We start from the raw sequence: 56,695 nt of genomic DNA, 5'->3' as shown, positions 1-56,695 counted from the left end.
TTCAAGTCCCTCATCTCGTGGGTATCCCCGGAAGAGGCGGTCGCGGCAGAGATGCCTCCGGCAGAACCGTCGTCATCCGTATCGGCATCCGCGCCTGTCGATGGGACGCCTAAAGAAAAAGAAGCGCCTATCGGTGAAGGTTCTCTGGCCGCCCTGGCGGCGGAAGAACCGGTCGCTGTGGAAACATCGCCGCCGAAAGCCGAACCGGAAGCAGCCCTGCCCACGGTTGAGCCGCCGCTGGTCATAGTGCCGCCATCCGCGCCTGTCCCGACGGCGTCCGTCCCGGCTCCATCGGCGCCGAAACCGGAAGCCAAGCCAAAGAAACCAAAACATCAGAAGACTAAAAAGAAGCGGGAAGAAAAATCGGACTATATTTATTCCGTGCCCCCGCCGACGCCAGCTCCTGCCCCCATTCAGCCGCCAGAGCCGGTTGCCGTGACCGCGCCACCAGCGCCGCCGCCCCCTGAAAAGAAATCGGTATTCGGTTCCGTGTTTTCGATATTCTCTTCGGACGAACCGAAAACCACCGCCGTGGAAGTCGAGCCTATCGCTCCTCCTCCGGCGCCCATGCCGCCACCGGCCCCGCTTCCTGTCGTGGAACCGCCGATGCCTCCGGCCCAGGAACCCGCCGCCGCGCCTATCGTTCTGCATCCAGCGCCGGAACCTCCGGTTTTCGCGTCGCCTCCCGCACCGCAACCGGAACCACCGGTTATCGTGCCCGTGACTGCGCCGCCGCCGCCCATCGCACCCGTCGTCGCTGTCGTGACGCCAAAATTGGCTCCGCCGCCTCTTGTCGCCGTTCCGCAAGCGCCGCTTCTGACGCCTCCATCATTCGCGGCTCCAGCAGCTCCGGTTGCGGCTCTTACGACGCCGCGTCTTGATACGAATGATCTGACGCCTGGCACCCAGAGTTATGTGCCCGCGCCAGCCATTCGTTCTCCCGGCACTCTCAATATGCGGCCTTCGGATAACGGCGTGGCTAAATTGCATCAAACAGGCCATTCCAGCATCATCAGCCTAGAATTCAGCGAAGATTCCGAAGTGCTGAAAAGCAGCGTCCTGGATGGGATCGCTTCGGCGGGCGGCCAGCTTGCCGATAATCCCGGCATGCGTCTGACCGTCATCGCTTATGCGAAATCGGGGGATGCGCGGGAAGCGCGCCGCCTTTCCCTGGCGCGGGCGCTGGCGGTTCGCGACGCGCTTATCGCCGTGGGAGCCAGAAGCGAGCAGATTACGCTTCGAGCCATGGGAGCGAATACACCGGACGACCATGAGGCCGACCGCGTGGATTTAGTGGCCCAATAGATCACCGATAGCATCATGCGGCATATCCATGTCATGACGGCGCTCATTCTCATGGCGATATCGGCCATGACGCCTTTCTATGCTTATGCCGCCCCGCGCCAGAATGACGATATTCGATTTCCGGACAAAGGATCGCTGCGCACCGCGCAAAAAGATTCCATCGAGGTTGAGGGCATTCCGCGCAGTTACCTGTTTTACCGTCCGCCCGGCGGCGGGCCGTTTCCGGTCGTCATCCTGCTGCATGGCGGAACGCAAAGCGGGCGCAAGGTCTGGAAACAGACCAGCCTGCCGGTGCTTGCCCAATCGGAGCGATTCATCCTGATCGCGCCGGACGCCGCCGACGGCGGCCACTGGAACGACGGACGGCATAAGGTCGTGAGCGGCAAGCCCTCGACCGCCGACGATATCAAATTCCTGGAACGGCTGATCACCGTGGCCGTCAACCGTTATGCGGCCAATCCGAACCAAGTGTTCATGATCGGGGCGTCGAACGGCGGTTTGATGACAGAAAATTTTGCCTGCCATAAAGCGCATCTTCTCGCAGGCGGCGGTTATGTCGTCGCGGCGCTGCCCGTGTTGCAGCAGGCGCAATGCCATCCGGATAAAGCGGTGCCGTGGATCGCCGTCAACGGCACGGAAGACAAGTTTTTCAATTTTAACGGCGGCCCGCAGAATGGCGGAGGGAGCAGGGGCAAATCCGACGATCCGATCATGCTTAGCGCGGCGGAAAGCTTCGAATTCTGGGCCGATAACGCGCGCTGCGATTCCCGCGTCGTCGAAACCAGATTGCCAAATCTTCACAAACGGGACAATTCGACCGTCCGCCTGGATAGCCGTGGAGATTGCTTCGCGAATACGACGTCGAGTTTCTATGTCATCGATCATGGCGGCCATATGTGGCCGGGACTGTCATCGCCCATAGCCGAAATGATCATCGGCCGCAGCAATATGGATATCGACTCCGGCACCGTGATCTGGAACCACTTCAAGCAGATGGTGCGCTGAGGCCGCTAATCCAGCGTGCGCTTGTAGCGTTTCATCGCAAAAGAGGTAATGGCCGCCAGAAAGATGAAGAGCGGCCATAGGTTTGGCCATATTTCCTCGAACCCGTTCCCCTTCAGAAGAACCCCGCGCACGATGCGCATGAAATAGGTAACGGGCAGCATACTGCCGATAGCCTGCGCCCACAGCGGCATACCTCGAAACGGGAAGATATAGCCCGACAGCAGAATCGAGGGCAGCGTCATCATCATCGACATTTGCATCGCCTGCATCTGATTTCCGGCATTCGCCGAGAGGGTGAAGCCGAGCGCGAGATTGCAGGAAATAAAAACGATCAGGACGGCGGAAAGCAGCCACAGGCTTCCCAGCATGGGCACGCTGAACAACAGCTTCGCCGCCAGCACGATGATGGCGGACTGGATATAACCGATCATCACATAGGGCGCGATCTTGCCCGCCATCACCTCGATCGGCCTGGCGGGCATGGCGAGCAGATTCTCCATCGTACCGCGCTCGCGCTCGCGCGTAATGGACAGCGCCGTCATCATGATGCCCGTCATGGTCAGCACGACCCCCATCAAGCCGGGCACGACGTTATAGCGCGACAGCCCCTCGGGGTTATAGCTGCGATGGAGCACGACATCGACTGGCCCGGCTTTTTCCCGGAGAGAGGAAATCGTCCCCTTGAGATCATGTCGCAGTGCTGTATCCATCACGCCTCCCACGGCGCCGAGCGCGCCGCCGATGGCGACGGGGTCGGTCGCGTCGGCCTCCACGAGCACCTGCGGCCTTGCGCCACGCACAAGCTCGCGCCCGAAATTTTCGGGGATGGTGACGGCAAACTGCACCTCGCCGCGCTGCAGGAGAAGCCGCGCTTCCTCCTCCGATCCGACGCGATGGTCGATGGAGAAATAGCCGGAATTCTCCAGCCCCGCGACGAAGGTGCGCGCGAATTCGGAACCGTCGCGCACCAGCACGGCGGTGGGCAGGTGCCTCGGATCGGTGTCGATGGCGTAACCGAACAAAATGAGCTGCATCAGCGGCACGAACAGGATCATCGAGAAGGTGGTGCGGTCCCGCCTCAGCTGGGTGAATTCCTTCACCATCACGGCGCGAACGCGGCGCAGGGAGAATCCGCTCTTCACGCGGCCTCCTTCTTCATTCCGGCCATGTAATGGATGAAAACGTCCTCCAGCCGCGTTTCCGTCTTCACCCATGCATAGCCTCGCCCTTCGCGAAACGGCGCGATGGCCCTGTCGAGCGTCTGCTCGTCTATGCCGCTCACATGCAGGCTGTCGCTGAAGGCGGCGACAGTGCTAACGGCGGGGTCTTTTTCCAGAATCGCCATGAGGCTCATGAGGTTTTCCCCCTTTACCGTCCAGGTGACGAGGCCCGCATGGCGGATGACATCGGGAACGGTGCCCCGCGTGATGATCCTGCCCTGCGACATATAGATGATCTCATGGCAGCGCTCGGCTTCGTCCATATAGTGCGTGCTGACGAGAACGGTGATGCCCTTGGCGGCGAGGCGATGGATTTCGTCCCAGAATTCGCGCCGCGCCTGCGGATCGACGCCCGCCGTCGGCTCGTCGAGAAGCAGCAGCGCCGGATCGTGCATGATGCAGGCGGCCAGCGCGAGCCGCTGCTTCCAGCCGCCCGAAAGCGTGCCCGCCAGCTGATTGTCGCGTTTCTGAAGTCCCAGGCCTTCCAAAGCTTCGTTGACGCGGTCATCAGGGCGATCAAGCCCGTACATCGTGGCGACGAAGCTCAAATTCTCGCGTACGGTCAAATCTTCCCAATAGCTGAATTTCTGCGTCATGTAGCCGACGCGGCTGCGTATTTCCATCGCGTTCCGGCGCAGATCAAGGCCCAGACATGTGCCTTCGCCCTCGTCGGGCGTGAGAAGGCCGCACAGCATGCGGATGGTCGTTGTCTTGCCGCTGCCGTTCGCGCCGAGAAATCCGTAGATGCGCCCCTTAGGCACGGCGATGCTCGCATGATCGACGACCGCATGGCCGTTATATCTCTTGGTCAAACCATGCACGTCGATGATGTTTTCGCCCATCATGGCGCATCGTCTTTTTCGAGGGTGATATCGACCGGTAGGCCGGGCCTCAGTTCCGGGTGAAAACTTTCGGGCTTCGCTTCAATGAGGAAGACAAGTTTGTCGCGCGATTCCACGCTGTAGATAACGGGCGGAGTGAATTCCGACTGATTTGAGATATAGCTGACGTCGGCCGTGATGGGTTCCTTGCAGCCGTCGCAGGTGACGGTTATTTTTTTGCCGGGATGGATTTTCGGCAGCGTTTTTTCGGGGACGAAGAAGCGCAGTTTCACGTTTTCCGGCGGCAGCAGGCTTACGACCGGCGATCCCGCCGCCACGAATTCGCCGGGGCGATAGAACGTATCCTCCACCTGCGCGGCGGCGAGAGCTTCAGGATGCGCCTCGATCAATCGTTTTTCGGCCTCGGCAAGATTGTTGCGCGCGGCGTCGATGACGGCGTTCGCCGCGGCCAGACGGTCCTCGCGTCCCGCCAGTCCCGCCACTTTCAGCTGCGCCTCCAGTTCGATCATCCGCGCCTGCGCACTTTCGAATGCCGCTTTGTCGGCGTCACGCTGCATGGCGCTGCCGGCATTTTTCCTGACCAACGACTCCGACCGCGCGAATTGCTTTTCGGCATTATCCAGCACCGCCTGCGCCTGGGCTTTTTGCTGGATAATAACTTCGATCTCCTCCGGGCGCAGACCCTTGGTAAGGTCTTTCCAGTTGGCCTCGGCCTCTCTTAGCGCCGCGTCGGCAGAATCGCGCGCGGCTTTGAGGGATGTAAGGTCAAGCGAGAAGAGAGGATCGCCGGTTTTGACCTTATCGCCGCGCTCGACCGAAAGTGTTTGCAGAATGCCGCCGGAGGAAGGCGCCATGCGGACGAATTCTCCTTCGACATAACCGTTGACCTTTTCCCCGTCCGGCTTGCAGGACGCAAGGCACGCGAGGATGAGCAGGGGGGCGATGGCACGGAATATTTTTGTCATTGGAGTATTTCTTGCCGGGGTTTTCTTTGCAAACAGCGAGAGGGATTATCCATGCCGATTATAGCGGATGCCGTCCCATGTTGCGCGGCAAAAATTTTACGAAACTTCCCCAGGCATTCCCGCCGTTACGGTAAAAAAGCAGCTTGCCGCGCCGGTATGGCAGGCGGGGCCGGTTTGATCGACCTGCAGCAGAAGGGCGTCACCGTCGCAATCCAGCACGATGCCGCGTAGTTCCTGAACATGGCCGGACGTCGCGCCTTTGCGCCACAGCTCGCGGCGCGCGCGGGACCAATAAGTCACGTCGCCGGTGCGCATCGTCGCGCCTACGGCATCCTTGTCCATCCAGGCGAGCATGAGAACTTTTCCCGTGTCCCATTGCTGGGCGACGGCAGGTACCAGCCCTTGCGCGTCGAATTTTATTTTGGATACGAAATCTTCTATGACGCTGTCTTGATAGACGGTTTTTGTCATGCCGAGGCTTGATGACGATCGGGATTCTGGTGGTCGCTGGTATCTCCGGCGAAGGCGGGAATGATCCGGCGGACAGCGGCGAGCAAACGGTCGACCCATGCAAGATCGGTCGGCAGATCGCCTTCGTGAATCGCTTTGGCCAGCCGTTCTTTGGACGAGAACCGATTCACATCCTGCCGCGCTTCCGCAAGCAGGTTGGCTTTCTTAAGGAACGCTTCGGCGTTGCAGCGGTGCCGCGTCACGAGCTCGGCGGCAAGGAGGCCGATATCGTCCGGACTGAGGCGAAGCAGATGATCCGGGTGATCGGCGGAAAGCGCCAGTCTTTTGGCTGCCTCATGATTCGCCGCGTCGATGACGGTGGCGGTATCGAAAGCGGCGGCGACGGCATAGACCCGGCCCTCGCAGAATACCGATTTGTCGGCATGATTGAACCCGCCCAGGGCGAACAAATCGGCCATCATGCGCGCGACCCTCGTTACGCCGCTGGCTTGAGCCAGGAACAACGTCGATTCCGCGTCGACACGAGCTTGGCCGGAATATACGCTATAGAGCGCTTCCAGCGATTCCGGCAACGTGCCGTCCATGACGGCGAATTGGTCGCCGAGGCTCATGTCGCATTCGCGGTGATTACGGCAGAAATGATGAATTTCAGCCGCAGTGAGGGGCAGGGGAGCGCCCGCTCCGTCAAAATCATCGCGGCCATAGCCGCAGACGCCCTTGATCGCGTCCCAATCATCGCCGGTAGCCAGGTTATTGCGGCTTCCTTCGGCCTGTTCGTCCGGCAAGATAGATCTGATATGCTGAAGATCGATCTGGCTTTTAGCCAGCCTCTGCACAAGCGCCATCAGCCGGTCATGGGGGAAAAGAGGCGCGCCCGCCTGTGGTTGCGGCCGTTTTTGTTGCGCCTGTTGTGATTGTTTATCGCTGCCCAACTGAGCGTCTCCTACGCAAGTTATGCACAGAATATTAACGCGAATTAGGATTATGGTTAACAGAAAATGACCACAATCTTAACAATTCATTGATGAGTGTGGTTGTTGGGGCACAGAAGCATAGGGCCGTGTGCCAGAATAACTATAGAGAAGGAGTTCTACGGCTTCTTTGAAGGAGCGCGAGCGTCTGGGCAGCTTGCCGCCTTGCCGTTTCAGGATCAACGCTAAATTGATGTTGAGCCATGCCACGCTCGCCTTCAACCAAAGAGCCGCCCCCATTTTTGAAAGGACATCCTTCGGTCAGCGCCGGAGGATAGGGCCGGTGCGGACCTATGGTCACTTTTACGGGCTGTCGCGTTCTTTTCGACATAGCCCTCCCTTTCTTAAGCGGCATCCTCGCCAGTGTCGGCCTTCTTCTTGCTCGCGCGCTTTTTGGCGGGCTTGGCTTCGATGTCTTCAGCAGCGGGAGCAGCTTCGGCGGCGGGGGCAGGGGCCTCCGCAAAAACCGCGGCTGCGGATTCCGCCTCGGCTGCCTCGGCTTTCGCCTTCACGGCGGCGCTTTTTTGCGCCTGCATCTTGCCTTCTTCTTCGGTGCGGGCGATGTTGACGGTGACCGGCACGCTCACTTCCGGATGCAACCGCACTTTGACCTGGAACAAGCCGATGGTCTTGATCGGCGAGGGGATTTCGACAGTGCGGCGCTCGATCTTATGCCCGGCTTCGGCGGCAGCCTCCGCGACGTCGCGGCCGGTCACTGAACCGTAAAGCTGTCCGGCTTCGCTCGCCTGACGGATGATAAGAACGGAAATGCCGCTTAGATTCTTGGCCTGAGCCTCGGAATCTTCGCGCAATTTAGCGTTCTGCGCTTCAATCTGAACGCGCTGCTTCTCGAAGAATTCCATATTCGTCTTCGTGGCGCGCAGCGCCTTCTTTTCCGGCAACAGATAATTGCGCGCGTAGCCGGGGCGGACTTTGACCACCTGGCCCAATTGTCCGAGACGCTCGATGCGTTCCATAAGAATGACTTCAATCATGTTATCTTCTCCAGTGTTTCAAGTTGTCTTTAGATGCTTGCTTTAGTCTTGCCATTTATTTTTATGCGAAGATGCAGCCATGGCTCCAATACCCCGACCGCCGCGACGACGATCGCGGGCCACCCGAACATAATCAGCACATAAAACCCCAGCAACCATAGATACTTATGACTCCGCTTGCCGGCCCACAAGTGCATCAGCGATATGCCGACGAAAAAATACGGCATCGATAGCGGCAGAAAAGTGTTGCGGGCGAAATAGGCGGCCGGACCGACAAAGAAAAAGCCGATCAAGCCCATTAAGGCCAGCAGAATAAGCAACGCGTAAGGCAAATCAAGGTCCGTTAGGCACGGCGTCGGGCGCAACGCCATCTTATTGGCCGTCAGCGCATATTGCGCCCACATCGCGGAAACCATCATGCCGGTCATCCAGAACGAGATGGTCAGCCCAGGCATGACGGCGATAAGCATATCGAGCGGCGCCTTGATGCTTTCGATGAGCGCGGCCTTGTCGGCTTTCGACAGATCGTTATCGAAGGCGATCATTTGCTCGAAATACTGCGCGAAAGCATCGTGCAGCGTTTTCTCTATGCCGCCATTGCCCGCGAACAAACATAACAGCCCGAAAGCAATCACCGGATATACCGCAACGGCCGTCAGCAGCCGTCCCGCCGGATACCAATATAAATTTTTATCGCCGTCATAACGATAACGCAATGCAAGTAAGCACAAAAGAAGCGCGGGCAGAATATAGACCACCACGATCGCCATCGTCATGACGATGTCATTGACCCCGAACATGATGGTCGCCGTAGCCACCATCGCCGCCACGATAGCATCGCCGCCGCCGACCCCAAGCCCAACCAGGCATAGCGGAACCGGCACGATCAGAACCAAACCGGACAGCAGCAAACTGTTTTGGCTACTGATTGCGATGACCGATAGGACGCCCGCGAACAAGCCGGCGAGAACAGCCGCCAGGAAACCCTGAACCCCACGCCTGGGAAGGGGAGAAGGGGGAGTGATCGCTTCCATATCCATGGAACGCCAGGGCGGGTTAGCCGCCCGCCTTCTTGTCGCAATATGGCAACAGCGCCAATTCCCGCGCGCGCTTGATGGCTATGGCCAATTCGCGCTGCTTTTTCACCGACACGGCTGATATCCGGCTCGGCATGATCTTGCCGCGCTCGGAAATATATCGGACCAAAAGCTTGGGATTTTTATAATCGATTTTCGGCGCCTGCGGATTGCTGAACGGGCAGCTTTTGCGCCGGCGGAAAAAGGCGGTGCGGCGAGCGCCGCCTGCTGCTGCTGCGGTATCGGTGCTCATGCCCGGTTCTCCTCTGGGGTATCGGATGCTGAATGGTCATGGCGCGGCGGACGGCCCGAACCATCCCGGCGCGGCGGGCCGCTGCGGTCGAAACGCTCGCCGCGTTCGCCGTCGCGCTCATCGCGGCGCATGATGGCCGAAGGCCCGGCCTCAAGCTCTTCGACAGCGACCGTCAGATAACGCAGCACATCCTCATGCAGGCGCAAATTGCGTTCCAGCTCCTGGATTGCGGCCGAAGGGCCATCGATATTGAACAGGACATAATGTCCCTTGCGGTTCTTTTTGATGCGATAAGCAAGGTTACGCAGGCCCCATTGTTCGGTTTTGGTCACTTCGCCCCCGCTCTTGCGGACGATTTCCGCAAATTCAGTGGCCAGCGCTTCGACCTGAGGCGTGGTGATATCCTGCCGCGCAATAAAGACGGACTCGTAGTATGGCATAAATCGGCTCTCCCCTATGGACATTTGCAGTTCATCGCTGGTTCCGGAACAATTCCGCACACATCAGCCGCACGAACCCCGGATCTATCCGCCAAAGCGGCGATCCACTAGCCGGTATCGTCAAGCCATGACACCAGCAAGGAGTTATATGAGCACAAGGCTATCTTATGACCCCGCACCTTAACGGGCGCCACTATAGTTCACTGAACGAGGAAAGCAAGCCTTATCCACATCCTTGAACTTAAGTTAATATATAATGGGCAAACTGAAAAATCGCTTTTAATACTAAGAGATACTCTATTATTTATATCATCCGCTATGACGCCCCTATAACCTTCTTTTGAGTCCCGACCCTAATGGCCGAAGCTGAATTCCGCTCGAAAAAAGGCAATTTAACCGGCACGCTCATTCTCGGCGCGCTTGGCGTCGTCTATGGCGATATCGGAACCAGCCCGCTTTACGCACTCAAATTAGTACTGCTTGGCCTTGGGGAGAATGCGGCGCTGAAGCCGGAATATCTTCTCGGTTCCTTGTCCCTGATTTTCTGGTCGCTGACGATCACGGTTACGATCAAATACGTCATGCTGATCATGCGGGCCGACAATAACGGCGAAGGCGGCGTTTTGGCGCTCGGAACCCTAGCGAGCAGGGGACTCCGCAAAACTTCGCGAATGCGGGCATTTTTCACGGCGCTTGCGATTTTAGGGTTTGCGTTATTCGTCGGCGACAGCCTCATTACTCCCGCCATTTCCGTTTTGAGCGCCGTCGAAGGATTGAAAACAGCGACGGTGGCGTTCGATCATTATATCGTGCCTATTACGCTGATCATTCTGGTCGGCCTGTTCATGATCCAATCCCACGGCACGCACCGGATCGGCGCGTGGTTTGGGCCGATTATGATATTGTGGTTTTCAACCATCGGTTTTTTAGGCGCGTTCCAGATTATGCGCGAATCCTCCGTTTTGGAGGCGATCGACCCTTCTTACGCTATCAACATGGCGCTTCGCGAACCCGGCAAGGTTTTTGCGGTCATGGGCTTCGTGTTTCTTGCCGTAACCGGCGGCGAGGCGCTCTACGCCGATATGGGCCATTTCTGCGCCCGTCCTATCCGGATGGCCTGGTTTTGGATTGTGTTTCCGGCATTGGTTCTGAATTATTTCGGCCAGGGCGCGCTCTTGATGCAGCATCCGGAAGTTCTGGATAGCATCTTTTTCGAAATGGCGCCGCCATGGGCGCTATATCCGCTTATCGGCCTTTCGGCCCTGGCGACGATCATCGCGTCGCAAGCGGTCATATCGGGGTTATTCACCGTGACGCAGCAGGCGGTTTCGCTCGGCTTTCTGCCGCGCATGCGGATCAGGCATACTTCGGCCAGGGAAATCGGCCAAGTCTACGTGTCCCGCATGAATTGGCTGGCGATGCTCGGCGTCGTCGCGCTTGTGCTGGGATTCCGCAGTTCGGACAATCTCGGTCATGCTTACGGCGTCGCCGTAACCGGCCTGATGATGGTCACGACTATAATAGCCGGGTTCGTCGCTGTATCGCTATGGCGCTGGCCCGTCATCATAAGCGTCGCCGTATTCGGCTCGCTGCTGCTTGTCGATACCGTATTCTTTGCCTCGACGATGCTGAAAATTTTCGACGGCGGCTGGTTCCCGATCGGCATCGCCTTTATTCTCTGCAGCATTGTCATGGTCTGGCGGCATGGACGAGGCGTTCTTTACGACGCGCTTTATAAAAAGGTATTGTCCAGCAGGGAATTCATCACCAGCCTGAACGAAAATGTTCCTCGCGTTCCCGGCACGGCGATCTTCATGACGGCCAATGTCGAGCGCGTGCCCAAGGCCATGCTTCATAATCTTCGCCATAACCGCGTCTTGCATGAGCGCATTATTTTCATGCGGGTCAAGGTGCTCGATGTGCCGTGGGTCAGCATCGGAGACCGGCTGGAACTCGAGGATTTGGGCCGTAATTTCTACACGGTGGTCGCCAAATACGGCTTTATGGATCAACCCGACGTGCCGCAGGCTCTGGCACTGCTTGCGCTCGACGGCTGGGATATAGATTTGAAGGCGGTATCCTATTTCCTGAGCCGAGAGACTCTTATCGCCTCGCACGTTCCTACCATGGGGCCGATCGAGGAGCAGCTTTTCATCGCTCTGTCGACAGCGGCGGAAAACGCCACGCATTACTTTCGCATCCCGCCCGAGCAGGTGCTGGAGCTTGGGACGCAGATCGAGATTTAGAATCCCGCCCGCATCCATGTGCAGAGATGCTTGGTGAGCAAGGTGTCGTTCAGCGTATAGAAATGGAATGACTTCACGTCATGCTCGATCAGGCGGGTGATCTGGTGCGACAGCACGTTCATCGCCAGCAGCTTGTGATCGATGCTTTCGGGATCGACGCCTTCGAACATCGTGTGGAGAAATCCCGGCACCTTGGCGTTGCACTTTTTCGCAAAACCCAGCATGCGGGGAAAGTTCAGGATAGGCAGCAGGCCCGGCACCAGCGGAATATCGATGCCGTGAGCGGTAACCTTGTCGCGCCAGCGCAGAAAAACTTCCGGATCGAAAAAGAACTGCGTCAGCACGCGGTCGGCGCCCGCGTCCGCCTTGCCCTTGAGGTGGTCGAGATCGAATGATTCCGACGGCGATTCCGGATGGGTTTCCGGATAGCCCGCCACGGAAACGGTCATGTCCGGATGCCGCTTTTTGATCCCGGTCACGAAATCGGACGTATAGAAATATCCGTCGGGGTGAGGGTGGTATGGCTCGTTCTGCGTCAACAGATCGCCGCGCAAGGCGACGATATGTCGCACGCCGTCATTCCAGAAATTATCGATGATGGAATCGACTTCCTCGCGGCTTCGTTCCGCGCAGGTCATATGCGCCGCGACCGGAACTCCCGTTTGTGTCGCAATGCGGTTGACCACCTGGCGCACATAGTCGACGATTTCCTTCGAGCCTCCGGCGCCGAACGTCACCGTGACATAGGACGGTTTCAGCGCCGCGTAGGCATCGACCGTTTCCAGCAGCTTGGCCATTCCCGCCTGGCTTTTTGGCGGGAAAACCTCGAGGCTGAAATCGATATCGGACGTGGTGAATTTACCGGCCATGAGACTCTTTTACGCCACCTTCCGCCGCGCGCTTTCGCGCATGGCTTTGGCGGCTGCCACCATTTTAATCAGCGCGGTTTTGGTTTCCGGCCAGGCGCGGGTCTTCAGGCCGCAATCGGGATTGACCCATATCTGGCTCGCATCGATGCGCGCGCTCGCTTTTTCCAGCAGCGCGCTCATCTCTTCCTGCGTCGGAACGCGCGGGCTATGGATATCGTAGACGCCGGGGCCGATTTCATTCGGATATTTGTCGGTGATGAAAGCGTCGAGCAATTCCATCTGCGACCGGCTCGTCTCGATGGAAATGACGTCGGCATCCAGTGACTTGATCGCGTCCATGATGTCGTTGAATTCCGAATAGCACATATGGGTGTGAATCTGCGTGTCGTCCTGCACGCCGGTATAGGAAAGCCGAAACGCCTGTCCCGCCCATGCGAAATAATCGTTCCACGCCGCGCGCCGCAGCGGCAGGCCCTCGCGGAACGCCGGCTCGTCGATCTGAATGATGCGGATGCCCGCCTTTTCCAAATCCAGCACCTCGTCCTGCAGCGCCAGCGCGATTTGATGCGTCGTCACCGAGCGCGGCTGATCGTCGCGCACGAACGACCATTGCAGAATGGTGACCGGGCCGGTCAGCATGCCCTTCATCGGCAGCTTGGTCAGGCTTTGCGCGTATTGCGACCAGTACACCGTCATCGGATGCGGCCGCGACACATCGCCGAAAATCACCGGCGGCTTCACGCAGCGCGAGCCGTAGGATTGCACCCAGCCGTTTTTCGTAAAAGCGAAACCGGACAGTTGCTCGCCGAAATATTCCACCATGTCATTGCGCTCGAACTCACCATGCACCAGCACGTCGATGCCGATTTCCTCCTGGAACGCGACGGACGCCTTTACTTGTTCCTTGAGAAAGGAATCATAAGCTTCGGCGGTGATGCGTTTGGCCTTGGCGTCGGCACGAGCCTTGCGTACGTCCTGGGTTTGCGGAAAGGAGCCGATCGTCGTCGTGGGATAAAGCGGCAGCTCGAAACGCTGTTTCTGCAATTTCTGGCGCGCGGGAAAGGGGGTCTTGCGCCCGGCGTCCGCGAGAGGCTGCTTTGCCAGACGCTGCGCCACCGCCGGATCATGAATCCGAGACGATTTGCCGCGCGATTCTGCCGCCTGATTGCTGGCAGCGAGAGCGTCGGCAATCGCGGCGCGGCCCTGATTCAGGCCCTTGGTGAGAACGGCCACTTCCTGCAGCTTTTGCTTGGCATACGCCATCCAGCCTTTCAGTTCCGGATCGAGATTAGTCTCCAGATCGAGATCGTAGGGAACATGCAGAAGCGACGACGAAGTGCCGACCCATATTCTGTCTTTGCCCAATCTCTCCGCAGCACGTTCCAAAAGCCGTAAGGATTGATCCAGGTTATTCCGCCATATGTTGCGGCCATCGACGACGCCAAGCGACAAGGTCATCGATGGCGGAATCTTCGCCAGCGCCGCGTCAAGCTCGCCGCCGCGCGTCAGGTCGATATGCAACGCGTCGACGGGAAGCTGCAGCGCCGTGTCAAGATTATCGCCCAGGCCGCCGAAATACGTCGCCACGAATAATTTCAGGCCGGTGGCCTGGCGCAACGCGGCATAGGCTTTGGCATAGGCCGCGCGCGCCGTATCGCTGAGGTCCATGACCAGAGCGGGTTCGTCAAGCTGCACCCATTGCGCGCCCGCCTGTTCCAATTGCTTCAGGCTTTCTACATAGGCGGGCAGGATGCGATCCAGCAAATCGAGATTGCGTCCGCCGCCATGGCGTTTGCCGAGCATCAGATAGGTGAGGGGGCCGATGAGAACCGGGCGCGTCACGATGCCCAGGGCTTTAGCCTCGTTGAATTGATCCACGGGCTTCGTCGTGGAAAGCTTGAAAGTCTGATCGGCGGCGAATTCCGGCACGATATAATGATAGTTGGTATCGAACCATTTGGTCATTTCCGCGGCGGGCACGTCCATGCCCTGCTGCTGCGCGCCGCGCGCCATCGCGAAATAGGTCGCCGGATCGACCTGTCCGCCTTGCCAGCCATAGCGCGCGGGCACGGCGCCAAGATGGGCGGACATGTCCAGCATCTGGTCATAGAGCGCAAAATCGTTGGACGGGATGGCATCGATGCCCGCATCGCGCTGCTGCTGCCAATGGAGGGCGCGCAGATCGGCGGCGGTTTTTTGCAGGTCGGCCTCGGAAGTCTGGCCCTTCCAATAGCTTTCCAGCGCCGATTTAAGCTCGCGGGATTTGCCGATGCGGGGGAAGCCGAGAATGGTCGAGAGCGCCATGGTTGTTCCTTCGCCAAGAAAGAGAGTGTGATGCGGGCGGGGAACGCGCATATTTTTCGTCAATATGCCCGGCCCACCGCTTTAGCCATTCCTTTAACGTGCCCGCAAGCTGATGGATCAAATGAGACACGAGGCATAATCATACATAGTAAATTTTGTATTGAAAACTATAATTTGCCGTGACCAAATTCAATCCGGCCCTCGCGCTGCAGGAAAAGAAAGCCCCTCCCATGAAGAAGAAAAACAACATATTCGAGCATTTTTCGCACGCCGTAACGAAATGGACGGGAACGACGACGGCCTTCATGATCGCGCTGGGAGTCATTATCCTATGGATTCTGTCGGGGCCGCTGTTTCACTATTCCGACACATGGCAGCTTGTCATCAATACGGGCACGACGATCGTGACCTTTCTTATGGTCTTTTTGATCCAGCGCGCTCAGAATAAGGATGCCAAAGCGATTGCCTTGAAGCTCAACGAAATCGTCGCGGCCATCGAAGGCGCGAGCAACCGTCTGATTGATGTCGAAAATCTTCCCGAAGACGAGCTCGATATTCTGCATCTGCATTATACAAAGCTCGCGCTGATGGCCAAGAAGGACACGGTGCTGACGAAATCCCATTCCATCGAGGAGGCTGAGATCCGTCATAGGCGGAAAATGATCCATGTGAAGCAGCAGGGCATGGAAATCGAGGAGGAGAAGGGGCAAGCCATTCCGTGAAGCACAGAACATAATGATTTTTAGCTCGCTCTTTTTATTCAAGCTGTGCGTTATTCCGGCCTTAATCGCCGTCGTGTCCTATGCCCAAAAGCGGTGGGGTCACAGCATAGGCGGCATGATCGGCGGATTGCCGCTGGTGGCGGGGCCGATCTCGATATTCCTGGCCGTAGAGCAAGGCTTGCCTTTTGCCCGCGCGGCAGCGCCGGAAACGGCGGCGGCGCTGCTCGGCACTTCGGCTTATGCGCTGACCTATATGCATCTTGCCCAATCCAGGCCATGGTATTTCTGCTGGATTTGCGGCATGGGCGCATGCCTGAGCGTATTTTATCTCCAGTCTTTGCTGCAGATTTCTCCTGTCTTTCAAATAGTCCTGGGCATTCTAGCCATGGCAATCAATACGATTTTTATATCCCGGATTCCGCCCAAACCGCATATCCATCCGGCGGGAACATCATGGGACATTCCCATCCGCGCCGTGGCCGTATTAATTCCGCTTTTACTGATTACCGGGCTGGCGCACATCATAGGGCCGAAATATAGCGGCATGTTTTCTTCATTTCCGGTTTTCTGGACCGTACTGTTTATCATGACTCAAATTCAGTGGGGCTACGACGCGCTGATCACTTTCTTTCGCGGGGCGGTTATCGGCAATTACAGCATGGTCGTATTTACGGCGGCGATTGCGTTCATTCCCGTCGATAACATTCCCGCACTCTATTTCATCGCCATTGCCGTCACCGCCGGCACGGCCTATTTCTTCAACCGCCACAAAGCATTCTTCCTGAAGATGCGCGTTTAGCGCCCTCTCTCATGACCATATTATTTAACATAATATATCTTATGCGGCAATTGGATGTAGGTCGGGCGATGCTGGCCATGCTCCCCACCGACCACCAGTTCTTGAGTTCACACAGGCTTTGATGCAGGCAATTCCGCCGCTGGCGCAGAATAATTATTCATTCGCGATTTTCTTGGCCTACAGCCGCCGGCATAAAGATTAGGCGGAAAGGCTTCCTGGGGCGTCATATCGACGAGGCCTGCGATATGAGCAGCGATCGCGGGCATCCGGCAAGGATGGTTATATGACTCGCGCGTAAGAAACGCCGATAAGACAGATTGGGTATATTTGAAGTCTTTATATAATTGCTTCTGATGCAACAGCTTGGCCAAATCGGCCCGGCTTGCAACGCCCCTCTCCTTCAGTCTGCGAGTCATCTCCTGCGCGGCGCTAAAAAAAGGATGATCATCCAATAACGCGCTAAACAAGCTTTCCGGATCGCGCCTGTATAAGGTGCTTCGACCGACGCACACGGCACTCGCGGCCTTGATTACGCTGCCGCCATGCGCCTTCAGCGCCGCCGCCAAAGTTTCTCGCCCGATTTGTTTTACGGTTTTTCTCGTGCCGTCCGGGCGGAGCAAATTGAGCGTCTCAACCGCGCCCATCTCATTCTCGGCCGAAGTCTGTCCATGTAGCCTTAGCAAGGCATGAGGATCATACCTCCTGTAGATGGTGGCCCGACCGATACCCATAACAGCCGCCATTTTCGTTGTATTGTTGCCATGCGCCGCCAGTGCCGCCGCCAAGGCTTCTTCTACAACTTCCTTTTGAGTTTTTCTCGCGCCGCCCGCGCGGAGCAGATTGAGCGTTTCACCCGGAGCCTTATCCTCGGCTGGATTCTGGCGATTCAGATCAACGATGTCGTTCATGGCGATACAATCTCCCTAATAAAATGAAAAAGAGGCCGCGTTATTTTCTTATCTAGGCGTCACCAAAGGCACGGAAGCCGGGCCGGAATATTTGTCCGATGGCGGCTCTGGAACAAATTTATGTTCGAGCATTTCGCTTGCCCTCTCCCGCCAAGCCTTCATCAGCGTCGGGACGTCACGCGCCTTGAAATGGGCGACATCCAGGACGATATACCGGCCAACCGGAGGCAGCATGATGGAAGTGCGTTTCGATAAATTGTCCTTTCGTTGCCACCGCCGAAGGAAAACGCACATTGAAGCGCCGACGCTATTGGTATTCTTATATATTCCCTGCTCGATCAATTTTTTTCCAAGATCGTTTACCGTATGCATGCCCATGTCTTGCAGCCGGGCCGTCAATTCGGTGGCGGCTTGGAAAAAGATATGGCTGACAAGCGGCTTGCTGCGCGGCGACGCTTTCTTCTCTTTCGATATTTGGCCTGCCCAGTCGTCCCTATGCCGGTACAGGGTAGTGCGGTCAATATCGAGCGCATGGGCGGCCAGGGCTTGATGGCCTTCAGCGGCTTCAAGCGCCGCCGCATATATTTCTCCCTTGAGCTGGCTAAGGGACTTTCGAGCGCCGTTCTTTTTAGTCAAAAATAAAACACTATGAGCAGGCAAGGATTCCGAGAGGCCGGGCGCTTCTGCATGAAAGTCCGGAATCCCGCGAGCGCGCTTGCGCACAATTTTCGGGGCAGCCTTCAGCATGCGGCCAGCGCGCGCCTTATTGCCTTTGGCGGCTTTAATCGTCGCCGCGTATATTTCCGCGACGGTTTGTTTCATGGATTTCCTGGTGCCATCGTCCCGGATCAAAAGCAGAGCCGTGGGCGTTGTTGGGTCCATGTTGGCGCGGGATTTTACTGCCGCCGCGCGCGCTGCTATATGATCCATAAGGCCGATCCTGTCATAAAGTTTTTATGCTGGCTTCGATTCCGGCAGAGGCGTTCCCGGGCCAGAATGACCGGTTGGAGGTTCGGGAGCATAATGGTTCGCCTGCTGAATTCTTTCCGCCACCCAGCCTCCCCATAACGCCTTAGTCTCATGCGGTGAAAACCCGCCGCATTCGGAAATGATGCTTTCCACAACCGGCGTCAGCAAAGGAGATGTTTTGGCAGAGAGGTCTTCCCACTGTTTGAGGAACTTCCACAGCCCTGTGTTGGCACTATTCGTGTTCGCGTATTTTCCACGCTGGACCAAGTCTTTGCTAAGATCGGCCATGGTGCGAATGCCCCTTTCCTTCAGTCTGGCCGTCAGTTCGGTAGCGCTCTGAAAAAAGAGATAATTGATAAGCGGTTTGCCCGGGTTGCCCTTCGGCCGCGGAGCCGTGGATTCAGAACGATGATTGTCCTTCCGGAGACTCTCGGCTTCAGGACGCTTTTTGCCGCCCCCCTTCTCTTGCTCAACGGCCAGGGTCAGAAAGGCTTCCTGCGGCGTCATATTGACGAGGCTGGCAATATGGACGGCCATAGGCGGCGCGGAAGCCATGCCGGCTTTGCCGAATTCCTGTCCACTGCTATTAAGAAACCCTGACAAGGCAGATTGGGCAGCATGAATGTTTTTATGGTGTCCACGCTCATATAACAGCCTGGCAATGTCGGCCTGGGTTGAAATATTTCTTCTCGCCTGAAGCTTGCCGGTCATTTCCGGAGCGGCCTGGAAGAAAGGATGGCTCCAAAGACCGGCAGCGTTCTGCGGACCGGCCACCGGCTTTTTTTCCGAACCCGGCAGAGGCTGCCGCTCGAGCTGAATTCCCGCCTCCGATTGCATAAGCCCGAGAAGACGCTTCGGTTCTCCTGCGTCCGGCGCGATAGCATACAGCCTGCATGTCTCCTGGATGGCCGCCCTGAAAAGGTTCGGCGCGATATTCGGAGACCCCGCTTCGATCTCTCTCCATACTTTGGGATTCGTGAGATGAGGAATGGTAACATCGGAAACGACATCCCGGACGTTGTCGCCTTTTTCGTAGCGTACGTCCCTGATGAATTGTCCGGTCGCCGCGCGCCAGTCATTATTCTGTTTCTGTGGCGGCTGTGGGATGATGTTATCCGATTCCGCGGAGGGAGTCCGAGAAAGATGATCGGCAATTTTGCGCCGCATGCTGTCCGAACAAATCCCCAATAGGCCGGCGGCCTGCGCGACATTGCCTTGGGCGAATGCATGAGTGACCGCGCATGCTTCATCCTTAATCTGGCCGATAGATTTCCAGGAGCCATCCTTCTCGGTTAAAAACACAACGCTATGGGCAGGCAAGGATTCCGGAGAGCTGAATGCTTTAGGAAGCGAAGCCTTGGCAATATGCTTCCGCGCGGTTTTCCAGTGAGTTTGCAGCATGCGGGCAGCCTCCGCGATATTGCCGCGGGCGGCTCTAATCGTAGTCGCATATGTTTCCCCGACAATTTCGTCCAAGGATTTTCTGGTGCCGTCCTCCCGGACTAAAAGAACGAAACTGCGTTCCATAGCTGCCTCGGAAGAAGGCAACGCGAGCGGCGTCGCAGGACCTATGCTTGATGCTTCTGCCGCCGCATCCAGCGCGGAAGCGGACAAAACGGGCGGCTTGTCATCGGCGACAGGAGGCAAAGATTCCGCAGGCACAGATGATATTGCGGGAGCAGGAATCGAAACGGGCTTATCGGCAATCGGCGGCAAAGCGTCCACGGGGGCGGATGATGATGCTTCGGCAACGGTAACCGCCGCGACTGGCGTATCGACGACAGCCGGTATAATTCCGTAGGGCTAGATGCTGCAACCGGAACCGGGGGCGCGGGCGCATCGCTGATAACAGGCGGATTGGCGGGAGGCGGCGGCGCAGAGGAGACGGGTTCGGCGTCAGCGCCCATCCCAGCCTCTTCCGCTGCGATTATTTTATTCGAGTTCAAAGATATGATGTCTCCGCTCTTGTTTTCCGCCCCGGCCAATACCGGCAAGTCGTCTTTATCCTGCGGCGAGGCGATCTTTGCATGTTCAGGAACGAGGATCGGACGCTGCCTGCCCTCCTCCGTCGCCATTCCAGAACGCTGGATGATATTTTGCAGCTCGCGCATATTTTCGACCCTCACATATTCCAGGCCGATGGGCTGGCCTTCGTCCGTCATAATGACGGCGCGCTGGACGACGTTTTGCAGTTCGCGCACATTGCCGGGCCATGAATATTCCGCCATAGCTTTTCGGGCTGACTCCTGAAATCCCGCGGATTTTCTTCCCTCCTCGGCATTGTAACGCTCGCATAATTCCTCGGCCAGACGCAGGGTGTCTTCCGGCCGTTCGCGCAGCGGAGGCAGATGGATCGGAACGGCGCTCAGGCGGTAATACAGATCGCTCCTGAATTTGGATTTGGCGATGGCCTTCTCGAGATCGCGATGCGTGGCCGTGATGATGCGCACATTGGTGCGCTGGGGCTGCGTGCTGCCGAGCGGCGTATATTCATGTTCCTGCAAAACGCGCAGCAATTTGGCCTGAGACGCCATGGGCATGTCGCCGATTTCGTCCAGGAACAGCGTGCCGCCTTCCGCCGCGCCGAACATGCCCCTCTTGTCCCTGACCGCTCCGGTGAAAGCGCCCTGCTTGTATCCGAATAACTCGCTTTCGAGCAGAGTTTCGGGAATGCCGCTGCAGTTGATGGCAATGAACGGCCCATGCTTGCGCGGACTTTCGTTATGGATGGCGCGGGCCAGAAGTTCCTTGCCGGTGCCGGTTTCGCCCGTGATGAGCACGGAAACCGGCGGCGTGGCCCGCGAGGCTGCCGCGCGGCGAGCCATGTTCAGGGCGCCGGCCATGCTCGGATGGGTGCTGATATCGTCCTATACCCAAGGCTTCGGCGCGAGGTGCAGTCGCCGCCGCAGGCGGCATTATCTGATTCATGTCAATAATCCAGACGTCAACGAAACCGGGTAAAATATGACTTTAAGTTCTAGGCAAGCTTGTATCGCGACAACTATATATTGACGCGCATTGCCCAGGCAAGGGGGGTTTTTGACCAGAAAACCGCCCCTCCTCGCCCTTCCTTCTTCTACCCCGCGCTTAACCGACGTTGCGACGAGGGCGGGCCTGCGGCGAGAACGGCGGTATCATCCTCCGGCCGCAGCGGCAATGGCGCGGCGGCGCCGGCGGGCGCTGGCGGGGGCGGCGGTTTATCATTCGGCGCGGAGGTCTATTGTGATGCGGACATTTTTCTTGCCGACGCCGCGCGCCCATTCCGGAAGAGTGTCCTGCGATAGAAAAGCATAATCTTCCATATTCAGGATGATGGCAGGATTTACGGCCATCATGATTTGGCGAACATTCTTCGCGGCTTCGGCGACGGCGACGACGCCTTTGGCCTGGCCGATCATTTCATCACGGCGGGTTTGATCCGCGGCGCCGTCGATTTCCGCGCATAGTTTCGTGAAGCGCGCATGGCAGCGATCAAGAATCATTTCGACCTTTTCGGCCCGGCGCTGGGTCGAGAAACCGGCGGGAGAAGCGTCGCCCGCAAGCAAATTGTCGAATTTTTCTATTGCGGCGAGTTGCACTTCCGGGTCCTCATTGCCGATAACCATGGAGAGCAGAAGGTCAGGATTGCCCTGGTTCTGGGCGGCGCTGATCGCGAGCCAGTTATTGGTGGCGCTTTCCGGCGGCCTGACCTGCGGCGCGGCCTCCCCAAGAATTTTGATCGCCTCCAGCGCCGCCTGCCTGACGGCTATGGAACTGTCTTTTTCGGCAATCTTTCCCAACGTTATTACATGCTCGCGATGCGCAAAACGCGGATATTCATGGCCGATCAATTGCGTGTATTCCGTAATGGCTTCCAGGCGGGTATCGGCATCGAGATTGACGGCATCGGCGCGGCCGATGAAGGAACGCGCGGCATTCCTCACGGCATTAGACATGTCCCGGCTCATCGACGGAGGAATTTTAATGGCGGGATCCAGCGCGGCGATAGATTCAATGCTATGCTCGACGCAATGCCGAAGAAGGCTGATATTATGGAGGTTATTATAACGGACGAGGCGTATATCCGCTGCGGAAGGAGGTTCAATTCCGTCACGGATATTGGCAAGTTGATTGATAATGCCTTGGTTGGCCATGGCTGGACAGATTTCAATTTGTTTTCTAACGCTCACCAGCCCGGCAATAAGAGAATTGGTCACATGTTCCCATGAGGTGAGACCTGAAGGGCCATGATATTGAACGTCGCAATCAAGCTGATTGAGCCGTTCCGCGATAGTCGGCTTGTTTGTTAAGCGACCGCTTGCTTTAAAATCCAAATATATATCCTCTTGCCGCTGCAGCATTTTTTTATCATGGGAGGATAACTTCTTAGCTTGGCGCTCGCGCCTCGCGGCAGATCTTCCTGTCACGACGAACAAGGCAGCGGTTCCCACCGCAACGGCGGCTATGACGGGATGACTGGCATAATGAGCCGCCGCGATGTCGGCAAGGCCTGCCGCCGTTCCGGTTGCCAATACAGGTGCGCCTGTAGCCATCAGCGCCGCTCGCGTAGAACTCCGGCCCCAACGCCGTGCATGCTGATAGCGCGCGGCAACTTCGCGCACCGGAAAGGTCAAAGCCCGCCCGGCTTGTCGCATCAGTTTTGAAATCTTGCTCTCTTGGCTCATACCCGGCCCCCAATGTCTTTCTTAATAATCGCGCGCGTTAATCATTGTCATTTCAATGGCCTCACCTTATTCGATTTTCCTGAAAGTAATTAGGATTTAATGCCTGCACGAAAATTGACATTTCTGGTCAATAGCCCGACTTATCGTGAGAGCTTATGACGGAGATGCATTGCCCATGACCACCCTTCCCGCCTCATCCCATGACGCCCTTCTCGGCCTGCCAGCGGACCCGATGGAGCGCCTGCTGGCCGTCATGGCTCGGCTGCGCGATCCGGACGGCGGCTGCCCATGGGACTTGAAGCAGGATTTCTCCAGCATCGCCAAACATACGCTCGAGGAAGCCTATGAGGTCGTGGACGCCATCGAAAAAGGCGATTTCGAGGGGCTGAAGGAAGAACTCGGCGACCTTTTGCTGCAGATCGTGTTTTACGCCCAGATGGCGCGCGAGGAAGGCCGGTTCGACTTCGCCGCCATCGCCCAGGGCATCGCCGATAAGCTGGTTCGGCGGCATCCCCATGTCTTCGGCGACGAAACGATCGCTACCGCCGAGGCCATGACCGAACGCTGGGAGCAGGATAAGGCCAAAGAGCGCGCCGCGAAGCAGACTGACGGCGCGCCGCCGAGCGTCCTGGACGGCGTTATGATGGCCCTGCCCGCGTTGAGCCGCACGCAGAAGATCGTCCAGCGCGCGACGCGTGCCGGTTTCGACTGGGAAAAGGCCGAAGATGTATTTCCGAAGCTCGAAGAAGAGATCACGGAGCTTAAAGCCGAAATCCCGTCCGGCGACCGGGATAGACTGGTCGATGAGCTGGGAGACGTGCTGTTTACGGTCGTTTGCCTGGCCAATAAGCTCAAAATCGACCCTGAAACGGCTCTTCGAGGAGCAAATCGCAAGTTCGAACGCCGTTTTAGGGGCATGGAAGCCGTTTTAAGCATAAAAAACCTGCAAACCACCCCTATTAGCCTGCAGGAGTGGGAACAGGCATGGATTAAAGTAAAAAATCAAGAATAACATATAAATAATTGATATATAATAATATATATAAAAATTATGGGGTGCTTTTTATGCCAGACTCATTCCCGCTTCGAAATCGAGCCTGAAAATCTTGATTCAATGATTCAATGCAATGCTATTCTTGCTTATATATCATTAGAATATATGGATATTTTCATTGATAAGCTTAGGATCACTTCTCCGCCGCGCTCAATGCCTTGATGTCCTCGACGATCATCGTGCCGGTGCCTTCATTCGTGAAGACTTCGGCCAGAATGCTGTCTTCGGCCTTATAGGAGATGATATGCACCCGGCGCACGCCGCCGCGGATCGCCTCCTCGATGGCCTTGGCCTTGGGCAGCATGCCGTCCTTGAGGCTGCCCTTCTCCTGAAGCTTCTTCAGCCCGTCGAGATCGGTATAGGAAACCAGCGACCGGGGATCGTCGAGCGATTCCATGATGCCCGGCGCGCCCGTGCAGACGATCAGCTTTTCGGCCTTCAGCGCCGCGCCTATCGCCGCCGCGACCGTGTCCGCGTTGATATTGAGCAGCGTGCCCTTGTCGTCGGCGGAGACCGGGCTGACCACCGGCATCAGGCCGTCATCGAGCAATTGCCGCAATACCTTGGAATCGACCAGGTCGATATCGCCGACGAAGCCGTAATCGACATTCTCGCCCTCGACCATGACCGGCGGGCGCTTATGGGCCTGGATAAGCCCTCCCGCGACGCCGCTAATCCCCACCGCGCCGATGCCGAGTTCACGGCATATGCCGAGGATTTGCGTATTGACCAGGCCGTTCAGCACCATGCTGGTGATTTCGATCGATTTGGCGTCGGTCACGCGCCGTCCCGCCACCATGATCGTCTCGATGCCCATCGATTTCTGGATGTCGGTAAGCTGCTGCCCGCCGCCATGCACGATGACGACGCGGATTCCGACCTGCAGCAAAATCGCCACCTGCTCCAGCAGCGCGTGCGTCGCGGCCATGTCGCCGAAAACGCCGCCGCTCGCCTTGACGATGAAAACCTTGCCCTTGAACATGCGGATATAGGGCGTCGCCTTCTTCAGCGCGCGAACCGTGGCGGAAGGATCGGTATTGGTATGGTGCTTGACCATTGATAAGCCTCTTTCGTTTATAAAACTCAGCCGTGAATCTCGTCTATCTTGGCTGCCATGACAAAATCGCTTTCGGCGAGGCCGTCGATTTTATGAGTCCACAAAGTCACTTTCGCCTTGCCCCAGGCGAGGTAGAGATCGGGATGATGGCTCTGCCGCTCGGCGAGTTCGCCGACCTTATTGACGAAATCGAGCCCCTCGCGGAAATCCTTGAACGCGTATTCTTTCTCAAGATGGTGCGCGTCCACGACGCGCCAGCCATCCGCCAGTTGAGGCATAAGCGCGGCGATCTCATGCTGTTTTAAGGGCAAGACATTTCCCTTGCAAGGCACGCAGTCTTTTTGGGCCAGATCGTTCATGGGCGAAAGCTAGCGGCAGAGACGCAAAGCCGCAAGAGAGAAGAATTGATCGGTGGCGGCCTCCTGCTGTAGATTGCCCGGAATGCCGTCCCGCCCCATCATTTCATCCGACAAGGCCGATAGCCTGCAATGCGCGGCCATTGCTTATTTAACGCTTCCCGTGGTTCTCGTCGAACTGGGATGGCTTGCGCCATGGATTGGAATTCCCTGCGCCATTCTTACCCTATGGTGCGTGTGGCCTGGATGCGCGTTTCGAGAAAAAATTCCTTTATGGCATTTGGCGGGTTTGGCCTTGGCCGCCATCGCGATTGTCGCCTTCACCGGCATAAGCCCGCTAATCGCCAACGGATCGTTCATGGATTTGGCGAAGCATCGCTGGCTCTATAACGATCTGGTGAGGCATGACTGGCCTGTTGTCTTTCATGGCGGCCAGGAGCGGGAAATCCTGCGCTACGGCATCGGGTTCTATGCCGTGCCCGCCTTGCTGTCGAAGCTCGCGGGACATCCGGTGCAATTCCTGCTTTGCGCGTGGCTCGCGCTGGGGGTCTGGATTTTTCTGCTTCTGGGCACGCGGCATATCGAGCGCGCGACATGGGTCGCGTTCGCCGCCTTCATCCTGCTGTTCTTCAGCGGGCTGGATGTCTTGGGCCGATTGTTTCTTTCCGCCGCGATGAACGAAAAACTTCACATTCACATCGAGGAATGGGCGAGAATCCCGTTCGGCTGGATCATGCCGTCGCAGGAAAATTCCCTGTCGCTGCTGCCGCAGCATGCCGTCGCGGCGTGGCTCGGAGCCTCGCTGATCCATCAGGGCTGGAACAAGCCGTGGTTCAAGAAAAGAGCCGTCGGCATTTTTACCGTGCTGGCGTTCTGGTCGCCCTTCACGGCGCTTTCCTTCGCCGCCATCGTCGCGGCGCTTCATCTGCGAAATATCGTCGCCATTCTGAGCACAAGGAATATCGCGGCCCTCGCCCCCCTCGCTCTGCTCGCCGCCTATTACCGCCTCGGCCCCTTTCTGCAAGCCGAGTGGAATATTTCCGAAAGCCATCGGCTCTTTGAATACGCGTGGCGCTATGCGCTTTTCGTCGTGCTCGAATTCGGGGTTTTCGTCGTGGCGGCCTATGCCGTGCGGCGTTCCATCGATCCGCCCGCCGCCGCCGCCGCCGGACTGCTGCTGGCGCTGCCGTTCTTATATGTCGGACGGGGCAACGAAATCATGCTGCACGGAACGATTTTGCCGCTGACGCTCATGATCTTTTACGTCATCGACACCTTGCGCCTGCATGAGCGCTCTGTCGCGAAAATGGCGCTCAAAGGCCTGGTGATTATCGGCCTGACCACGGGTTTCAGCTATGCGGTGATCGACGCGGCGCGAAAACCGAACCCCGGAGATTATGAAGCTTCGATCGCGTCCATGCCGCCGGAATTAAGGCCGCAATATATCGCGCCGCTGCCGGAGAGCGCCTCATGGCTTCTGCGGCGCTAATCGCGCCATTGCCGGACAATTTAGCCGTTTGTTAATTTTCAGGACATTAAATTACTGAAATTCTTTGTCGTGAGGCACGCCGGTTATGCTGCAACGTTTTGAAACATTAATCCGGCATTCGATTTTCCGTAAAGACCGAGGCGCAGCATGCGCCTCCTTGGTTCGTTCCAAAGCCGATGGCCTGCATTTTCTTGCCATTGCCTATCTCGCGCTTCCGGCGGTTGCCGTCGAACTGGGATGGCTTACGCCATGGATTGGCGTCCCCTTAGCCCTTCTCACCCTATGGTGCGTGCTGCCGGATTTCGAGCGCACCGCGAAAATTCCCGCCGCGCGCCTCATCGTTCTGGCGCTGGCGGCGATCATCGTCGTCGCCTTAAGCGGAACCAGCCCGCTGATCGAAGGCGTGGCGTTTATAGATTTGGTCAAGCATCGCTTGATATACAACGATCTGGTCAAACATGACTGGCCGGTCATCTTCCAAAGCACCCAAAGCCCGGAAATCCTGCGTTACGGAATCGGTTTTTACGTCGTGCCCGCGCTGCTGTCGAAGCTGATCGGCCAGCCCTCGCAATTTCTGTTCTGCGCCTGGATGGCGCTCGGCGTTCTGCTTTTCCTCCTTCTTGCCACGCGCGAGACGAAGAATCCGGCATGGATCGCCGCCATTGTCCTGATCGTCCTGTTTTTCGGCGGATTGGATTTCATCGGGCTGGATATCATCAAATCGGATTTTATCCATTGGGTTCATCCGCACCCGAAGGGAACCGAAGCCGAGCTATATATCGAAGAATGGATGAGGTTTCCTCATGGATGGATCATGGGGGCGCAAAGCTACTCCCTGTCATGGATGCCGCAGCATGCCGTCGCGGCATGGCTTGGAGCTTCGCTGCTTTATCAAGGCTGGGACAAACCCTGGTTTATGAAAAGAGCGGCGGGTATTTTTACCGTGCTGGCGTTCTGGTCGCCCTTCACCGCTCTTTCCTTCGCCATCATCGTCGCGGCGCTCCATCTGCGGAATATCCCCAGCCTCCTGAGCGCGCGGAACATAGCCGCCCTTATTCCTCTGGCGCTGCTCGCTGCTTATTACAGCCTTGGCCCATTTTTGCAGGAGAAATGGACTACGCTAGGCGACATGCCGCTTGCTGAATTCGTCGGACGCTATGCGCTTTTCGTCATGCTCGAATTCGGCGTTTTCGCGCTGGCGGCATATGCCGCTCGGCGCGCCATTGAGCCGCCAGCCGCCGCCGCTGTCGGCCTGTTGCTGGCCATGCCGTTCTTTAAAGTAGGATTGTGCAACGAAATCATGTTGCACGGCTCAATGCTGCCCATAACGCTCGTTATTCTCAACACGATCGAGGGGCTGCGCACGCCGGAGCGACATGCATCCAGGGCGATCCTCGGGATCATGGTGTTCATCGGCGTGTTTAGCGGCTTTGGCGAGGCCGTCGGCATGGCAATCAGGCCGCAGACCCCAGGCGACTATTCGACTTCGATCACATCCATGGTGCCCAAAGCCAGATCGCAATATGTCGCGCCGCTGCCGGAGAGCGCCTCTTGGCTTCTGCGGCGTTAGCCGCCAATCCGTAACAGCGCATCCCGCAATTGCTTGACATGCTCGCCGCCTAAGGTATAAGGCGCGAGAATGCGCATGACGTTCGGATCGGCGCTGCCGCCCAGGAATATGTCATGCCGCAGCAGTTCCGCCTGCACGTCCTTGGCCGGGCGGGACGTTCTCAGGCCCAGCAAAAGGCCCGCGCCCTGCGCGCCGGTCACCGGCCCGATGATACAGCGCTGCCGTATCTGCTCCGAACGCGCCCGCACATTATCCATGAGCTTCTCGGACTCGATGATGTCGACCACGGCCTCGACCAGCGCGCAAGCCATCGGGCCTCCACCAAAGGTCGTGCCCAGATCGTCGGTCTTTAGTTCAGATGCCACGGATGCCGCGAGCAGTATCGCCGAAACCGGAAATCCAGCGCCCAGCGCCTTAGCCGTCGTGATGATATCGGGCGTAACGCCGACCATATTGGCGGCGAAGGGATAGCCGGTGCGCCCCACGCCGGATTGCACCTCGTCGAAAATCAGCACCGCGCCGATTTCGGTAGCGCGCTTGCGCAGCGCCTGCAAAAATTCCTGAGGCAGATCGAGCGCTCCGGCGACGCCCTGAACCGGCTCGACGATGATTCCTGCTGTATCGTCAGAAATGCCCGACGCCGCTTCGACCGTGCCGGGAATAAAAACCGCGTCGAAGGGCGCTTGCGGAAAGCCGTACCATTTCTTCTGCGCGCCCCACGTCACCGCACCGGCCGCCGCGGTCCGTCCGTGAAAGCTCCCCTCGACGGCGACGATCTTTCTTCTGCCGGTCAGCTTGCAGGCGATTTTGAGGGCATTTTCGTTGGCTTCCGCCCCGGAATTGACGAAGAAGACCGTATCGAGGCCAAGACCGCAAAATTCCGCCAGTCTTTTCGCCGCCCTATGCCGCACATCGACGGCCACGGCGTTGCTTTGAAACACCAGCGATTTCGCCTGCGCTTCCAGAACCGCCAGCCAGCGCGGATGGCCGTAGCCCAAGGCCGCGACCGCATGGCCGCCATATAAATCCAGGATACGGCGTCCATCCTTCGTGGTGAGATAAACGCCCTCCCCTCCAATTATATCGAGAGGATATTGCGAATAGACCGGCGCGAGATGGTCCATGGGGCTTAGGTCCATCCCGGCGCGGGCGCGGCGAGGCCCATCGTTTCCGGCAAACCGAGCATCCGGTTCATCCACTGGATCGCGCCGCCCGCCGCGCCCTTGGCCAGATTATCGATCGCGCACATGACGGCAACAGTCTCGCCATCGGCAACCGCGCCGATGCGCGCGTAATTGCTGGCGGCGACATCCTTGATGCGCGGCATGTCTTTGCCGACATGCACGAGGGGCGACGATTGATAAAAATCGCCGAGCGCGGCCAGCAGATCGCCGGTCTTAATGGGCTGTCGCGCCTTGGCCTGAACCGTGACGTGAATGCCGCGCGCGAACGGGCCGGAATGCGGCACGAAACGGAAATTAGCCTCGACGCCCGATGCGGCGGCGGCGAGCGCCGTAATCTCCGGCGTATGCCGATGCCCAAGGGCGTTATAGGCATATAGGTCGCTATGGCGTTGCGGGTGATGCGTGCCCGGCGTCGGCGAGCGTCCGGAACCCGTGCTGCCGGTAATGCCCGCGACGAACAGCGCCGGCTCTATGAGCTTCAGCTTAAGCAGCGGCACACTGGCCAGCAGAATGGCGGTGGCGAAGCAGCCGGGATGAGCGACATGCCTGGTCGCCAGTTTATCGAGATGCTCCGGCACGGCGCAGGTGAATTGCGCGAGCCTTCCAGGCGCGCCATGCGGATGCTTATAGACGGCCTCATAGGCCGCAGCCGTGGCATAACGGAAATCCGCCGATATATCGGCGACGCGCGGCGCGGCGCCTTTCGCTTCCGCCGCCGAAAGCAGGCTGTCGATCAATCCCGCCGACACGCCATGCGGGGCCGCGGACAAAATAGCGGAAACCGGAAGCGACGCGACGATTTGCCTGACTTCATCGAGCGAGGAAAATTTAAGTTCGGGATAGGCTGGGCGCAAATGCGCGAAGGACGCGGCCACCAACTCGCCCGGCTGGCTGTCGGACAGCGCCGCTCTAAGCTCCAGCCCCGGATGACCCGCCACCAGCCGCAGCAGTTCCCCGGCGACATAGCCTGTGCCGCCAAGAACGATGGTGGGTATTTTTCCTGCCGCCGCGCTCATTCTCCGGCAGCCTTATCGCGCCATTCCGGAGATACCTTGCCGATGATTTGATCGCCAAGGGCAGCGCCATTAGTAATGGCGTTGATCGCGGGAACGCCCATCTGCTCGTGGATGATATTGACGCCGACGGCATTGTCGGTCGCCGGGCCGGTCACGGCGCTTGGCTCGATATTGAATCTCTCCCGCAGCAATTTTACGCCGCCCCAGGCCGCGACAGGATCGTTCGCCGACAGCACGACGGCGGTCAGCGCCGTGCGGATATCTTCCTGCAAAAGGATCGCTTCCACGCCATACGCGCCGAGCAGCCCGTCGCCGAGTTCAAAGACGATGACATCCGGCTTACCCTGCGCCATTTCCGTAAGCAGGGTGCGCGTGATCGCCGGGCCGGTCTTGGCCGTGGTCGTGACGATGCCGAAGTCGGTGAAGATCGCGCTGCGCTTGGCTCCCGCGTCTTCCATCGCCAGAATATCGCGCCGTAGCGAAACCCCCGTCGCCTTGAAGGCGTGGACCGACAATCCGCGCCGTTTCATCCGGCTGATGATGGCGCAAGCGGCGGCGGTCTTTCCCGCTTCCATGCAAGTGCCCGCCAGCGCGACCACGGGTACGCCCTGGATGTTGACCCCGGCGCTGTAATCCAGCGGCCCATAGCCGACCCGCGCCGGAACGCCGATCCGCTCACCCAGATAAGGGAACTGCAGCACAACGCCGAGAACCCGGCAATCGAACGGCGTGCCCCTGTCGGGATTGATGGAATCGCAGATGCCGAGAACGCCGCCGATATTCAGCATCTGAATAACGTCGCCTTCTTTCACCTGCTCCGGCAGATGCCCCGAATAGCCGAACAAGGCCTGGCGATGGCCGAGCGCGCCGACGACGATATCGCCCTTGGCAACCTTCGCCATGCGTCCGTCGATAAGCTCCAACGTGTTGTAGGTGGATTTGTTGGTCAGAATTTCCACGACCAGCACCGTGCCTTCCTCGCTCGGGATATTGTCGGTGGCGACGCGCAATTCATGCCGCAGATTGCAGGCCTGGGCGATGGATGCGATTTTGTCGACGATGATGGTTTTCATAATGATCCTGTTTTTCACTTATATTCTAGAGCCTTTATAAAAGCATTCCAAGAGGTTGCTAAGCAAATCTTAAAATTGTGTCGGTTATAAAAATAGTATGATATGATGCATTGGTCTCGATTGAGGATATGGAGAATCCCGAGCATGACAGATCCTAGCCCTATTTTTGACGCCATTGACGAGGATGCGGAGAAGCGCGCTTTGGCCGAAGCTCAGGCAGATGTCGCCGCCGGGCGCGTCGTACCGCATAAGGATGTCGTGCGATGGCTGCGATCTTGGGGCAAGCCCGATGAATTGCCCTGCCCGGCTCCGCCCCTCCGCTGATGGACATCGTATGGACGGCATCGGCCCTCGCCGATGTTCAAAGAATCCGCAGTTATATCAGCGACTTTCGTCCAAGAGCGGCAGAGGATATGGGCGTGCGTCTCATAGAGGCCGGAAACGACCTGGCTCTATTCCCGCATAGAGGAAGGCTGGTTAGCCAGAATTTGCGCGAACTCACCCTCGTATATCCCTACATTATCCGCTATTCCGTCGTGGCAAACCAAGTCTTCATCCTGCGCGTTCGCCATGGCAAGCAGCAATCATAAATCTCTTTTTTACTTCCCGCGAAAAGCCAGATAAGCCGGGTTAAGCCAGTCGCGCAGCCTGACGCAATCGTCATAACAGGGCGCGATGATAAGGCCGTCATCGAACATGTCGGGGCGGTATAGCTCGCCGTCCCAGTTCATGACTTCGCCCCCGGATTCGCGTATCGCCAGAACCCCGGCGGCGTCGTCCCACGGATGGGTGAAGCCGCTGGAGGCACGAAAATGATATTGCCTGCCTTCGCTTCTGTTGAAAAGTTTCTGCGGCGTCAGAAGCGTTGCGTAAACATCGCAGGCCATGAAGCCGCGCGCGTCATAGGTCGGCTTGTCTTTTTCCGGATATTTCTTGAGCCATGGCTGCAGGCGGATGCCGACGATGCCGTGCATTTGCGCGAACGGAACCGAGGGCAGCATCTTTAATCGTTCGCCCCGGAACCACGCCCCCCCGCCTCGTTCGACGGTCAATGTATCCCCCGTGATCGTATGGTGAATCCATCCCGTTAGAACCTCGCCGCGATGTGCCAGCGCGACGATGGTGCCGAAATCTTCCTTGCCGGAAGCGAATGAGCTTGTCCCGTCGATGGGATCGATGATCCATACGGGATATTCCGATTGCAGCGCCTTGAGCACGGCCGGGTCGGCGGCATAGCTCTCCTCGCCGAGAACCAGGGACCCCGGCAGAATACCCTGAAGCATAGGCGCTAAGGCCTTCTCCGCTTCCTTGTCGGCGATCGTCACCAGATCATGCGGGCCGCTTTTTTCGGCGATGTCTCCGGCCTGCAGATTACGCCATCGCGGCATGATAACGGTGCGCCCTACCTCGCGCAGGAATTCCGTGACTTTCTGGGGATCGATAGGGAGCATTTTGCGGGACTCGTTATGATTCTTTGCAGTCTACCCCATAAACCGCTGCCGAAACGGCCAAGATCGGCTTGATACAACGCTATTTCTACCTCGGCTGTCTCGTTTATGTCATTGACGGCTGATAATTCTTCCATGCGAATGGATCCAGGCCATCGCGGCGCCGTCGGCCAGAGGAATTTTGATCCGGACGATTTCCTCCGCTTGGGCCCAGGGCCGCTTCTATTTGCCGCAGCAATACCGGAATGCCTCTCCCGTCAGGGCCGATATCGCCGCCACGCCCGCGCCGCCGTGATGCTTGACTTCGGCGAGTCCGGCGAAGCATGGGTAGCGTCGAAACTTTGGCGAGATGCTTCTTCAGCCAGTAATTTCCGGTCTTCCCTCGGGCAGGCAGTCGATTTTGTTCCAGACCTGGATGATGCGCGCGTCGCCGGGCTGAATGTCCAGTTCGCCAAGAACGGTTTCGACATCCTGCATCTGCGCCTTGGTGTCGGGATGCGCGATGTCGCGGACGTGGAGAATAACGTCGGCGCTTTGGACTTCTTCCAGCGTAGCGCGGAACGCGGCGATAAGCTGCGTCGGCAGATCGGCGATAAATCCGACCGTATCGGACAGGATCGCTTCTCGATTGCCCGGCAGCTTCAACGAACGCATGGCGGGATCGAGCGTGGCGAACAGCATGTCTTTGGCTAGAGCGTCCGCTGCCGTGAGGCGGTTGAACAGAGTCGATTTTCCGGAGTTGGTGTAGCCCACCAGCGCCACCGTGGGCATGGCCGCTTTTTCCCTGGCGCGGCGCTGCAAGGAACGGGTGCGGCGGACATCTTTCAGCTCGTTTTTGATCTTGAGGATACGATGATCGATCAGGCGGCGGTCGAGCTCGATTTGAGATTCGCCGGGGCCGCCGAGAAAGCCGAAACCGCCGCGCTGCCGTTCAAGGTGAGTCCATGACCGCACCAGGCGGGAACGCTGGTAGTTCAGCGACGCCAGTTCCACCTGCAGCTGGCCTTCCTTCGTCCGGGCGCGCGCGCCGAATATTTCCAGGATCAGGCCGGTGCGGTCGATAACCTTGGTTTTCCATGCGCGTTCCAGATTGCGCTGCTGGATCGGCGCCAGAGCGTGATCGACGATCGCCAGGTCTATTTTATGTTCTTCGATCTGCTGGCCGATTTTCTCGACCCATCCCTTTCCAAGCAGGTGCGCGGCGGATGGCGAAGACACCTTGGCAATGACGGCATCGATGACGGCAAGGTCGATGGCTTCGGCGAGGCCCCGCGCCTCGGCCAGCATGGACTCATGGCTGCGCGCGGCATGGGAGCCGGAAAGGATCGGCTTGACGATTAAAGCCGTGGTTCTTTTGCCGGAATCATGAGGTATGACTGTCAAGCTTAGGTCTGATCCGCATCATCGACCGACGGTTCGAATAGCTGTATCGGTACGGTCGGCATGACGGTCGATATGGCGTGCTTATAGACCAATTGAGCGTGGGAGTCGCGCCGCAGCAGCATCGAAAAATTATCGAACCACGTAATAATGCCCTGAAGCTTAACGCCATTGACCAAAAATACCGTCACCGGCGTTTTATTTTTGCGCAGATAGTTGAGAAAAACATCTTGCACATTCTGCGACTTATTATCAGTCATAAACATTGCTCCCAAGCTGAACTAACTTATATGCCTTTGATGGCGGTATTAGCGCAGACCGCAATCACATCAAACAGAGGGCGTTTGATCGCGTGGATCTGCTCGACAAACATAAGCGAATTGTTATTAAGACATAACCGATTAAACAAATACTTAATTGAGGGTCAATGTATTCAGCTGTCTTCAACAAATTTTTCTAATAATGTCCGCTAATTCAATACAGTTACCAAATGGTATCCACGTACCAAGCGTTGCATTGCTTACGTTATTTCCCAAAATGATGGGTAAACAGCTTCCAGCTTCCGCCGTTTGGATGTCAATATCGTTGTCGCCGACATACCAGGAAACGCTGTCATCCTTCAGCCCAAGCTGTTTGCAGATTAGATAAATCCCATCCGGAGCAGGCTTGCCTCGCGGCGCGTCGCCTGCCCCCGCGACAGCTCCGAAATACCGGTCCCAACCGAGAAAACTGATTTCCTGGCGCAGATATGCGGCATTCTTATTGCTGCAAACGGCAAGCGGAATTTTCTTTTGGCATAGGACATCAAGCAAGTCTTCCGCGCCGGGCATGGCTTTCAGCAGGCTGAGATGATTGTCGGCGAACGTCGCGTAGAAAACATCACGCGCCCGATGCCAGTCCGCGCCGAACCATTCGGGAAATGTCTCCGTGAGCGCCCGGCGGCAGTTATGCCTGGCCTCTTCCAAGCTCCAGGCTTCCATGCCGAAAGCCGCCCGCGCCGCGTTGATCGCGGCATGAATGGCGGCATAGCTATCGACCAGCGTATCGTCCCAGTCGAAGATCACGAGATCGGGAAGAGATCGAGGAAATTGCGGAGTCGCTCCGGCAAAGGAAGACACGCCCGGCTAATCCCTCTAATTGACTCGTTCAGACCCGGTATGCTCGGCAACGGCAGCGATGATCTTGTTGTCGTTATTGCCGTGGACGCCGAGCAGCTTCAGCTTGCGGTGCAGCGCCGACCGTTCCATGCCGATGAAGCTCGCCGTGCGGGAAATATTGCCGCCGAAGCGCGTGACCTGGGCAAGAAGATATTCGCGCTCGAACATCTCGCGCGCGTCCCGCAGCGGCAGGGCCATGATCTCCCCTCCTCGCTCCCAGCGCAGCACATTGGGCGAAGACGAGGTGATTTCCGGCGGCAAAGCGTCGGAGCGGATCAACCCCATCGTGTCGCTCGCCATGATAAGGAGCCATTCCATTGCGTTGCGCAATTGCCGCACGTTGCCGGGCCAGCTATAGGCCTGCAGGGCCGCGACGGCTTCTTCGCTCAGATCGCGCGGCAGCAACCCGGATATCTCGGTGGCGCGCTGCAGGAAGTATTTGGCGAGCATCGGGATATCGTCGCGGCGTTCCGCGAGCGCCGGCATCTTGATCGGCACGACGCTAAGACGGTAATAGAGGTCCTGGCGCAAACGGCCCGCTTCCATCTCGGCCTGCAGATCGTGATTGCTGGCGGCGATGACGCGCACGTCGACTTCGACCTTGGTCGAGCCGCCGACGCGGCAAAACACCTGCTCATGCAGGGCGCGCACGATCTTGCCCTGCGTCTCGATCGGCATGTCGGCGATTTCGTCGAGAAACAACGTGCCGCCGTGAGCCTGTTCGAAGGTTCCGGCCTTGCGCACGCCGCCATTGGCGTTTGGCTCGACGCCGAATAATTCCACTTCAAGCTGTTCCGGCCTCATGGTAGCGCAATTGATGACGATGAACGGCGCGCCTGCGCGCTTTGACTTCGCATGAATCATGCGGGCGACGACTTCCTTGCCCGCGCCTGCCGGGCCGGTGATGAGCACGCGGCTGCTGGTCGGCGCCACGCGGTCGATCAGCTGGCGCAATTGGTTGACGGCGGGAGATTTGCCGATCAAATCCTGCTCGGTATGAGCGCGGAAGCGCAATTCGGTATTTTCGCGCTTGAGCCGCGCGGCCTCCAGCGCCCGATGGACGAGAAGAATCAGCCTGTCAGCCTTGAACGGCTTCTCGAGGAAATCATAAGCGCCTTTCTTGATCGCGGCGACCGCCGTTTCGATATTGCCGTGGCCGCTGATCATGATGACCGGCATGTCGCAATGATCGCGCATCAGCTGATCGAGAATTTGCATGCCGTCGTCCATGCGGCCGTTCTGCAGCCATATGTCAAGGATGACGAGGCTGGGACGCCGCGCTGCTATCGCGCTGAGGGCTTCTTCGGCGCTGGCGGCCTGACGGGTTTTATAGCCTTCGTCGTTGAGAATTCCTTCGATCAGAGAGCGGATGTCCGTCTCGTCATCGACGATCAGAATGTCATGCACTAAAGTCTTTTCGTCTTTCATGCTGTCCTTCCTATCTGAGGAATTCTAGGGAATTCGAATCAACGAAGATGGTCATTATGCTTTAGTTTACATTCGCATACCAGTGCCTACGCTGCTTGAATCTGACTCTGCCGCTGCAGGGTCAGGGTTACGACCGCCCCGCCTCCCGCGCGATCGTCAAGCTCCAGCGAACCATGATGGTCTTCCATGATCTTTTTGACAATAGCCAGACCGAGTCCGGTTCCCTTGCTGCGCGTGGTGACATAAGGCTCGGTCAAACGATGCCGGTCTTCGATCGGCAAGCCACGGCCATTGTCCGCAACCGTAATTCTTGCTTTGTCCTGGTCGGCGTCGAGCTTCAAGATGACATGTCCGGTCTGCTGTGCCGCGTTTTCCGACGCCATGCGGCTTTCCACCGCCTCGGTCGCGTTCTTGAGAATATTGGTGAGCGCCTGCGCGATCTGGCGGCCGTCGCATACCGCGATAACCGGCTCCGCGGGCAAATCCTGCTCGAAAACGATGTCGGAGCGGCCTGTGTTATGCATGAACACGGCCTGGCGGCACAGCTGAACGATGTCATGCTCCATCAAGACCGGCGAAGGCATGCGGGCGAAAGCGGAGAATTCGTCCACCATGCGTCCGATATCGTCGACCTGCCGCACGATGGTATCGGTGCAGGCTATGAAAAGTCTCGGGATCGGATTTGATTTCATGCAGATACCGCCGCCGCAAGCGTTCCGCCGAAAGTTGAATGGGAGTCAATGGATTCTTGATTTCGTGCGCGATGCGGCGCGCCACGTCGGCCCCAGGCCGCCTTGCGCTGTGCCGATAACAGATCGGAGACGTCGTCGAAGGTGACCACGAAACTCCGGGTTTCATTGCCAACGATATCGGCGGCAATGCGCACCAGCAGGGTTCGCGTCGGCTGTCCTTCGCGCCGCACTTCGATTTGTCCTTCAGCCTGTCTCGCGCCCGGAGGGAGCTTGTCCAAAATCTCCTCAAGCTCGGGTATGACATCCGTCAGTTGATGGCCAAGGACGGCGTCCTGCCGGAACTGGAATAAATCCCTGGCGGCGTTGTTGATAAGGGTGACGCTTTGCCGAGCGTCGATCCCGATAACTCCGGCCGGAACCGCCGCCAGAATGGCCTCGGTAAAGCGCCGCCGGTGATCGAGCAGGCGGTTCGCCTCGATCAATTCATTGCGCTGGCTTTCGATCTGGCTGGTCATGCGGTTAAAAGACCGGCCAAGAGCGCCAAGCTCGTTATCCGTATCGGTATCCTGCTCGCTGACGCGGGCGGTCAAGTCTCCGGCCCGCACGCGCTCCGCCGCGCTGATCAAGCTGCCGATCGGACGTACCAGCTGCCCGGCGAAATTAAGCCCGAACCACACCGCGACCAGCAGCAGCAATACCGCGACAATGATGAAGGCCAGCGTGATGACGATTTCGATCCGGGTTCGCCTCGCCTCCAGCTCCTTATACTCCATCACTGCGCCCTGGGTGGTCGCCATATGGCCGAGCACCTTCGGCTCGACCAGCCTGCCGACGAAAAGATACGCGTCGATGAAATTATCCAGCCGCAGCAACGCCCGCACCCTGGCGTCGCCGTCGCTGACCCGCAGGACGACTTCGCCTTTTTTAGCGCGCTCGAGCATATCGTCCGTGATCGGCTCCAGGCTCAAGGAAAAAACTAAGCCCCGACCGCGCCAGAATTTTTCCCGATCCGTCGAAAACGATGGCCTCGGTCAATGAGCGCACCGACGCCTGCGCCGCCACCAGCTGGGCAAACAGCACGCGGTCTTCGCTGACGCGAAAGGCTTCTCGGTTAATGTCGCTGGCCATGGCGAGCGCGTCGGCGCGCAAGACCTGCTGATGTTCCTTAAGATACGCCTGGGCGACTTCCAGGGATTCATTGACGGCGGTCCGAACCCGGTCGGTGAACCATGCCTGGACGCCGAAATAAAAGAAGGCTCCGGCGAAGACGGCGACAATGATGGAAGGCGTAACCGCGAGCAGCGTAAAGACGCTGACCATCTTGACGTGAAGCCGCGATCCCGCCTGATTGCGCTGCCGCGTCACGAAAATCTTGACGAGCCGGTGCGCGATAAGCGCCGCGAGCAGCAGCAGCAGCACCAGATCGAGCAGCAGCAGCGCCGTCAGATTGGCGCGGTCGCCCGTCAATAACGGCGCTTCCGTCATCGCGGCATAGGTGGCGATGCCCGCGATGGCGGCGGCAATCGTCAAGGCAATCGCCAGCCGCGCGCGCAGCCGCACGCGCCTGGCCCATTCGCCGAAGCGCGCGAAGCCGCCGGATGTCGCGGTCACGGTATTCATTGGCTTTTCTCCCGCGGCAGCAAGTGGCGCAGCGTCGGATTATTGGCAATCAGCGCCGTGGCTCTTTCGATGATTTCGCGCTCGTCGTCCCTTAACGGACGTCCCCGCTTCACCTTGATGCCCCGCAGGCGGATTTTTTTCCGCAGCGTGTTGCGGTTGATGCCGAGAAGAAGCGCGGCCTTGACCTGATTGCCCTGGCAGGCTTGCAGCGTCAGCGTCAGCAGCGGGCGTTCTAGTTCCTGGAGGATGCGGTCATACAGGCCGGCGCTCGGCAGGATTCCTTCATGCGCGGCGAAATAATCGCGCAGGTGATGTTCGATCATGGCCGAGAGGCCGGATTGGGCCTTGTTTGCCGACATATCGTTCATGCCGCCACCGCCGGTACGGATAACAGTCCGTCGTAAAATTCTTCGATCATGCGCCGCACGGCCGACGGCTCTTCCACCCGGTTGACCTGCGCCCGGAAAGCCGCCGATTCAGGCAGCCCCTTGCTGTACCAGCCGATATGCTTGCGCGCGATCTTGATGCCCGCATGGACGCCGTAATGCGACAGCATCGCCTCCATATGCTCCAGCATCAGCCTCAATTGCTGCGTCAGGGAGGGCGGCGGGGGCGCCTCGCCGGTGCGCAGGAAATCGATGGCCTGCCGCACGAACCACGGACGGCCATAGGTGCCGCGCCCAATCATGACTCCGTCGGCCCCGGATTGCTCCAGCGCCATGGTCACGTCGGCGAAATCCAGGATATCGCCGTTGGCGATCACCGGGATTTTGACCGCGTCTTTGACATGGCGGATGAATTTCCAGTCGGCCTGCCCCTCATAGAACTGGCAGCGCGTGCGGCCATGGATGGTCAGCATCTTGATGCCGCATTCTTCGGCGATCCGGGCAAGGTTCGGCGCGTTCAGATTCTGGTGATCCCAGCCCATGCGCATTTTAAGCGTGACCGGAATTTTGACCGCCTTGACGGTCGCTTCCAGGATACGCGCCGCATGAATCTCGTCGCGCATCAGCGAAGAGCCGGCATGGCCGTTGACGACCTTTTTCACCGGGCAGCCGAAATTGATGTCGATGATATTGACGCCCCGGTCTTCGTTCATCTTGGCGGCTTCCGCCATGACGCCCGGCTCGCATCCCGCCAATTGCAGGGCGATGGGATATTCGTCGGGGGTGTGGTCGGCCATATGCAGGGTTTTGCGGTTTTCGCGCACCATGGCCTCGCTGGCGATCATTTCCGACACGACCAGCCCCGCGCCGAAACGCTTCACCAGGCGGCGGAACGGCATATCGCTGACGCCCGACATCGGTGCGAGGAAAACCGGCTCCGCTATTTCCAGATCGCCGATTTTAATCGGCTTGAGCAAAATTTTATCTGACATGTGAAACTGTTAGGTCCGCTCTGCATAAAATTTATGCATAGGATATACCAGTTTCCAACTCTCTCCACAAACAAAAAGCCCGGCCATCACTGGCCGGGCTTTAAGATTGTTAGAGCTTGATAAGCTCCAGCTTACCAGGGCATCTCGACGGGGCCAAGCGCATAGTCGCTGAACTTATAATTCACAGCGAAGTAGACCGAGTGCTCGACGTCGTGTTCGCGGACGCGCTCGACAAATGCATGGGTGTTAGCCCGCACCATGTCGAACTTGCTGGTGCCGTAGTCACGATAGTCGTATCCGGCCGCAACCGACGTCTTCGGGCACAGCGCATACTCAAACCCGCCGCCGGCCGTATAGCCGAACAGGTTGCGGTGATGGCTGGTTTCGTTAAACGCTTCCGCGCCGGGGAAAGACACGAAGCTTTCCGCTCCCGCCATCGTGACGCCACCCCTGACATAAGGCAGGATATTGCCGATATAGGGCACATTCTCGAAAGCATAACCAGCGCGAACCGTGGCATCGCCTACGCCATACAGCTTCGTCCGGCAACGGGCGGAAGGATTAGGGCATACGCTTTCGCCCGACCAATCAACCCATGAACCAGCGCCTTCAACGCCGAGAACGATGTTGTTGGCGAATTGATAGCTGTAGCCAACATGGCCGCCGATATGCGCGCCGTTTATGCCATGGCTGGCCGTCGACCCGGCATCGATGAACGTCCAATCTGAGTCACCCCAACCATAACCGCCATGCGCACCGACATAGAAACCAGTATAGCGCGGCTTAGGCGCTTCTGCAGGAGCAGGAGCAAAACCATCGCCGGGCACTGGGGCAACGGCGACAACCGGCGGCTTGGTCTTCTTGTGCTTCTTGGCCTTTTTAGCAGGCGCAGTCGCGGTAGGGGTCGCGGCAGCGGCCTTTACCGATACGGGAGCCACGGCTACGGCAATACCGCATACGATGGCCGCGATCAGGAATTTCGAGTTTTTCATGGTTTTGCCCTTGGAGGTTGGACGATGGCGGGAGATAAGGAATCCAGATGAAGTCTTATGACCCGTCTTTTATATCGAGGCAACCAGAAAAACAATTTGGTTAATCGCCTTAGGAACAAGCTGGGTGAGCGTTGTTCCCGTGCAACACTATAGGGCAGGCATGCTCAAAAATTAACCTTGGTAAATTCATGAAATACCTTTTCTGTTGTGCGCGGCGCAAAACTCTAATAAACGCTGCGCATGAGTAAAATTATGGCTTTGATTGTCGCCGCGGGAAGCGGCGAACGGTTCGGCGGCGCTATTCCCAAGCAATATATGGACATGGCGGGACAGCCGATTCTGCGGCGTAGCGTGCTGGCTTTCCTGCAACATCCCGATATCAGCGGCGTCATGGTGGCGATCAGCCCCCAGCATCGTACTTTGTACGACAAAGCCGTCGGCGACCTCGGCCTGCCGGACCCGGTGCCGGGCGGCAATACTCGCCAGCAGAGCGTGCTGAACGGGCTGGAAGCGCTGGCCGCCGATCCGCCGGACAATATCCTGATTCACGACGCCGCCCGCCCGCTGATCGACGCGGCAACCATCAGCGCCGTCTGCACGGCGCTTAAGAACAACCAGGGCGCCATCGCGGCCAAGCCTTTGGTGGATACCTTGAAGCGCGGCACGGGCGCCGTCATCACCGATACCATCGACCGTACCAGCCTGTGGCAGGCGCATACGCCGCAAGGATTTCATTATCCGGCGATCCTGGCCGCGCATCGCGCGTCCCGGGGCGCATCGCTGACCGATGACGCCGCCGTGGCCGAGAAAGCGGGCATTCCGGTGATGCTGGTGCCTTCCAATCCCGACAACATGAAAATCACCAATCCTGACGATCTGGGCCGCGCCGCGCGCCTTTTGGGGGAACAAATGGACGATATACGAACCGGCTTCGGCTATGACGTTCACGCGCTCATTCCCGGCGAGTTCGTTAATCTCTGCGGCGTGAAGATTCCGCACACGAAGATGCTGGAAGGCCATTCCGATGCCGACGTTGCGCTCCACGCCGTATGCGACGCCCTGTTCGGCGCGCTCGGCGACGGCGATATCGGTTCGCACTTTCCCAATACCGATCCGCAGTGGAAAGGCAAGGACAGCTCGCATTTCGTGCATTACGCCGCCAATCTGGTGCGCAAGCGCGGCGGCACCATCGCGCATCTGGACGTGACGATTCTGGCCGAGCAGCCCAAGATCGGCCCGCATCGCGAAGCCATGCGGGCCAAGCTCGCCGAAATGCTGGAGATCGACCTGTCGCGCGTGGCGGTGAAAGCCACCACCACCGAAAGGCTCGGCTTCACCGGCCGCGAGGAGGGCATCGTCGCGCAGGCGGTCGCGACCGTGAGATTGCCGCATGTTTAAAAGGCCGCGGCGTTAACCGTCATCCGTCGCCGACATGAAAGTATTGTGGCGCTTGCCGCCTTCACGATCTGCGGATATTTTGCAAAATCGCTCGAGTGTATTTTTGATTGATTAGCCTTGGAATTTTTATGCAGCCGACCACAACAATATCCCATGCCGATTATGGAGCGCGATATATTTCGCGGAACCTGGCCGAGCAAGAAAATTATCCATCGCGTGAGGGCTGGCTGACTTCGGCTCAGCAGCGCGCCTTCGCCCCCGATCCGCGGCTTAGCCCTTTCTCTATCAATATATGGGCCGTAGAGACTGCCTATAATCTCAAAGCGTTGCATCCCTTTCGCGATGCCGCGGCGATTGTTACGGCGCAGGCTATCGCCGGCACGAACCGCCTGTCTGCCGGACAGCTCATACAGATCGAGAAATCTATTCCCCTGACGGCCGATTTTCTTGAACGAGATTATAAGAAGCATGCTGATCGTTACGTCGCTATAGGCCTTGCCTTTGCCCAAGACCAGCCTAGCCCAAATTTTGTCAGAGAAGCGCATTGGCATCGGGATTATGACTGCCCCTATTCCTCCCTCGACCCATATGCGGGGTCACCTCCATGGCGGTTATGGTCGACCCGTTTCGGCATCGGCATGAAAATGATCAAGAACCGGCATATGCGTCCGGATCTTCTGGAAAATCTCAAAGAGAAACATAAACTGCCGCCGGAACGCTACACAGCCTGGGAGCATGAAGTCGTTAATGCCGGAATGCTTTTTACGACGGCCTCCAATGAAGTGGTGTCGTTCAAAGGCGGCAAAGACGGCACGGATCATTGCTCTATCCGCCCATCCCAGCAAATTCTGTCCAGCTTTATTCGCGTTGGCGTGCGGCCCATTCTGTAAACAGAAGATAGGGCGTGACGGCAAGAGTTTGACGCTTTAAAATGTGCCCCCATGCCATTGCCTATCGTCGCCGCATCGGGAGAAGTTTCGCAGCCGGGCGATTTCAACGCCTATATTCGCGACGGCGCGCTGGTTTTGCCCGAGGATATTGCGCTCGCCCTTGCCGCCCGCCGCATAACGACAGCCGAACGATTTGTTGAATTCGCCTTCAATTGCCCGGGCAGTCTGGCGGCTGCCCTCCAATGGCGTTTAAGCGATGTCGCCCGCGCCCGCCCCGATCTGATCACCGCGCTTCAAGGCCATATCGACGAGCGGAAATTGACGCTCGACGAGCCTTTACTGCGCGGCTTCGGCCCGCCGATCGCCCCCCTGTCCACGCGCCCGCCGCCCCGCCCCCCGCTTCGCGTCTCTCATGCCGCTCCATTTCGCCGGAAGATCGTGCCGACATAAAGCGTAACTAAATTAACCACGAAAGTAATTAAACTAAGTCGCTTAACCGGTTTATCATGTTATTAAATGAGCCTTGATAAACTGGCTCTCATTCATGGAAGTTATTATGCCGCAAGCCAACGATACATACAGTTTCAAGGGCCAGGAAGGCCAATACGACGCACACAGGCCGCGTTGGCCTGAACAATTTGCTCTCCACAGCTTATTCAAGGCTGGAATCGCGCGCCTGGATAACAAATGGGTCAATACGCTGACAGGCGGCCCTCCCATCGTCGCCAGCATCGGCGCGGGCTCCGGGTCAGATGCCGCCGTTTTCAAGGCGCTCGGTTGCAAGGTTTATGTTGTCGAGCCGAATGCCGAGCTTCTCGAAAAGGCCAAGAAAAATTTGGCAGAAATTCCGCAAGGAGAAGCGATTTTCCTTTCCGGTAACGCCATGGACACCGGCATTCCGGAAAAAGTCGATCTAGTCGTCGCCGCACAAGCTTTGCACACGATGAAGGGACAATTTTCGGACAAATATCGTCCAGCGGGTTCGGAAGAAACGAACGCCGAAGAAGTGGCGCGCGCCCATTGGCAGGCCTTGCTGCCAGACGATGCGCGCCCGCGTGTTTCCGTCTGGTATTACAATCCCGATCCACACATGGAAATAACGCGCGACCTGCATGACGTGTTGCTGCAGAATTGCCCGAAATACGCCGCGAGCAAAACGCCGCTGCTGAATGCCGAATATTTCGCTCCCAATCATTTCCAGCCATGGATGTCCGCCGAAGACATGCGAGTTTCAGATATACTGCCGGTTCAGACTTCTCAGCTTGCACGGCATGAAGTGGGAAGCTGGCTGGGCAGCTATTCCTTCAAACCCGCCGATCCGGCGGAATTCGCTCAAGCCGTGACCGCTCTCCAGGAACAGTGGTTCGATAAGCACAGCAAGGACGGCATCATCGCCTTGCCTTACGTCGGCGCGGTTTTCCAGGCTCCTTTGCGACCCGATCCTTTCCCGATGCAGAACATCAACGCGCCGATCGCCCTGCGGTCGCCTTTGGAATATGACGCCGAAACCGGCGCATCGCCATCACGGCCCATGCTTCGCCCATCTACCGTCTTGCATAAGGTGCATACGAACGGCTAGAAACGTTCGTATGCACCTTACCCTTCCCAAATGGCACGATCTGCACGCCCATTTTCGCCAAGGCGAGATTGTGCCTGCGCTGATTCAGGATCACCTCAAGATGGGCTGCGCGGGAATTCTCGCGATGCCGAATACCAAACCTCCGGTCGCCAAGGTCTTCGCCGCCGATCCCCTGCCCTGCTGGAGCATCGAGGAATACCTCGCGCAGTTGTTGAGCGTGGGCGGCGAAGCTTTTGAAAATATGATCGTTCCGCTTTATCTGACCCAGGACACGACTCCGGCGATGATCGAGGCGGGAGCCAAGAGCGGCATCCTGAAAGCCTGTAAATACTACCCGCCGCACGGCACTACCGGCTCCGAGCATGGCCGTCCCTTCACTACCTTCATCGACAACGGCGTCTTCGCGGCGATGGAAGCGACAGGTGTCGTTCTCTGCGTCCATGGCGAGGAACATGGATTGCCCGGCGAGGATTATTTTTCGCGCTCGACCAATGCCGAGGAATTATTCTACCGCGAGCGTATGCCGCGCGCCGCCGACAAATTTTCCAAGCTGAAAATCGTCTGCGAGCATGTCACGACCAAAGTCGCCGCCGATTTCGTCGCGAAGGCCGGAGACAATATCGCCGCCAGCGTGACGCCGCAGCATTTGATCTATACTGTCGGCCATCTGGTTCAGGGATTGAAATATCATCTGTTCTGCATGCCGCTGGTGAAGTTCGCCGACGACCGCGATGCTTTGCGTGCCGCCGTCATTTCGTCCGGCAACAGGAAATTCTTCGCCGGAACCGACAGCGCGCCTCACGCGAAAAAGGTCACGCCCTGCGGCTGCGCGGCGGGATGCTATACCGGCGGCATCGCGCCGCAATTATATGCCGAAGCGTTCGAGATGGCGGGCGCGGATTTCAACGCCACCGCTACGCAAGAGGCGTTCAAGAATTTCCTGTGCTTCAACGGCCCGGCTTTTTACGGCTTCGCGCCTTCCAAGGAAACTTTCACGCTGACGAAAACCGAGCAGAAAGTCGGCAAACTGAAAACACCGGCAGGCGATATCGTTCCCCTGCCGCTCGGCATGAAATCCGACGACGCCGAAGGGCCTGTGACGATGGCATGGAGCATCGCATGATGGAGATGATCTTGCATGCTCTCCATCTCCTGCCACCGGAGACGGCGCATAAGGCGACAATCCTGGCGCTCAAATGCGGACTGGGATCGACCGCGCCGCCGGATGACCCGTCGCTTGCCGTTACGCTGTTCGGCAAACGCTTTTCCAATCCCATCGGCCTCGCGGCGGGAGCGGAAAAAAAAGCCGAAGCGCTCAAGGGCTGGACGAAAATGGGCTTCGGCTTTGTCGAAGCCGGTACGGTCACGCTTTACCCGCGCGAAGGCAACCCGACGCCGCGCGTCTGGCGTCTCGGCGATGGCGGAAGTCTTATTAATTGGATGGGGCTTCCCGGCGACGGGCTTGCGCCTTTCGTTGAAAACCTGCGCGCCTTTTCCGAAACGCCCGAGCGCGAAAGACTTATACTCGGCGTGAGCATCGGTTCGCCCGAAGGCAATCTTGATGATTTCAAAACCGTCGCCGAAGCCTGCGCGCCACTGGCCGATTACCTGACGCTGAACGCTTCATGCCCCAATGTCGCGCATGAAGCCGGACATGCGATCGAGGCCATAGCGAAACAGATAACGGCGGTTTGCGAAGCGGCGGCTCCCTGCCCCGTCCTGCTCAAACTAGGGCCGACAAACGATGGCGCGGTTTTAACGGAAATGGTCGAAGCGGCGAAAGCGGCGGGGGCCGTCGGCATCGTGGCGACCAACACCGTTCCCCATGACAAGAAGCATCTGCTGCGCGCCGATACGAAATGGCCCGAACATGGCGGCAAGCCGGTGGGCGGATATAGCGGGCCGGGCTTGCTGGAGACGACATGCTGGATGGTCGCCGAAATCCGGCGCATCCTCGGCCCCGACGCGCCGATCATGGGCTGCGGCGGCATCCAGAGCGGCGCGGACGCGCTGCGGGTGCTGAAGGCGGGAGCGAACGTCGTTCAGCTTTATACCGGCCTGACCTATCAAGGCCCGGGGCTGCTGGATGAGATCAAGAGATGTTTAAGAAATTAGGCGGTCAATCCGTCACGATTTTCGGATTTTCGACGCCCAGCTGCGCGAGTTTTTGCAGCAGGCTGTCCGCCTTGGCGGCACTCTCGACTGCCAGCCTGACCCGGTAATATTCCACGCCGTTGATCAGGCATTGGTTGACCGTAGCCTGGCCGAATTTCGTCAATTGCATTTTTAGCTTGTTGGCGTTTTCCTCGCGCTTGAACGCACCCGCCTGAACATAGAGGCGCGATGCGGTTCTCGCCGGAGCGCCCATGGGACGAACGGTGGGCGGCAGAACGGCAGCATTTGCCGCCATGCGGACGACGGGCGGCAATGATACCGGCGGCGGCGCCTTTTCAGGCACTGCCACAGGCGCAGGCAGCTGGCTAACGGTCACATGCTCGCTCACGCGCCCGACCGGAGCCGCCGGAACGGCAGGAGCCGCATAGGAAGAAACCGACGTGGAACTCGCATACATGCGCCCCGCCGCGCTCGCGCCGTAATGCTTGGCGGCCTCGGCGATGGCCATGCTCTCGTCACGCAGAACCTGCACCCGCACCCTGGCGGTGCCTTGTTGGGCGAAGCCCAGCAATTCCGCCGAGCGGCGGCTGACATCGATCAGCCGCTTGCCCGAAAACGGGCCGCGATCATTGATCCTGACCACGATTGATTTTCCGTTTTCAAGATTGGTAATCCGCGCCAGACTCGGCATCGGCAAGGTGGGATGCGCCGCAGTCAGTTCATTGCTGTCGAAACGGTCGCCGTTCGCGGTGCGGCCATGATGAAATCCCGGCCCGTACCATGAGGCAAGGCCGGTTTTGTCATAACTGAAATCTTCCTTGGGATAATATTGGACGCCGTTGATCGTGTACGGGTCGCCGACTTTATAGACTGGCGCGGCGGTGATCGGCGCTTCGGAATCCTTGCCGCCGAAAAAGCTTCCGCAGCCGGCAAGCAATCCCAGCATAACTAGCAGTGACAGATTCTTATATATGGATGTGGACATGGCCTATGGCTCGATTCGATCCGCTAGCAGCCCGACTGTCGTCGCAAAATAGGTAGAACGATTCCATCGCATCAGGGTTTTGAAATTGTTACCCGCCAGATAGCTTGGACCTTTGGGACCGTCCGGCTGCACCAAGGAATACATGGTTGCCGAGTCGGCGTCCAGAATCTCTCCATGTATACTCTTAAACCCTAATTTTTTCCAAACCGTTAACGGCTGAGCCTGCGTGAGGCCGACAAGGCGCGGCGCGACGGCGCGCGGCGGCTTGACCGCCATGCCCCATTCCTGCCCCGCTTTCCATCCCTCCGCCTGCAAATAGCGCGCCATGGAAGCGAAGATATCGGGCAGGCTGTTCCATATGTCGCGCTTGCCGTCTCCGTCGCCATCGACGGCGTAGCGCAAATACGTCGAAGGCATGAACTGGCATTGCCCCATCGCTCCGGCCCAGGAACCGCTCAGAACATCCGGGCCGACATGCTCGCTGTCGAGGATGCGCAGCGCATCGAGCAGTTCTCCGCGAAAGAAATCGGCACGCCGGCCTTCATAGGCTAATGTCGAGAGGGATTGCAGAACCGAGAAATTTCCCGGACTGACGCCAAAGCTCGATTCGATCCCCCAAAGCGCGACGATATATTTTCCCGGCACGCCATAACGCTCTTCAATTTTATCCAGACGCGCTTCATGCTCCGCCAGCAGTCTTTTGCCCCGCCTTATGCGATCAGCGGACATGACCTTGGGGAGATATTCGGCGAAAGTGATTTTGTGCTCGGGCTGTTTCTGGTCGAGCTCGATAACGTCAGCATCGGGCGCAAGGCCGTTAAGCGCCGAAAGAGCGCGCGCACTTATGCCCGCCTGCGTGGCGTCCTGGCGGAAATCGCGCATCCATGCATCGAAATCGACAGCATGGGCGGGGACGCTCCACAAGATAAGACAGAGGGCGAGATATTTTTTTATCATCGCGGCCCCGGAAACAGTTCGTCGCTGCGTCCGGTCAGCCAGTAGCCCGCCATGCCTATCGTTTCGCGCATGACCGCGTTCAGGCCGTTTATGTTTCCCACGAAGCTGATGCGGATCAGCGATCCGATGCTGCCTGTCGTATTATAATCGACCGGGTAGGGAATGACGTTCCAGCCTTGCTTGCGGAAGGTTCCGACCGCACGCGGCATATGCCATGCGCTGGTAACCAGAATCCACGGCTCTTTCTTTTTGTCGCCGACCAGGACGCCGCTATTCACCGCGTTTTCGTATGTCGTCCGGGAACTGTTTTCATAAATCACCTCGCGCCGCAGCCCCATGTCCTGCAGCGTGGCGCGGGCGATATCGGCCTGGCGCAAATCGTTATTCTTGTCCTTCGCGCGGCTCGAGGAACCTCCGGCGAAAACCAGCGTCGCATCGGGATATTTCTCGGCCAGAAGCTTGAAATGCAGCAGGCGGCTCATCGTGCCATTGCCGCCTTTATCGATTCCGCGCAGCGCGGCGACTTCTTCGCGCTCGCCGCCGCCGAGAACGATGATCCCGGCCACCTGCGGCGGCAATTGCGGCTGCGGAAAGCGATTTTCCAGCATCGTGACGCCCCAGACACCGAAGGGAATAGCGGCGATGACGACGCCCGCCCCCACGCCAACCGCGACCAAAAAGCGTCCCGCTTTCCGCCATGAATCTTTGGGCGCGAACAGCAGCGCCGCGCCGACGGCCAGCCAAGCGAGAAGAATATGTCCAGGCGAGGCCAGAAACCCCACCCATTTGCCGATCCGGTATATCAGCTCCGCCATTTCAGCACCGTTTCGGGAACCGGGTTGACGAAGGCGCGCTCGTCGGACAAAGCGCGGACATATTCGTTCTTCAGTTGGTAGTACCAGCGCGCCTGCGTGTCGGAATCGCGGATCAGCATGAGGTTCTGCTCATAGCGCAGTCCCTCCTGCTGCTTGATCACGACGCCGCGATCTTGGCCGAGAAAGCGGCGCACGAAGACGCGCAGCGCGGGCTTGAGCATGCTGAGAACCGGCCAGTTCCAATAGATGCTGTGCGTGATTGCCGTGCGCTGCGCGTCGATCGGCGTGACCGTGGTCAGGTTCACGACGCGCGTCGCGCCCGCCGCGATATGCTCGATGCGCACGCCGGGCAGCATGAAGCGGATTTCCGTCTCTGGCGCGCCGCCGAGAATTTTATAGGCGAAGGAATTTGAGGATGGCTTGTGCCGCCGCATGGCGAAACCGAGATATTCCGGGCCGAACGCCTTGGCCTTTTCGTGGATCGAGCGCCGCGAGCGCCACCACCAGGATTGATGCACGAACGGGCCGTGCGCCGGGTCCATCAGGCCGATAACGGCATGATCGATGAAGCAGGGAAATTCCATCGTCTCGGTCAGTTGCGGCCCGGCGGAAAAATCGGGGATTTGCGGGATATCGGGCAACTGTTGCGGCGCTTTGGTTTGCGGCTCCGTCATGTAAATCCAGATATTGCCGGAGGCTTCGCGCACCGGATAGCTGCGGACGGCGATATTGCCCGGCTCGATATTCTCATGGCCGGTCAGCGCCGGGATGCATGTGCAGCGCCCCGCTCCGTCGAACGTCCAGCCGTGATAGCAGCATTCCACCTGCTGTCCGTCGAACTTGCCGTAAGACAAGGGAATGCCGCGATGCGGGCAGACGTCGCGCAACGCGAAAACCTGCCCGTCATTCTTGCGGCAGAATATGACCGGCTCGCCGAGCAGCAGCTTGGAAACCATACCTCCCGGCTTCAGCGCCGCGGAAGGCAGCGCATGATACCAGATATTGCGAAGGAAGAATTGTTCGTGGGCCATCAATCGCCTATAGTGTGCCTCAAAGTCATACTCCAGCTTGCTTTAATGGACAATCTCTCACCGCGCACCCAGGGGCTTATCGCCATTAACATAGCGGCCGTTGTTTTCGGCAGCGCCGCCCTGTATGGCAAGCTCGACATATCGCCTTTCTGGATCGTAGGCTTGCGTGCCGGATTTGCGGCTCTGGCGCTATCCGTTTTCGGGTATTTCAAGAAAGAGAGCATCGGCGTTTCTTCCCGCGACCAATGGCCTCCCCTGCTTATCACTGGGTCTATTCTAGCCGTTCACTGGCTGATGTTCTTCGCCTCCGTGCAAATTTCCGGGGTCGCCGTCGCCACTTTGACATTTGCCGCGTTCCCTTTATTTACGGTCGTGATAGAGACGTTTTTTGAGCGGCGAAGACCGCGTTGGGCCGAAATCGTAGCGGCTTCGGCAATTATCTTTGCCGTTAGCTTGCTGGTTAAACCCGCGAATGACAATGGCAATCTGCTGGGAATCGGCGCCGGAATTGCTTCCGCCGTTACTTTCGCATGGTTCGGCTATGCCAGCAAAAATTTGGCGAAAGCCTTGTCGCCACGGCGTATTTCTCTGCTGCAAAACGCCGTTGTCTTTGTTCTGTCGGCGCCATGCCTTTTCTTCGCCGCGCCGCAGCCGAGCCATGCGGCGGAGTGGCTATGGCTGATCTTGCTGGGCGTGGTCACAACGGCGCTTATGCACCAGCTCTATTTCTATGCTCTGAAACGGCTGTCCGCGAGCACATGCAGCGGTTTCGTGGCCCTGGAGCCTGTGTATGCGATCCTGTTCGCGGCCATGATCTTCCAGGAACCGCTAACGCCGTGGGTTGGCGCGAGCGCCCTGCTCATTGTCGGCGCTTCCTTCGTGCTCCTCAAAATGGAGCCTGCCGCAGCCGCGTAAGCCCTATCCCATTCCAAGCACGGATTGATAAAGCTCCAGCAATTCGGTTTGCTCGATCCGTTTCTGGTCTTCCATTTTCCGCAGGCGGACGACCTGGCGCATGATCTTGGGATCGAAGCCGGTGCTTTTCGCTTCGGCATAAACGTCGCGAAGATCGGCAAGCAGGGCTGCCTTATCTTCTTCGAGTTTCTCGATGCGTTTGACGAAAGATTTGAGGCGGTCGGCGGAAAAATTGCCGCTGGCTTCAGGCATGTCAGTCTCCGAAATAGAGGGTGTGCCGGTAATTAAGCACAAACGCCATTCCGGGGAAAGCTATTTGCCTTTGGCCATGTCTTTCCGGCCGTCGGCGCGATATTCGGCATAGAGCGCCGCCAGATCGGTCGCCGCGACGCGGATCGCCTGATAGCTGGCTTCCAGCAGGCCATACTGATCGACCGGCTTGTGAAAGCCCGCGATGCCGGAGCCGCGTTCGGTGGTGAAACGATCCTGGAGCGAACCGCCGAAAGGAACCCCCGCTTCGCTGCGCAGCCAATCGACGCTGATGATGGCGCCGTCATTGCGAACCAGCGCCGCCGTTCCGTCAAAGGTGGCATAGCGCGAGCCGCCGGTCGCGCCCATGAGCATGTAGCCCTCCTTGCGCGCCGAAAGCACCAGGTTGCCATCGATCAAAAGATAGGCGTCGGCTCCCATGTCGCGGGTGATTTCTCCGATCGCCATGCGGGCCGCGTCGGACATGAAGCGGTTGTCCATCGTGCCGCCCTTCCCGGTATAGCGCGGCAGAGTCATGCGATAATTGACGCCGATTTCCGGAAAAATCCGCGTATTCGGGCTGGTGATCTGGTCGACCGGATCGCGCGATTCATAGAACGTGGTCATGTCATCGACTTTACCGATCAGGCGGTTCGACGATGCCCGGAGACGGCGCGCCTCGGCCTGCACATCATCCTCGCCGCGAGTCTTGACCATGAACTCAGGCCGGTTGTGGAGATAGGCAAGCTCGTACTCCAGATTGTTGTCGTTGTAGATCATGCCGCTGTTGCTGACGGCAATGACATTGAATCCTTGATTGGTGAGCGCGTTTGTCAGTTCATATTCGTATTTGCTGAGAACGCCGATCAGTTCGCCGCGATGGCCGGTGAACAAAGGCGAGGCGAGGCTCGGACGGGTGCTGATTGTCGCGATGGCGATGGTGCGAACGGGCGCCATCAGCCTCGGGCGCGCATCCAGCGCTTCATGGCTTTGAGTCGCGCAAGACGCGACGAATACAGCAATCGCTGCGAGCGCCAGAAACCGGGCAACAGGTCGCGTAACAGCCGTCATGCGGAGATTCCTCTTTCGATATGATTCTTACGCCATGGCAAAGAGATAGCCATAGGACGGATGGCTTGACAAGGGCAAAACCGGGCGAGCCGGAAAGCGCGTTGCGCGGCAAGGTTGCCGCCGAAAAAAGTTTTTGCGGATGGGCAAATTAACCAATCGAATCACTATTACTTTCGGCGTTTGTCCCTTATAGAAATAGTGGAAGATTTCGGAATTATTGGTTAGGTCATTTATCCAAACTGTTTTGCTGACGGGTTGCCATGACGGAAAGCGCTCTGGATTTAAGGCGAGATTATTTAAGACCGGAATATTTGCGAGTAGTTCCATCGACGCCCATAGACAGGGCGCCTGGAACGAGCACCCGGCTTATTGCCGGAGACCTGACAATCGAAGCCGAAAATTCATACGATATCACCAATCGACAAGGCGACTTTATCCTTTGGCATTTTGTCGATACGCTTAAATTTCCCGTCGATGCGACATTTCCTTGTACTACGTATCTCGATGATAACGATCTAAGCATCTTCGGCAGTCATGCCACGCTTCGCGCCCGGAATGGCGCCTCCACCCAAAAGGGCGTCGTATTTCCGACCATCTTCAGCACCAAGCGGCGCATTCCGGAATTGCAGGCAGTCAGCGACGAGCTTACGAGCAGAATCCATGGCAATCTGGCGCATCCTTTGACAATTCGTCGGGAGCTCGAAAGAGCGATCCAAGTCCCAGGATACGAAAGACTCCGAGAGGTCAGGGAAGAGCATTTTCCTGAAGCAATCCGCGAAGAACTGCGCGGCGCGATGGGTAGCGAGAATTTAAGCCGCCTTATCGCCACGCCTAAGACCGCCACGTTTTCCAATAAGCCGCGCCAGTTCATCGATACATACTGGAATTCGGAGACCGGTTTGCCTGAGGCGAAGCCAACCAAGGAAATGCAAGAATCTCAGGCATATGTATGTCTGGAAATCTGCATCGATAAAAAAACCAAGTTTCTTGAAGCCTTGCCGGGCGCCGACATAAAAGCCTTATTCGCTCTCCAGAACTTTGACACTACGGGCGTAAAGTATCGCGGCAAGCGCACGACTGTCGAATTTGAACTCCGACATAAGCTTTCCGGCAAGAATATCGATGATTCCATGGTGATCGAAGCTGCCGCCGGCCTCGAAATCATGCTGCGGAAATTATTGGACAGCCGGTGGGCTCCAAACGGCAGAGAAGAAAAAGAATTAAGGGACAAGGAAGGCAGGACAATGCCTCTTGCCATCAGCAAAGGTGCCGCAAGCTACGGCGTTCTTCCTGTATGCAGACCAGGCGGCACCTTATATCATAAATATCAGACGGCGCTCCCGTTCGCGCCATGACAGAAGTCCCCCTTTAGCCCCTTGCGCGAACCGGAATTGGCGCTCTATATGGGATATTCACCCATAGAGCATCGAGTCTGCTGTCATGCCCTTCATTTCCCGCGATCCTGTCACTAAAGTCATCATCAGAGCGACGACCAGGGAGGTGCCCGGCACGGAATTCGTGCCGCATAGCCATCCCGAACTCATGGCGTTCATGCAGGCGCGCGGCGTCGATCTCAAGCAGGTCGACGAGGCGCTCAGCGAACTGCGCCGCACCGACATGGACATGTCGCGCGCGGTCGAAGACGTGATCACCGCCCTGTTGAGAAAAAACATCCTGAAAATGGGCGACCTGCCCAAAGCGGTTCAGGATCGTATCGCGCTCCGCGTCAAAATGCGCGTCCAGATCGCCGAAGCCTATGATCGGGCGACATCGTCGGGCAGGCCGATTTAGATTGGCTTCAGGCTGCCGACCGCTTCCATATATTCCTTATGCAGTCTTTCCACCAGGGAAGAGACACTCGGTATGTCGGTGATCGCGCCGACCCCCTGCCCCGCCGACCAGATATCACGCCAGGCCTTGTGCTCGTTCATGAGATCAAGTTTGGGAAGATGAGCGATATCCGACGGATTGATACCTGCCGCCTCCAGGCTGGGCCGCAGGAAATTGCCGAACACGCCCGAAACGGCGGGCGTGCCTACGATATCCTTCATGCCGCAATCCAGGATCATCTGCTTATGAGCCGCGCTGGCCCGGCTTTCCGCCGTAGCCATGAAGCGCGTACCCATATAGGCGAAATCCGCGCCCAGAGCCCGCGCCGCCGCTATACCGCGCCCGTCAGTGATGCCTCCCGATAGAATGATCATGCCTTTGAACATGCGCCGTATCGTCGCGACGAAGGCGAACGGATTCAAGGTTCCGGCATGGCCTCCGGCTCCAGCGCAGACGAGTATCAGGCCGTCGACGCCCGCCGCGATGGCTTTCTCGGCATGATGCTCCGAGATGACGTCGTGAAGAACCATGCCGCCGTAGCTATGCACCGCTTCCACGACTTCGTTGGCCGCGCCGAGCGACGTGATGACGATGGGAACTTTGTGGCGAATGCAGACCTGTAAATCATCCGGGGTGCGCGGCACGGATTTGTGAACGATCAGATTGACCGCGTAACTGCCGAGCTGCGGCAAACTGTTATTAATCGTTCGCAGCCATTGCTCGAATTCATCCGTCGTGCGCGCGTTAAGGGCGGGAAATGCGCCGATAATGCCCGCCTGAGAAGCGGCGATGACAAGCTCCGGCCCGGACACGAGAAACATGGGCGCCGCGATGACCGGCAAGCGCAAATGCTGAAAAGAAACCAGGCTCATTTCCGTTTCTCCGGCTATTCCGCGATCTCAGGCCATGGCGGTTTTTGGCCATAGCCACCAGTCTCTGACG

57 protein-coding genes, 3 pseudogenes and 1 riboswitch (2 of these 61 running past the window's edge) are annotated in these 56,695 nt (G+C 58.0%); of the genes and pseudogenes, 19 read left to right on the top strand and 41 right to left on the bottom strand.

Translation table 11 applies throughout. The features are described 5' to 3' along the window. Positions 1-1,305, top strand: the 3' end of a protein-coding gene (locus WDO70_10480) for an OmpA family protein (protein MEJ0063594.1). Its footprint begins 2,220 nt before the window's first position; only the last 1,305 of its 3,525 coding nucleotides appear in the window; the start codon falls outside the window, past its left edge; the stop codon is at positions 1,303-1,305. A gap of 15 nt (positions 1,306-1,320) precedes the next feature. After that, positions 1,321-2,310, top strand: a complete 990-nt coding sequence (locus WDO70_10475; GenBank protein ID MEJ0063593.1) for a hypothetical protein — start codon at positions 1,321-1,323, stop codon at positions 2,308-2,310. A 5-nt stretch (positions 2,311-2,315) separates the two neighbouring features. Here WDO70_10475 and WDO70_10470 read toward each other — a convergent pair whose 3' ends face one another. From WDO70_10470 to rpsF, 9 genes and pseudogenes are all read right to left on the bottom strand, one after another. After that, positions 2,316-3,413: an ABC transporter permease gene (locus WDO70_10470; protein ID MEJ0063592.1), complete on the bottom strand. Its 1,098-nt coding sequence runs from the start codon at positions 3,411-3,413 to the stop codon at positions 2,316-2,318. Positions 3,414-3,448: 35 nt separating this feature from the next. Then, positions 3,449-4,375: an ABC transporter ATP-binding protein gene (locus tag WDO70_10465; GenBank protein MEJ0063591.1), complete on the bottom strand. Its 927-nt coding sequence runs from the start codon at positions 4,373-4,375 to the stop codon at positions 3,449-3,451. After that, the gene (locus tag WDO70_10460) at positions 4,372-5,337 is read right to left on the bottom strand and encodes an HlyD family efflux transporter periplasmic adaptor subunit (GenBank protein ID MEJ0063590.1); all 966 of its coding nucleotides are present in this window, start codon (positions 5,335-5,337) and stop codon (positions 4,372-4,374) included. Before WDO70_10460 ends, WDO70_10465 begins: the two co-directional genes overlap by 4 nt. A 96-nt stretch (positions 5,338-5,433) precedes the next feature. After that, positions 5,434-5,808: a phosphoribosyl-AMP cyclohydrolase gene (gene hisI / locus WDO70_10455; GenBank protein MEJ0063589.1), complete on the bottom strand. Its 375-nt coding sequence runs from the start codon at positions 5,806-5,808 to the stop codon at positions 5,434-5,436. After that, positions 5,805-6,740 carry a hypothetical protein gene (locus WDO70_10450; protein ID MEJ0063588.1) on the bottom strand — a complete coding sequence of 312 codons (936 nt, stop codon included), beginning with the start codon at positions 6,738-6,740 and terminating at the stop codon, positions 5,805-5,807. Before WDO70_10450 ends, hisI begins: the two co-directional genes overlap by 4 nt. Before the next feature lie 470 nt (positions 6,741-7,210). Then, positions 7,211-7,771, bottom strand: a pseudogene (gene rplI / locus WDO70_10445) (50S ribosomal protein L9). A 32-nt stretch (positions 7,772-7,803) separates the two neighbouring features. Further along, positions 7,804-8,814: a hypothetical protein gene (locus WDO70_10440; GenBank protein ID MEJ0063587.1), complete on the bottom strand. Its 1,011-nt coding sequence runs from the start codon at positions 8,812-8,814 to the stop codon at positions 7,804-7,806. A gap of 16 nt (positions 8,815-8,830) precedes the next feature. Continuing rightward, positions 8,831-9,103, bottom strand: a complete 273-nt coding sequence (gene rpsR / locus WDO70_10435; protein MEJ0063586.1) for a 30S ribosomal protein S18 — start codon at positions 9,101-9,103, stop codon at positions 8,831-8,833. Then, the gene (rpsF, locus tag WDO70_10430; GenBank protein MEJ0063585.1) at positions 9,100-9,543 is read right to left on the bottom strand and encodes a 30S ribosomal protein S6; all 444 of its coding nucleotides are present in this window, start codon (positions 9,541-9,543) and stop codon (positions 9,100-9,102) included. Before rpsF ends, rpsR begins: the two co-directional genes overlap by 4 nt. A 356-nt stretch (positions 9,544-9,899) precedes the next feature. On the opposite strand from rpsF, the gene WDO70_10425 reads away from it, so the two are divergent. Then, positions 9,900-11,789: a potassium transporter Kup gene (locus WDO70_10425; protein ID MEJ0063584.1), complete on the top strand. Its 1,890-nt coding sequence runs from the start codon at positions 9,900-9,902 to the stop codon at positions 11,787-11,789. Here the strand turns inward: WDO70_10425 and WDO70_10420 are convergent. Together WDO70_10420 and metE are read right to left on the bottom strand one after the other, a co-directional pair. Further along, complete coding sequence (locus WDO70_10420) at positions 11,786-12,658, bottom strand: methylenetetrahydrofolate reductase (protein ID MEJ0063583.1); 873 nt, start codon at positions 12,656-12,658, stop codon at positions 11,786-11,788. The two genes, WDO70_10425 and WDO70_10420, sit on opposite strands and share 4 nt — an antisense overlap. A 9-nt stretch (positions 12,659-12,667) precedes the next feature. After that, the gene (gene metE, locus WDO70_10415; protein MEJ0063582.1) at positions 12,668-14,962 is read right to left on the bottom strand and encodes a 5-methyltetrahydropteroyltriglutamate--homocysteine S-methyltransferase; all 2,295 of its coding nucleotides are present in this window, start codon (positions 14,960-14,962) and stop codon (positions 12,668-12,670) included. Positions 14,963-15,022: 60 nt separating this feature from the next. After that, a riboswitch (SAM riboswitch) is annotated at positions 15,023-15,102 on the bottom strand. 90 nt (positions 15,103-15,192) lie between these two features. Here metE and WDO70_10410 point away from each other — a divergent pair. Both WDO70_10410 and WDO70_10405 read left to right on the top strand, forming a co-directional pair. Then, the gene (locus tag WDO70_10410; GenBank protein MEJ0063581.1) at positions 15,193-15,684 is read left to right on the top strand and encodes a low affinity iron permease family protein; all 492 of its coding nucleotides are present in this window, start codon (positions 15,193-15,195) and stop codon (positions 15,682-15,684) included. A gap of 13 nt (positions 15,685-15,697) precedes the next feature. Next, entirely contained in the window at positions 15,698-16,483 is a 786-nt protein-coding gene (locus WDO70_10405; GenBank protein ID MEJ0063580.1) for a hypothetical protein, read from the top strand. 107 nt (positions 16,484-16,590) lie between these two features. Here the strand turns inward: WDO70_10405 and WDO70_10400 are convergent, their stop codons facing one another. The 5 genes from WDO70_10400 to WDO70_10380 form a co-directional block, all read right to left on the bottom strand. Beyond that, complete coding sequence (locus WDO70_10400; protein MEJ0063579.1) at positions 16,591-17,391, bottom strand: helix-turn-helix domain-containing protein; 801 nt, start codon at positions 17,389-17,391, stop codon at positions 16,591-16,593. 48 nt (positions 17,392-17,439) lie between these two features. Next, positions 17,440-18,321 carry a helix-turn-helix domain-containing protein gene (locus WDO70_10395; protein MEJ0063578.1) on the bottom strand — a complete coding sequence of 294 codons (882 nt, stop codon included), beginning with the start codon at positions 18,319-18,321 and terminating at the stop codon, positions 17,440-17,442. 24 nt (positions 18,322-18,345) lie between these two features. After that, positions 18,346-19,908 (bottom strand): hypothetical protein, encoded by a 1,563-nt coding sequence (locus WDO70_10390; protein ID MEJ0063577.1) that lies wholly within the window; start codon positions 19,906-19,908, stop codon positions 18,346-18,348. A gap of 20 nt (positions 19,909-19,928) precedes the next feature. Further along, on the bottom strand, positions 19,929-21,203 hold the full coding sequence (locus WDO70_10385; protein MEJ0063576.1) for a sigma 54-interacting transcriptional regulator: 1,275 nt from the start codon (positions 21,201-21,203) through the stop codon (positions 19,929-19,931). Positions 21,204-21,560: 357 nt separating this feature from the next. Then, positions 21,561-22,295, bottom strand: coding sequence for a hypothetical protein (locus tag WDO70_10380; GenBank protein MEJ0063575.1), 735 nt, complete (start codon positions 22,293-22,295; stop codon positions 21,561-21,563). Positions 22,296-23,199: 904 nt separating this feature from the next. Here WDO70_10380 and mazG point away from each other — a divergent pair. Then, complete coding sequence (mazG, locus tag WDO70_10375) at positions 23,200-24,036, top strand: nucleoside triphosphate pyrophosphohydrolase (GenBank protein MEJ0063574.1); 837 nt, start codon at positions 23,200-23,202, stop codon at positions 24,034-24,036. Positions 24,037-24,211: 175 nt separating this feature from the next. On the opposite strand, the gene argB is transcribed toward mazG, so the two are convergent. After that, positions 24,212-25,135 (bottom strand): acetylglutamate kinase, encoded by a 924-nt coding sequence (gene argB / locus WDO70_10370; protein MEJ0063573.1) that lies wholly within the window; start codon positions 25,133-25,135, stop codon positions 24,212-24,214. Between the two features lie 26 nt (positions 25,136-25,161). Beyond that, the gene (locus WDO70_10365) at positions 25,162-25,446 is read right to left on the bottom strand and encodes a 4a-hydroxytetrahydrobiopterin dehydratase (GenBank protein ID MEJ0063572.1); all 285 of its coding nucleotides are present in this window, start codon (positions 25,444-25,446) and stop codon (positions 25,162-25,164) included. A gap of 130 nt (positions 25,447-25,576) precedes the next feature. Here WDO70_10365 and WDO70_10360 point away from each other — a divergent pair, with 130 nt between their 5' ends. Further along, positions 25,577-26,980 carry a hypothetical protein gene (locus WDO70_10360; GenBank protein ID MEJ0063571.1) on the top strand — a complete coding sequence of 468 codons (1,404 nt, stop codon included), beginning with the start codon at positions 25,577-25,579 and terminating at the stop codon, positions 26,978-26,980. 157 nt (positions 26,981-27,137) lie between these two features. Continuing rightward, a complete protein-coding gene (locus tag WDO70_10355) occupies positions 27,138-28,550 on the top strand; it encodes a hypothetical protein (GenBank protein ID MEJ0063570.1) in 1,413 nt (470 codons plus the stop codon). On the opposite strand, the gene WDO70_10350 is transcribed toward WDO70_10355, so the two are convergent. From WDO70_10350 to WDO70_10340, 3 genes are read right to left on the bottom strand one after another with little or no spacing between them, the layout of a single operon-like run. Further along, positions 28,547-29,674, bottom strand: a complete 1,128-nt coding sequence (locus WDO70_10350; protein MEJ0063569.1) for an aminotransferase class III-fold pyridoxal phosphate-dependent enzyme — start codon at positions 29,672-29,674, stop codon at positions 28,547-28,549. The two genes, WDO70_10355 and WDO70_10350, sit on opposite strands and share 4 nt — an antisense overlap. Before the next feature lie 5 nt (positions 29,675-29,679). Beyond that, entirely contained in the window at positions 29,680-30,750 is a 1,071-nt protein-coding gene (gene argC, locus WDO70_10345) for an N-acetyl-gamma-glutamyl-phosphate reductase (protein ID MEJ0063568.1), read from the bottom strand. Then, complete coding sequence (locus tag WDO70_10340) at positions 30,747-31,823, bottom strand: hypothetical protein (protein ID MEJ0063567.1); 1,077 nt, start codon at positions 31,821-31,823, stop codon at positions 30,747-30,749. Before WDO70_10340 ends, argC begins: the two co-directional genes overlap by 4 nt. A 144-nt stretch (positions 31,824-31,967) precedes the next feature. On the opposite strand from WDO70_10340, the gene WDO70_10335 reads away from it, so the two are divergent. Both WDO70_10335 and WDO70_10330 read left to right on the top strand, forming a co-directional pair. Further along, entirely contained in the window at positions 31,968-32,147 is a 180-nt protein-coding gene (locus WDO70_10335; protein ID MEJ0063566.1) for an antitoxin, read from the top strand. Next, positions 32,147-32,413, top strand: coding sequence for a type II toxin-antitoxin system RelE/ParE family toxin (locus WDO70_10330; GenBank protein MEJ0063565.1), 267 nt, complete (start codon positions 32,147-32,149; stop codon positions 32,411-32,413). The genes WDO70_10335 and WDO70_10330 overlap by 1 nt, the downstream gene beginning before the upstream one ends. A 9-nt stretch (positions 32,414-32,422) precedes the next feature. Here the strand turns inward: WDO70_10330 and WDO70_10325 are convergent, their stop codons facing one another. From WDO70_10325 to WDO70_10275, 11 genes and pseudogenes are all read right to left on the bottom strand, one after another. Next, positions 32,423-33,274 (bottom strand): inositol monophosphatase family protein, encoded by an 852-nt coding sequence (locus WDO70_10325; GenBank protein ID MEJ0063564.1) that lies wholly within the window; start codon positions 33,272-33,274, stop codon positions 32,423-32,425. A gap of 108 nt (positions 33,275-33,382) precedes the next feature. Next, positions 33,383-34,579: pseudogene (gene hflX / locus WDO70_10320) on the bottom strand (GTPase HflX). 77 nt (positions 34,580-34,656) lie between these two features. Further along, the gene (gene hfq / locus WDO70_10315) at positions 34,657-34,911 is read right to left on the bottom strand and encodes an RNA chaperone Hfq (protein ID MEJ0063563.1); all 255 of its coding nucleotides are present in this window, start codon (positions 34,909-34,911) and stop codon (positions 34,657-34,659) included. Positions 34,912-35,094: 183 nt separating this feature from the next. Beyond that, positions 35,095-35,769, bottom strand: a complete 675-nt coding sequence (locus tag WDO70_10310) for an HAD family hydrolase (protein ID MEJ0063562.1) — start codon at positions 35,767-35,769, stop codon at positions 35,095-35,097. 15 nt (positions 35,770-35,784) lie between these two features. Continuing rightward, positions 35,785-37,236, bottom strand: a complete 1,452-nt coding sequence (locus WDO70_10305) for a sigma-54 dependent transcriptional regulator (protein MEJ0063561.1) — start codon at positions 37,234-37,236, stop codon at positions 35,785-35,787. 86 nt (positions 37,237-37,322) lie between these two features. Further along, a complete protein-coding gene (locus WDO70_10300; protein ID MEJ0063560.1) occupies positions 37,323-37,928 on the bottom strand; it encodes an ATP-binding protein in 606 nt (201 codons plus the stop codon). Then, a complete protein-coding gene (locus tag WDO70_10295; GenBank protein ID MEJ0063559.1) occupies positions 37,925-38,896 on the bottom strand; it encodes a HAMP domain-containing protein in 972 nt (323 codons plus the stop codon). The genes WDO70_10300 and WDO70_10295 overlap by 4 nt, the downstream gene beginning before the upstream one ends. Further along, positions 38,853-39,548, bottom strand: coding sequence for a hypothetical protein (locus WDO70_10290; GenBank protein ID MEJ0063558.1), 696 nt, complete (start codon positions 39,546-39,548; stop codon positions 38,853-38,855). Before WDO70_10290 ends, WDO70_10295 begins: the two co-directional genes overlap by 44 nt. 101 nt (positions 39,549-39,649) lie before the next feature. Then, positions 39,650-39,883, bottom strand: a pseudogene (locus tag WDO70_10285) (helix-turn-helix domain-containing protein). A 29-nt stretch (positions 39,884-39,912) separates the two neighbouring features. Next, positions 39,913-40,926: a tRNA dihydrouridine synthase DusB gene (gene dusB, locus WDO70_10280; protein MEJ0063557.1), complete on the bottom strand. Its 1,014-nt coding sequence runs from the start codon at positions 40,924-40,926 to the stop codon at positions 39,913-39,915. A 131-nt stretch (positions 40,927-41,057) separates the two neighbouring features. Further along, the gene (locus WDO70_10275) at positions 41,058-41,918 is read right to left on the bottom strand and encodes an outer membrane beta-barrel protein (protein ID MEJ0063556.1); all 861 of its coding nucleotides are present in this window, start codon (positions 41,916-41,918) and stop codon (positions 41,058-41,060) included. A 240-nt stretch (positions 41,919-42,158) separates the two neighbouring features. On the opposite strand from WDO70_10275, the gene WDO70_10270 reads away from it, so the two are divergent. Beyond that, a complete protein-coding gene (locus WDO70_10270) occupies positions 42,159-43,316 on the top strand; it encodes a bifunctional 2-C-methyl-D-erythritol 4-phosphate cytidylyltransferase/2-C-methyl-D-erythritol 2,4-cyclodiphosphate synthase (GenBank protein ID MEJ0063555.1) in 1,158 nt (385 codons plus the stop codon). Here the strand turns inward: WDO70_10270 and WDO70_10265 are convergent. Next, positions 43,313-43,825 carry a hypothetical protein gene (locus WDO70_10265; protein ID MEJ0063554.1) on the bottom strand — a complete coding sequence of 171 codons (513 nt, stop codon included), beginning with the start codon at positions 43,823-43,825 and terminating at the stop codon, positions 43,313-43,315. The genes WDO70_10270 and WDO70_10265 overlap by 4 nt on opposite strands. Positions 43,826-43,954: 129 nt before the next feature. Between WDO70_10265 and WDO70_10260 the strand changes: the two genes are divergently transcribed. The 5 genes from WDO70_10260 to pyrD all read left to right on the top strand — a co-directional run bounded on the left by WDO70_10260 (position 43,955) and on the right by pyrD (position 47,900). After that, on the top strand, positions 43,955-44,206 hold the full coding sequence (locus WDO70_10260) for a hypothetical protein (protein ID MEJ0063553.1): 252 nt from the start codon (positions 43,955-43,957) through the stop codon (positions 44,204-44,206). Positions 44,207-44,257: 51 nt separating this feature from the next. Beyond that, positions 44,258-44,656, top strand: coding sequence for a hypothetical protein (locus WDO70_10255; GenBank protein MEJ0063552.1), 399 nt, complete (start codon positions 44,258-44,260; stop codon positions 44,654-44,656). Between the two features lie 106 nt (positions 44,657-44,762). After that, positions 44,763-45,785 (top strand): methyltransferase domain-containing protein, encoded by a 1,023-nt coding sequence (locus tag WDO70_10250; GenBank protein ID MEJ0063551.1) that lies wholly within the window; start codon positions 44,763-44,765, stop codon positions 45,783-45,785. Positions 45,786-45,855: 70 nt separating this feature from the next. After that, the gene (locus tag WDO70_10245) at positions 45,856-46,908 is read left to right on the top strand and encodes a dihydroorotase (GenBank protein MEJ0063550.1); all 1,053 of its coding nucleotides are present in this window, start codon (positions 45,856-45,858) and stop codon (positions 46,906-46,908) included. After that, the gene (gene pyrD, locus WDO70_10240; protein MEJ0063549.1) at positions 46,905-47,900 is read left to right on the top strand and encodes a dihydroorotate dehydrogenase (quinone); all 996 of its coding nucleotides are present in this window, start codon (positions 46,905-46,907) and stop codon (positions 47,898-47,900) included. The genes WDO70_10245 and pyrD overlap by 4 nt, the downstream gene beginning before the upstream one ends. Positions 47,901-47,904: 4 nt before the next feature. On the opposite strand, the gene WDO70_10235 is transcribed toward pyrD, so the two are convergent. From WDO70_10235 to WDO70_10220, 4 genes are read right to left on the bottom strand one after another with little or no spacing between them, the layout of a single operon-like run. Beyond that, on the bottom strand, positions 47,905-48,885 hold the full coding sequence (locus WDO70_10235) for a septal ring lytic transglycosylase RlpA family protein (protein ID MEJ0063548.1): 981 nt from the start codon (positions 48,883-48,885) through the stop codon (positions 47,905-47,907). A gap of 3 nt (positions 48,886-48,888) precedes the next feature. Continuing rightward, complete coding sequence (locus WDO70_10230; protein ID MEJ0063547.1) at positions 48,889-49,842, bottom strand: lytic murein transglycosylase; 954 nt, start codon at positions 49,840-49,842, stop codon at positions 48,889-48,891. Further along, a complete protein-coding gene (locus tag WDO70_10225) occupies positions 49,839-50,657 on the bottom strand; it encodes a YdcF family protein (protein MEJ0063546.1) in 819 nt (272 codons plus the stop codon). Before WDO70_10225 ends, WDO70_10230 begins: the two co-directional genes overlap by 4 nt. Then, complete coding sequence (locus WDO70_10220; GenBank protein MEJ0063545.1) at positions 50,645-51,688, bottom strand: aromatic ring-hydroxylating dioxygenase subunit alpha; 1,044 nt, start codon at positions 51,686-51,688, stop codon at positions 50,645-50,647. The genes WDO70_10225 and WDO70_10220 overlap by 13 nt, the downstream gene beginning before the upstream one ends. On the opposite strand from WDO70_10220, the gene WDO70_10215 reads away from it, so the two are divergent. Continuing rightward, complete coding sequence (locus WDO70_10215) at positions 51,647-52,603, top strand: DMT family transporter (protein ID MEJ0063544.1); 957 nt, start codon at positions 51,647-51,649, stop codon at positions 52,601-52,603. The two genes, WDO70_10220 and WDO70_10215, sit on opposite strands and share 42 nt — an antisense overlap. A 3-nt stretch (positions 52,604-52,606) precedes the next feature. Here the strand turns inward: WDO70_10215 and WDO70_10210 are convergent, their stop codons facing one another. Together WDO70_10210 and WDO70_10205 are read right to left on the bottom strand one after the other, a co-directional pair. Then, positions 52,607-52,855, bottom strand: coding sequence for a DUF2312 domain-containing protein (locus WDO70_10210; protein ID MEJ0063543.1), 249 nt, complete (start codon positions 52,853-52,855; stop codon positions 52,607-52,609). 60 nt (positions 52,856-52,915) lie between these two features. Then, positions 52,916-53,923 (bottom strand): hypothetical protein, encoded by a 1,008-nt coding sequence (locus WDO70_10205; protein ID MEJ0063542.1) that lies wholly within the window; start codon positions 53,921-53,923, stop codon positions 52,916-52,918. Between the two features lie 260 nt (positions 53,924-54,183). Here WDO70_10205 and WDO70_10200 point away from each other — a divergent pair, with 260 nt between their 5' ends. Then, positions 54,184-55,278, top strand: a complete 1,095-nt coding sequence (locus WDO70_10200; protein MEJ0063541.1) for a hypothetical protein — start codon at positions 54,184-54,186, stop codon at positions 55,276-55,278. An 85-nt stretch (positions 55,279-55,363) separates the two neighbouring features. Beyond that, on the top strand, positions 55,364-55,714 hold the full coding sequence (locus tag WDO70_10195; GenBank protein MEJ0063540.1) for a hypothetical protein: 351 nt from the start codon (positions 55,364-55,366) through the stop codon (positions 55,712-55,714). Here the strand turns inward: WDO70_10195 and WDO70_10190 are convergent. Both WDO70_10190 and WDO70_10185 read right to left on the bottom strand, forming a co-directional pair. Beyond that, positions 55,711-56,625: a nitronate monooxygenase gene (locus WDO70_10190; protein MEJ0063539.1), complete on the bottom strand. Its 915-nt coding sequence runs from the start codon at positions 56,623-56,625 to the stop codon at positions 55,711-55,713. The two genes, WDO70_10195 and WDO70_10190, sit on opposite strands and share 4 nt — an antisense overlap. Positions 56,626-56,652: 27 nt before the next feature. After that, positions 56,653-56,695, bottom strand: the 3' portion of a protein-coding gene (locus tag WDO70_10185) for a DUF5765 domain-containing protein (protein MEJ0063538.1). The gene runs 698 nt beyond the window's last position; the window shows 43 of its 741 coding nt (coding positions 699-741); the start codon falls outside the window, past its right edge; its stop codon occupies positions 56,653-56,655.

The organism is Alphaproteobacteria bacterium (assembly GCA_037200005.1).
Taxonomy (GTDB): domain Bacteria; phylum Pseudomonadota; class Alphaproteobacteria; order UBA9219; family RFNS01; genus JBBCGY01.
The sequence above is the reverse complement of the archived record's forward strand: the minus strand, read 5'-3'. Positions and strand labels throughout refer to the sequence as shown.

Coding starts and splice junctions, on each gene's coding strand:
- WDO70_10475 (MEJ0063593.1), top strand. CDS start 1,321: ATGCGGCATATCCATGTCATGACGGCGCTCATTCTCATGGCGATATCG.
- WDO70_10470 (MEJ0063592.1), bottom strand. CDS start 3,413: ATGGTGAAGGAATTCACCCAGCTGAGGCGGGACCGCACCACCTTCTCG.
- WDO70_10465 (MEJ0063591.1), bottom strand. CDS start 4,375: ATGATGGGCGAAAACATCATCGACGTGCATGGTTTGACCAAGAGATAT.
- WDO70_10460 (MEJ0063590.1), bottom strand. CDS start 5,337: ATGACAAAAATATTCCGTGCCATCGCCCCCCTGCTCATCCTCGCGTGC.
- hisI (MEJ0063589.1), bottom strand. CDS start 5,808: ATGACAAAAACCGTCTATCAAGACAGCGTCATAGAAGATTTCGTATCC.
- WDO70_10440 (MEJ0063587.1), bottom strand. CDS start 8,814: ATGGATATGGAAGCGATCACTCCCCCTTCTCCCCTTCCCAGGCGTGGG.
- rpsR (MEJ0063586.1), bottom strand. CDS start 9,103: ATGAGCACCGATACCGCAGCAGCAGCAGGCGGCGCTCGCCGCACCGCC.
- rpsF (MEJ0063585.1), bottom strand. CDS start 9,543: ATGCCATACTACGAGTCCGTCTTTATTGCGCGGCAGGATATCACCACG.
- WDO70_10425 (MEJ0063584.1), top strand. CDS start 9,900: ATGGCCGAAGCTGAATTCCGCTCGAAAAAAGGCAATTTAACCGGCACG.
- WDO70_10420 (MEJ0063583.1), bottom strand. CDS start 12,658: ATGGCCGGTAAATTCACCACGTCCGATATCGATTTCAGCCTCGAGGTT.
- metE (MEJ0063582.1), bottom strand. CDS start 14,962: ATGGCGCTCTCGACCATTCTCGGCTTCCCCCGCATCGGCAAATCCCGC.
- WDO70_10410 (MEJ0063581.1), top strand. CDS start 15,193: ATGAAGAAGAAAAACAACATATTCGAGCATTTTTCGCACGCCGTAACG.
- WDO70_10405 (MEJ0063580.1), top strand. CDS start 15,698: ATGATTTTTAGCTCGCTCTTTTTATTCAAGCTGTGCGTTATTCCGGCC.
- WDO70_10400 (MEJ0063579.1), bottom strand. CDS start 17,391: ATGAACGACATCGTTGATCTGAATCGCCAGAATCCAGCCGAGGATAAG.
- WDO70_10395 (MEJ0063578.1), bottom strand. CDS start 18,321: ATGGATCATATAGCAGCGCGCGCGGCGGCAGTAAAATCCCGCGCCAAC.
- WDO70_10385 (MEJ0063576.1), bottom strand. CDS start 21,203: ATGGCCGGCGCCCTGAACATGGCTCGCCGCGCGGCAGCCTCGCGGGCC.
- WDO70_10380 (MEJ0063575.1), bottom strand. CDS start 22,295: ATGTCTAATGCCGTGAGGAATGCCGCGCGTTCCTTCATCGGCCGCGCC.
- mazG (MEJ0063574.1), top strand. CDS start 23,200: ATGACCACCCTTCCCGCCTCATCCCATGACGCCCTTCTCGGCCTGCCA.
- argB (MEJ0063573.1), bottom strand. CDS start 25,135: ATGGTCAAGCACCATACCAATACCGATCCTTCCGCCACGGTTCGCGCG.
- WDO70_10360 (MEJ0063571.1), top strand. CDS start 25,577: ATGCCGTCCCGCCCCATCATTTCATCCGACAAGGCCGATAGCCTGCAA.
- WDO70_10350 (MEJ0063569.1), bottom strand. CDS start 29,674: ATGGACCATCTCGCGCCGGTCTATTCGCAATATCCTCTCGATATAATT.
- argC (MEJ0063568.1), bottom strand. CDS start 30,750: ATGAGCGCGGCGGCAGGAAAAATACCCACCATCGTTCTTGGCGGCACA.
- WDO70_10340 (MEJ0063567.1), bottom strand. CDS start 31,823: ATGAAAACCATCATCGTCGACAAAATCGCATCCATCGCCCAGGCCTGC.
- WDO70_10335 (MEJ0063566.1), top strand. CDS start 31,968: ATGACAGATCCTAGCCCTATTTTTGACGCCATTGACGAGGATGCGGAG.
- WDO70_10330 (MEJ0063565.1), top strand. CDS start 32,147: ATGGACATCGTATGGACGGCATCGGCCCTCGCCGATGTTCAAAGAATC.
- WDO70_10325 (MEJ0063564.1), bottom strand. CDS start 33,274: ATGCTCCCTATCGATCCCCAGAAAGTCACGGAATTCCTGCGCGAGGTA.
- hfq (MEJ0063563.1), bottom strand. CDS start 34,911: ATGACTGATAATAAGTCGCAGAATGTGCAAGATGTTTTTCTCAACTAT.
- WDO70_10305 (MEJ0063561.1), bottom strand. CDS start 37,236: ATGAAAGACGAAAAGACTTTAGTGCATGACATTCTGATCGTCGATGAC.
- WDO70_10300 (MEJ0063560.1), bottom strand. CDS start 37,928: ATGAAATCAAATCCGATCCCGAGACTTTTCATAGCCTGCACCGATACC.
- WDO70_10290 (MEJ0063558.1), bottom strand. CDS start 39,548: ATGAATACCGTGACCGCGACATCCGGCGGCTTCGCGCGCTTCGGCGAA.
- dusB (MEJ0063557.1), bottom strand. CDS start 40,926: ATGTCAGATAAAATTTTGCTCAAGCCGATTAAAATCGGCGATCTGGAA.
- WDO70_10275 (MEJ0063556.1), bottom strand. CDS start 41,918: ATGAAAAACTCGAAATTCCTGATCGCGGCCATCGTATGCGGTATTGCC.
- WDO70_10270 (MEJ0063555.1), top strand. CDS start 42,159: ATGAGTAAAATTATGGCTTTGATTGTCGCCGCGGGAAGCGGCGAACGG.
- WDO70_10260 (MEJ0063553.1), top strand. CDS start 43,955: ATGAAAATGATCAAGAACCGGCATATGCGTCCGGATCTTCTGGAAAAT.
- WDO70_10255 (MEJ0063552.1), top strand. CDS start 44,258: ATGCCATTGCCTATCGTCGCCGCATCGGGAGAAGTTTCGCAGCCGGGC.
- WDO70_10250 (MEJ0063551.1), top strand. CDS start 44,763: ATGCCGCAAGCCAACGATACATACAGTTTCAAGGGCCAGGAAGGCCAA.
- pyrD (MEJ0063549.1), top strand. CDS start 46,905: ATGATGGAGATGATCTTGCATGCTCTCCATCTCCTGCCACCGGAGACG.
- WDO70_10235 (MEJ0063548.1), bottom strand. CDS start 48,885: ATGTCCACATCCATATATAAGAATCTGTCACTGCTAGTTATGCTGGGA.
- WDO70_10230 (MEJ0063547.1), bottom strand. CDS start 49,842: ATGATAAAAAAATATCTCGCCCTCTGTCTTATCTTGTGGAGCGTCCCC.
- WDO70_10225 (MEJ0063546.1), bottom strand. CDS start 50,657: ATGGCGGAGCTGATATACCGGATCGGCAAATGGGTGGGGTTTCTGGCC.
- WDO70_10215 (MEJ0063544.1), top strand. CDS start 51,647: ATGATACCAGATATTGCGAAGGAAGAATTGTTCGTGGGCCATCAATCG.
- WDO70_10220 (MEJ0063545.1), bottom strand. CDS start 51,688: ATGGCCCACGAACAATTCTTCCTTCGCAATATCTGGTATCATGCGCTG.
- WDO70_10210 (MEJ0063543.1), bottom strand. CDS start 52,855: ATGCCTGAAGCCAGCGGCAATTTTTCCGCCGACCGCCTCAAATCTTTC.
- WDO70_10205 (MEJ0063542.1), bottom strand. CDS start 53,923: ATGACGGCTGTTACGCGACCTGTTGCCCGGTTTCTGGCGCTCGCAGCG.
- WDO70_10200 (MEJ0063541.1), top strand. CDS start 54,184: ATGACGGAAAGCGCTCTGGATTTAAGGCGAGATTATTTAAGACCGGAA.
- WDO70_10195 (MEJ0063540.1), top strand. CDS start 55,364: ATGCCCTTCATTTCCCGCGATCCTGTCACTAAAGTCATCATCAGAGCG.
- WDO70_10190 (MEJ0063539.1), bottom strand. CDS start 56,625: ATGAGCCTGGTTTCTTTTCAGCATTTGCGCTTGCCGGTCATCGCGGCG.